This is a genomic window from Sphingopyxis sp., from assembly GCF_040216815.1.
Lineage (GTDB): Bacteria > Pseudomonadota > Alphaproteobacteria > Sphingomonadales > Sphingomonadaceae > Sphingopyxis.
Genome location: NZ_JAVJOJ010000012.1, coordinates 57,672 through 115,342, shown reverse-complemented (window position 1 = coordinate 115,342; position 57,671 = coordinate 57,672). Strand labels below are relative to the sequence as shown.

The window sequence follows — 57,671 nt, the reverse complement described above, 5'->3', positions numbered from 1 at the left end:
TCCTCTTTTCGGACATCCTCGTTATCCCGCACGCGCTCGGCCAGCATTTGTGGTTCGAAACGGGCGAGGGTCCGAGGCTGGCGCCGCCGCTCGTCGACAGTGCCTTGACGTCGCTCGAAGCCGCGCCGCAGCGGCTCGATCCGGTTTATGCGACCGTCACGCGCGTCGCGGCATCGCTGCCGTTGGAAACAACGTTCCTCGGCTTTGCGGGCAGCCCGTGGACCGTCGCGACCTATATGGTCGCGGGGCAGGGATCGAAAGACCAGGCTGCGGCGCGGCGCATGGCGTTTGGCGACCCCGCGGCATTTCAGGCGATCGTCGACGCGATCGTCGATCTCAGCGTTACCTATCTATCGGGCCAGATCGAGAATGGCGTCGACGCCGTGCAGCTTTTTGACAGCTGGGCGGGCAGCCTCTCCCCGGCGCAATATGAAAAATGGGTGATTGCGCCTAATGCCGAGATCGTACGGCGACTGAAGATGCTGCACCCCGACACGCCGGTCATCGGTTTCCCGAAAGGGGCGGGCGGGAAACTCCGCGCCTATGCCGACGAAACCGGCGTTGACGCGGTCGGACTCGACGAGACGGTCGATCCTGCCTGGGCCGACGCCGCCTTGCCGGCGCATCTGCCGGTGCAAGGCAATCTCGACCCGCTCGCACTTGTGGCAGGTGGCGAAGCGCTCGACGCGGCAATTGACCGAATCCTTGCGGCTTTCCCGGTGCGTCCCCATATCTTCAACCTCGGCCATGGGATCGTTCCGGACACGCCGATCGTCCATGTCGAACATCTCATCAAGCGCGTTCGCGGCGGCTAATATGGCAGACTGGGCAGGATTTCTGGGGGTGACGATGCTTTGGGTCAAAGCCGCGCACATCATTTTCGTGATTTTCCTGATGGCGGGCCTGTTCATGATGCCGCGCTTTTTCGTATACCACCAACAGGCCGCGGTCGGGTCTGACGAGGACCGGAAGTGGATCGAGCGCGAGGACCGGCTGCGCAAGATCATTTTGAACCCCTCGCTGATCATCGTGTGGATTTTCGGCCTGATGCTCGCCTTCAACGGTGCCTATTGGCGCGAGGGCTGGTTCATTGCCAAATTGCTGCTGGTGATTGCACTGTCGGGCTATCACGGGTGGATGATCGGCTATTTCAAGAAGTTGAAAAAGGGCGAGCGTCCCTTGAGCGAGAAACAGCTTCGACTGCTTAATGAAGTTCCCGGTGTCGCCGCGGCGATCATCGTCATCCTTGCCGTCGTCCGGCCCTGAATCGCCGCCGCCCGGCGCAGCCCGATTGACTTGAACCCGGCCCGGTTATAGGGGCCGGTCAACCCCGCATCCCAAGCGGGCGGTGCCTCCCCCGCACCGTTGCTATCGATACGGTCGTCCCCCGGCCGGATAGGCACCCCGATGGTGCGCCGAATTTTGGTCTGACTTACTCCCGACATATCTACCCGGAATCCATCCATGCATCTTAAAGAACTCAAAAATAAATCGCCCGCCCAACTCGTTGAGATGGCGGAGGAACTCGGCGTCGAAGGTGCGTCGACCTTGCGAAAGCAAGACCTGATGTTCTCGATCCTCAAAGAACTCGCCGAAGAAGGCGAGGAGATCATCGGATCGGGGACGATCGAGGTTCTGCCCGACAGCTTCGGTTTTCTGCGCTCGTCGGAAGCCAATTATCTCGCCGGTCCCGACGACATCTATGTCTCGCCCAACCAGGTCCGAAAATATGGGCTGCGCACGGGCGATACAGTCGAGGGCGAGATTCGCGCACCGCGTGACGGCGAACGCTATTTTGCGCTGACCAAGCTGATCAGCGTCAATTTCGACGAGCCCGAAGTTGTTCGACATCGCGTCAATTTCGACAATCTGACGCCGCTCTATCCGAACCAGAAACTCTCGCTCGACACCGTCGATCCAACGGTCAAGGACAAGTCGGCGCGCGTGATCGACCTTGTCAGCCCGCAGGGCAAGGGCCAGCGCGCGCTGATCGTTGCGCCGCCGCGTACGGGCAAGACCGTCCTGTTGCAGAATATTGCCAAGGCGATCACCGACAATCACCCCGAAGTCTATCTGATTGTCCTCCTCGTCGACGAACGGCCCGAGGAAGTCACCGACATGCAGCGAAGCGTGAAGGGCGAGGTTGTCTCCTCGACCTTTGACGAACCCGCGACGCGCCACGTCCAGGTCGCCGAAATGGTGATCGAAAAGGCAAAGCGCCTCGTCGAGCACAAGAAGGATGTCGTGATCCTGCTCGATTCGATTACGCGCCTCGGCCGCGCCTACAACACGGTGGTTCCTTCATCGGGCAAGGTGCTCACCGGTGGTGTCGATGCCAATGCGCTCCAGCGGCCCAAGCGCTTTTTCGGCGCCGCGCGCAATATCGAGGAAGGCGGATCGCTTTCGATCATCGCGACCGCGCTGATCGATACCGGGAGCCGCATGGACGAGGTGATCTTTGAAGAGTTCAAGGGCACGGGCAACAGCGAAATCGTGCTCGACCGCAAGGTTGCGGACAAGCGCATCTTCCCCTCGCTCGACGTCGGCAAGTCGGGTACGCGCAAGGAAGAATTGCTCGTCGAGAAAGACAAGCTTTCGAAGATGTGGGTGCTGCGCCGTATCCTGATGCAAATGGGTACTGTCGACGCGATGGAATTCCTGCTCGACAAGATCAAGGATTCGAAAACGAACGAAGATTTCTTTGACAGCATGAACCAGTAAACCGGCGTCATGGCCGTTCTCGAACATGCTCTGCTTCCCGTTCGTGCGGGCAGCGAAGTTGAGTTCGAGGCGGCCGTGGCCGGAGCAAGACCGCTGATCGAAGGCTCGCCGGGCTTTATTTCACTCGAAATTCGCCGGCCAACCGGAACCGGACAACCCTATCTTCTGTTAGTCGAATGGCGGTCGGTCGCGGATCATCAGGACGGTTTCCGGCAATCGGAGCGTTACCAGCGGTGGCGGGCGTTGCTGCATCCTTTTTATGACCCTATGCCAGAGGTCAGCTATTTCGGAGATTTGGTGTGATTCTGGAATTTTTGACTCAAGGCGCGGCGCACACCGGCGGTTTTGGCGGGCCCGCCGGGATGTGGGCCGCGATCGTCAACGATTTTTCGAACATTACCGAGCCTGCAGCCTTTGCGGCCTTTCTGCAGGTGCTGATGATCGACATCGTCCTCGCAGGCGACAATGCTATCGTTGTGGGTGCACTCGCCGCCGGGCTCCCGGCCGACCAGCGCCGCAAGGTGATCATGATCGGCGTGCTCGCGGCTTTGGTTCTGCGGATCGCCTTTGCGCTTGTCGTGACGCAGCTGATGCAGATCGTCGGACTGATCTTCGTTGGCGGGCTGTTGCTGATCTGGGTCGCGTGGAAGATGTGGCGTGAATTGCGTCACACCGGCCAGTCGCACGGCTCGCCCGAGGTTGTGGGCGACGAACATTCGGGACTGAAACCGGCAAAAAGCTTTGCGGGCGCGGCCTGGGCCGTCGCGGTTGCCGACGTCAGCATGAGCCTTGACAATGTTCTTGCGGTTGCGGGCGCGGCGCGCGACCATCCCGGTATCCTGATCGTCGGCCTGATTTTCGCCGTCGCGCTGATGGGCGTCGCGGCGAACATCATCGCCAAATATATCGAGCGCTATCGCTGGATAGCCTATATCGGCCTTGCGGTGATCGTCTATGTCGCGGTCAAGATGATCTATGAAGGCTGGGTCGATCCCGGCGTTGGCGTGGGCACGTTGTTCGGCTGACCCGCCATCGGGCGAATGAAGGGCCAGCCCCTCACCGGGGCTGGCCTTTTTCGTTCCGGCTTCCCATCTGTGTGGCATGCCCCAACTTCACATGACCCGCGTTGCCATCGGCTGTTCCGATTATCCGGCGCTCGAGGCCCGGATCGCCGCCCATGCCGCAGGTGGCGAGATTCGTTTCCCGACGCGGTTTCGCCCCAAGCGCGCCGACGAGCTGATCGGCGGCAAGCTGCATTTCATCGTCAAGCACATGCTTGTCGCGCGCGCCGAAATATTGCGCTTTGACGATCGCAGCGACGGGCGCGTCGATATTGTCTGCGTCGCCCAGCTCGAGTGCTTGCACCCGCAGCCCAGGCGCGCGCATCAGGGGTGGCGTTATCTGAACGACGCCGACGCGCCGAAAGACGTCGACAATGCGAGCGGCGTAGGCGAATTGCCGCCCGACCTCTATCGCGAGCTGGCCGAACTTAGCCTGATCTAGCCGCTTCCTGTGCCGCGAGCATTGTGGTCATCTTCTCCCAGACCTTGTTGATCGCCTTCAAGGGTCGCACCATCACCTTGAAATCGGCGATTCTGCCATCGGCATTCCAGCGGATGATGTCGACGCCGTTGATCTGAATGCCGTCGAGCTCGCTCTGGAATTCGAGCATCGCCTGATCGCCGTCGGCGATTTCACGCAGATAGCGGAAATTCTCGCCGCCGAGGACCTGACTCGCGGCGTGAAGATAGGTGAAGACCTTGTCGGCGCCCTCTTGCGGCGTATGGACGACGGGGGAATGGAACACCGCATCCGCGGCGAGCAGGTCGCGCAAGGCCTGCGGGCCGCCGCCGCCCGCCATATAGGCGTGCCAGGCGGCAAGACCGGGATGGTCGCTCATGCCAGATGCTCGGCCAGAAAGGCGCGGGTGCGGCTGTCGGCGAGCGCGGCGCCGGCTTCGTCGCGGCGGTCACCGCTCGTTGCGGCGAACCCGTGGTCGAGCCCAACATAGTCGTGGAGCGTGACCTTGGGATGCGGGTCGAGCGCCTCATGTATCTTGGCCTGTGCCTCGGGGCCCACGAAATGGTCGGCGGTCGGGATATGAAGCATCAGCGGTCTGGCGATCGCATGGGCTTCGTTCAGCATCTGGTCGATCATCACCCCATAATAGCCGACCGAGGCATCGATGTCGGTGCGCGCGGCGGTCATATAGGCAAGCCGCCCGCCAAGGCAGTAACCCGCGCAGCCCACCTTTGCAGCGCCCTGACCGTGCAGCCAGCGGATCGCGGCTTCGATATCTTTGACGCCCTTGTCGGGATCATATTGCCCGAAATAACCAAAGGCCTCTTGCAACTCGGCCTCGACATCGGGGTTGAGCTCGACGCTCGGCGCGAAACGCCAGAAAATATCCGGGGCGATCGCCAGATAGCCCTCGGCGGCCCAATCGTCGCATTTCTGGCGAATACCCGCATTCACCCCGAAGATTTCGGGAATGACGATGATCGCGCGCCCGCTGTCGGTGCGGGGGCGTGCGACATAGGCGGGGATCGACCCCTCCTCGTCGAGGGCGGGGATGGTCGTGTTCGTCGGGGCCGTCTGGGACATCGGGGAGCTCTCCTGTCTCTTGCTTCTTTGCCGGGAAAGCGCAAAGCTAGCTGGGCTGCGGGCGGGGCTCAAGCGGCTAACCGGCATTTCGGGGCGGAGACACGCGATGAAGTTCAATATCGAGATCGATTGCACCCCCGAGGAGGCGCGTCGGCTGTTCGGCCTTCCCGACCTGGAGCCGCTCCACGCCATCTATCTCGACCGCGTCAAGGAATTGATGGCCAAGGGTATCACGCCTGAAATGGTGCAGGCGATGGTCAAGACCTGGGTTCCGATGGGCGAAAGCGGCCTCGGGCTGGTTCAGTCCTTGCTCGGCCAGTTCGGTGGCGGGTTGATGGGCGGCGCGGCCAGGAGCGACGGAGCGGTAGACGACAAGCCCGCCAAGGGGCGCAAGAGCTGAACCAAGGCCCCGTGAACGATACGATTTTTGCGCTGTCGAGCGGGATGCCGCCGGCGGCGATCGCGGTTGTGCGCGTGAGCGGGCCGCGTGCAGGCGCGGCGCTGGAGGCGCTGGCGGGGCGTTTGCCTGCGCCGCGGCGGGCGTCATTGGCCGAGCTGACGGATGCCGGAGGCGCGGCGCTCGATCGCGCGCTGCTGCTGTGGTTCCCTGGGCCGGCGACGGCGACCGGGGAGGATCTGGCCGAACTGCACCTGCATGGCGGGCGCGCAGTGGTCGCGGCGGTCGAAGCGGCGCTGCGGGCGATGGACGGGTTGCGGCGCGCCGAGCCGGGCGAGTTTACGCGGCGTGCTTTCGAAAACGGACGGATCGACCTTGCCGAGGCCGAGGGGCTTGCCGACCTGCTTGCCGCCGAGACCGAGAGCCAACGCAGACAGGCGCTGGGCATGGCGAGCGGGCATGTGTCGCGCGCCGTCGAGCGATGGCAAGAGCGGCTGCTCGCGCTGATGGCAGGCGCCGAGGCCGAGCTTAATTTTGCCGATGAGGATGATGTCGAAGTTGGCGAAGGAGCCGCGCGGCGTTTGATTGCGGGGATGGGCGAGCTTTCGGACGAGCTTGGCGAATGGCTGGCGCGGCCCGCGGCGGAGGTGATTGCCGAGGGGCTGTCGGTGGTGATCGCGGGGCCACCCAATGCAGGAAAATCTACGTTAATCAATTCTTTAGCGAAACGTGAGTTGGCGATCGTGTCGCCGGTCGCGGGGACGACGCGCGATGTGATCGAGACGCCGCTGGCGCTCGACGGGATCGCGATGCGCTTTTCGGACACGGCCGGGATGCGCGGCGAAGGGGCCGATGCGATCGAGGCGATCGGGATCGACCGCGCCAAGGCAGCGGTCGAGGCGGCGGACATATTGCTGTGGCTGGGGTCGCCGGATCGGGTGCCGGACCACCCGCGGACGATCCGGATCGCGGCGCAGGCCGATCGCTGGAAGGGCGATGCGGCGGCCGAAGCCGACGCGGCGGCGTGCGACCTCATCCTGTCGGCGGCGACGGGCGAGGGGATGGACGGGCTGCACCGGATGATCGTCGAGATGGCACGGACGCTGTTGCCGCGCGAGGGTGAAGCCGCGCTGCGCCAACGCCAGCGCGCCGCGCTTGCCGAGGCAAAACAATGGCTTGATGTCGATTCGGGATCACGCGAGGCGCACGACCTGATCCTGCTCGCCGAACGGCTGCGGCTTGCCGCGACGGCGCTCGACCGGATCACCGGGCGCGCGGGGGTCGAAGAGATGCTCGACGCGCTGTTCGGACGATTCTGCATCGGAAAATGATGTTTCACGTGAAACATCGCATCGGTCGCGGTGCGGTGGATTCGAACCGCACTTTGCGCTATGCGCGCCGCCATCATGCACGATAGCGTAGTTTTCGATGTCATCGTCGTCGGCGGCGGGCATGCCGGGACCGAGGCCGCCGCCGCCGCGGCGCGGCTGGGTGCGTCGGTTGCGCTGGTGAGTTTCGACCCCGCGCTGATCGGGACGATGTCGTGCAACCCGGCGATCGGCGGGCTGGGGAAGGGCCATCTGATGCGCGAGGTCGATGCGCTCGATGGCTGGATGGCGCGCGCGGCGGATCGAGCGGCGATCCATTACCGGATGCTCAATGCGTCGAAGGGCGCGGCGGTGCAGGGGCCGCGCATCCAGGCCGATCGCAAACTGTACCGGCAGGCAATCCAGGATCTACTCGCGGCGGAGGACGGAATCGCGGTCGTCGAAGGCGAGGCCGCCGCGCTGATCCTGTCCGACGACGGCGCGCGCGTCACCGGGCTCGAACTCGGCGACGGCACAAGGTTGAGCGCGCGCGCGGTCGTGCTCGCGACCGGCACCTTCCTCGGCGGACGCCTGTTCCGCGGCGAGGAGCGGATGGAGGGCGGCCGCATCGGCGAGGCCGGCGCGCATCGGCTCGCGCAGCAGCTTCGCGCCGCCCGGCTGCCGATGGCGCGGCTCAAGACCGGGACGCCGCCGCGGCTCGACGGGCGGACAATCGACTGGGCGCGGCTCGCCGAACAGGCATCGGACAGCGCCGAGGGCGCGCGCTGGACCTGTTCCACGTGGAACAATCGCCGATCGGTACCGCAGATTTTCTGCGCGATCACGCGCACCAACACCGAATCGCACCGCATCATCGCCGACAATCTCGATCGCTCGCCGCTGTTCACGGGCGCGATCGGCGCGGCGGGGCCGCGTTATTGCCCGTCGATCGAGGACAAGATCCACCGATTCGCCGACCGCGACGGGCATCAGGTGTTTCTGGAGCCCGAGGGGCTCGACACGCATCTGGTCTATCCGAACGGCATTTCGACCTCGCTGCCCGCCGATGTGCAGCTCGCGATGCTGCGCACGATGGAGGGGCTGGAGACGGTCGAGATGGTCGTGCCGGGCTATGCGGTCGAATATGATCATATCGATCCGCGCGCGCTCGACCGGACGTTGCAGGTCCGCGCGATGCCCGGCGTATGGTGCGCGGGGCAGATCAACGGTACCACCGGTTATGAAGAGGCCGCGGCGCAGGGACTCGTTGCGGGCGCCAATGCCGCGCTTGCTGTGCAAGGGCGCGATCCGCTGATCCTCGACCGCGCCGAATCCTATATCGGGGTGATGGTCGACGATCTGGTGCTGCAGGGGGTGAGCGAACCCTATCGGATGCTCACCGCGCGCGCCGAATATCGGTTGCGGCTGCGCGCCGACAATGCCGCGACGCGGCTGACGCCGATGGGGATCGAATTGGGGCTTGTGCGTCCGGCGACCGCGGACATGTTTGCGGCACGGATGGCCGAGCGGGCGCGGGCCGAAGCCTTGCTCGATGTGTCGGTGAGCACTGGCGACTATGCCGCGGTCGGGCTGGCGTTGCCCGGCGACGGGATAGCGCGCAAGCGGATCGACCTGTTGCGCTATCCCGAAATGACGATGGCGCGGCTCGCGCTTCTCGCGCCCGAACTCGACGCGATCGACCCGGCGATATTGTCCGAGGTGGCCGAGGATGCGCATTATGCGCCCTATATCGCACGGCAGGATGCCGAACTGCGCGCGCTCGCGGCGAATGAGGCGATCCTGCTCGACCCCGCGCTCGACTATGCCGCGATCGGCGGGCTGTCGCGCGAAATGGTCGAACGGCTGACCAAGGCGCGCCCCGAAACGCTGGGGCAGGCGGGGCGGATCGACGGCGTGACTCCGGCGGCGCTCACCGCGATCCTGGTGCATAGCCGGCGGCGCGCGGCTTGAGTTTTCGGGCTTGACGCGAGGGCGTCCGGCTGAGGGGTGGTGAGGGACGTTGGAGGTGACTAAAGCCCCTCCCCTTCAGGGGAGGGGTTGGGGTGGGGCCTATCGGCCTTGAGCCCGGCCGATAGACCACACCCCACTACGACAAGGCAGCAAGCAGCCAAGTCTTCGTTGCCCCAACCCTGAAGGGGAGGGGCTGCCTTCTTCACGACCGCAATCGGTCGAGAGCAGTCCATGATCATTCCGAGAAAACCGCCCTTATCCGGCGCGGCCCCTGAGATCCCCGCTTTCGTCGGGGTTCACAATCGGCAGTCCCGCCGCTTCATTCCCTTCGTCATCCCGGACTTGATCCGGGATCCATGTAGCGCTGAAGCCATGGACCCCCGAATGAAGCCAAACAGGCCATCTGGCTTGTTCACGGGCGATGAGGAGGGCGTTCTTTTCGCTGCGGACTTTCCAACGGACCCGCAAAGGCGCTAGGGCGCGAAGACGAAAGCTGGATTCCCCTTTGCGGGAATGACGAGATGGGCAGGCGGGTGGTGCGTTCGGACGGCGAATTTCTGGCAAGCGAAGACCAGGCGCGCAGTTGGCTGGAGCAGGCTTTCGCCCCGACCGCTGCGCAATGGAACCATCTTGAGCGCTTTGCGGCGATGCTGATCGCCGAGAATGACCGGCAGAATCTGATCGCGGCGTCGACGATTCCGACGATCTGGGTGCGGCATATCGCCGATAGCGCGCAATTGCTCGCGCTCGATAGCGAAAGCGCGGGGCTTTGGGTCGATCTGGGGAGCGGGCCGGGGCTGCCGGGGCTGGTCGTCGCGATCCTGTCCGAGCGGCCGATGCTGCTCGTCGAATCGCGGCGGCGGCGGTGCGAGTTTTTGCGCGCGGTCGCGGCCGAGTTGCGGCTGGGGCATGTCGAGGTTGCCGAGGCGCCGCTCGAGCGCGTCGCAACGCGCCCCGCGGGGACGATCAGCGCGCGCGCCTTTGCGCCGCTCGACAAGCTGATCGACTTATCCGCGCGTTTTTCCACCGAATCGACGCACTGGCTGCTGCCAAAGGGCCGAAATGCGGTTAAGGAACTGGCGTCGCTGCCCGATGCGTGGCAGAGAATGTTCCACGTGGAACAGAGCCGCACCGACGCCGAGAGCCAGATTTTGGTGGGGCGCGGAAAATTAAGGGCCGAAACCCGGTAGTTGCACGATCGAGGTTTGAAGCGATTTTGTTCAGTGTGAGGAGGCAAGGCGCAGGAATATGTCGATATTTCCAAACTTGCCGACGACGCAATGGACAAAATCGGTCAAATCCCGAAGGGACGTCGAAATGGCTTCGATCTCGTCTCCGCGCGGCCTTGCAGATGGAACCACGATCCGCTGCGGCCCCGCGAAGCCGATATCTTCGCCATTTCGACGCCTCGAACGTGCAACTACCGGGTTTCGGCCCTTAGCAAAACAGCGAGGAAAGCGATGATCCGCATTGCCGTGGCGAACCAGAAGGGCGGGGTCGGCAAGACGACGACGGCGATCAATCTGGCGACCGCGCTCGCGGCGACGGGCTGGCGCACGCTGATCATCGACCTCGACCCGCAGGGCAATGCGTCGACCGGGCTCGGCATCAAGCAGGCGCAGCGCGAATGTTCGAGTTACGAGCTGCTGCGCGGCGACGCGAGCGTTGCCGAATGCGCGATTCCGACAGCGGTGCCGCGGCTCGACATCGTCAGCGCGACGGTCGACCTGTCGGGCGCCGAGATCGAACTGATCGAATTTCAGGACCGGCTGCACCGGCTTCAGAAGGCCCTGTCGGGCGCCGAGGCGGGGCAGTGGGACATCTGCCTGATCGACTGTCCGCCGTCGCTGGGGATGCTGACGCTCAATGCGCTGATCGCCGCCGAATCGCTGATCGTGCCGCTGCAATGCGAATTTTTCGCGCTCGAGGGGCTCAGCCAATTGCTCACCACGGTCGAGCGCGTGCGCGAGCGGTTCAACCAGAAATTGTCGATCCTGGGCGTCGCGCTCACCATGTTCGACCGGCGCAACCGGCTGACCGACCAGGTATCCGACGATGTGCGCGAAGTGTTGGGCCCGGTGGTGTTCGACACGGTGATCCCGCGCAATGTCCGCCTGTCCGAAGCGCCGAGCCATGGGCTGCCGGCGCTGATCTATGATCATCGCTGCGCCGGGTCGGCGGCCTATATCGCGCTCGCGCGCGAGCTGATCGCCCGGCTCCCCGAAATCCGCAAGGCGGCATAAATGGCTGATAATGAAAAAGAAAGTGGCGTAACGCCGATTCGCAAACGCCCATCGGGGCTCGGCCGCGGGCTGAACGCGCTGTTCGGCGACGCTGCGGTCGAGGCGCCGGTGCTCGCGGCGCCCGGCGCTGCGGCGCGTGCGGCGCCGGTCGCGGGCGATTCGGTGCAGCATGTCCCCGTCGGCGCGATTCGTCCGCTGCCCGGCCAGCCGCGGCGCCATTTCGACGAAACGGCGATCGCCGAACTCGCCGATTCGATTGCCTTGCGCGGATTGCTCCAGCCGATCATCGTGCGCCGTGCGCCGGATGGCGAGGGCTTTCAACTCGTCGCGGGTGAACGCCGCTGGCGCGCGGCGCAGCGCGCGGGGCTGCACCAGATTCCGGCGCTCGTGCGCGAGCTTGACGATGCCGCGACCTATGAGATTGCGCTGGTCGAGAATATCCAGCGCCAGGACCTGAACGCGATCGAAGAGGCGAGCGCCTATCGCCGCCTGATCGAGGATTTCGGGCATAATCAGGAAGCGCTGGCCAAGCTGGTCGGCAAGTCGCGCAGCCATGTCGCGAATCTGATGCGGCTGCTCGATCTGCCCGATGCCGTGCAGGCGCTCGTCGGCGACGGGGCGCTCGCGATGGGGCATGCGCGCGCGCTGATCGGCGCCGACGATGCCGAAGCGATCGCGCGCAGGGTGGTGAAGGAAGGCCTGTCGGTGCGCGCGGTCGAGGCGCTGGTGCGCGCGGGCAAGGCCGGCGATGCGGCGCCGCGCAAGGGCCCGCTCGAATATAAGAGCATCGACGGCGCCGGCGGGCGCGACCCCGACATCGTCGCGGTCGAACGCCACCTGTCCGAACTGCTCGGCATCGGCGTCGCCATTCACTATGCGGGCGAGGGCAAGGGCGCGCTGACGCTCAAATTCGCGTCGCTCGACCAGCTCGACATGATCTGCCAGCGGCTTTCGGGCGAAGGCATCTGATTCCGGCGCCGAATCGCGCCTGATGGGGCGCAAACTGTCTCAGGCCGGGCCGAAAACGCGCGGCGGCTGGCGGCTTCGATCCGCCCGGTATTGTATCAAACATCTGGTTTCTTTGTATTATTTCTGGCTCCGCGTGGCAATTCCTAACGCCGCGTTAACCATGGTTGCTGGCAAAGCCTGAACGGCTGAGCGGATAAGGAGGTCGGCGAATGGGGTGGGATTTCCATTCGGATTTTTGACCATTTATCGATTCAAGGGACCAATCATATGCGCACCATCGGAATGAAGCGCGCCCTCTTGGGCGTTGCGATTGCTGCTTTCGCCATCAACGCTTCGGCGGCGCATGCCGCGACCGCATCGGGCACGGCGACCGCCAAGATCCTGCGCCAGATCACGCTCACCAATACCAGCGACCTCCAGTTCGCGACGATCATCAGCGGCGCGACCGCATCGACCGTCACGGTGTCGACCGCGGGCGGCGCGACGTGCGGCGCCGGGCTGACCTGCACCGGCACGACGACGGCGGCCAATTTCAACGTCGCGGGTACCGACGGCGCCGTTGTGGTCGTCGGCGGCGACAGCAATGTGACGCTGAACGGATCGCTGGGCGGCACGATGAGCTCGACGCTGACCTATTCGGCACCGACGGTCACGCTCGGCGCGAGCGGCGGCAGCTTTCAGGTCGGCGGCACGTTGAGCGTCGGCGCCAATCAGGCCGCGGGCGATTATTCGGGCACGTTCAACGTCACCGCCAATTATCAGTAAAGGACGGGGGGCCGGCGGGTCCCGCGCTCGCCGGAACGACAGGCGGCCGCCGGGTACAGACCCGGCGGCCGCTTTCTTGTGCGCGGGCGGCGCCGGGGTGATTAGCAAAATATCAACCATGTTGGGGCAGGCAAGAGGCGACCAACCAGAGGGGGCAAGGACCAGCCAGCCCCCGACACGCCAACGATTGTGGGGATCGTATCCATGCTGCGCCTTTTCAAAGCCTTTCGCCTGCTCGCCGCGGGCGCGCTTGTCCTGTTTTCGGTACCTGTGCACGCCGCGGGCGATCTGCTCGTCGCGCCGACGCGTCTCGTCCTCGACGGATCGCGCGGGACCGAGGTGGTGCTCAACAATATCGGCGCCGAGCCCGCAACCTATCGCATCAGCCTGGAGATCAAGCGGATGACCGCCGCGGGCGGGCTCGAGGAAATCGCCGAAGCCGATGCGAGCGAGGCCGAAAAGGCGGCGCTCGACATGATCGCGTTCAGCCCGCGGCGCGTCACGCTGCCGCCCAACCAGCCGCAGGTGGTGCGCGTCGGGGTGCGCGTTCCCGAAGGGGCGCCGCCGGGCGAATATCGCGCGCACATGCTGTTCCGCGCGGTTCCCGACCCAGCGCCTGCTACTGCGGATGCCAGGCCGGCAAGCGCGGGCGTGTCGATCGCGCTGACGCCGATCTATGGCATCACCATCCCGGTGATCGTGCGGGTCGGCGACCTTGGCGCCGAAGCGGCGATCGGCGCGGCGTGGGTGAGCGAGGACGACGAGGGGCCGGCGTTCCACTTCGACCTCAAGCGCACGGGCAACCGGTCGGTCTATGGCGACATCGAAGTGATACGGCCGGGGGTGGCCGAGCCCTTGCTCGTCGCGCGCGGCATCGCGGTCTATCCCGAAGTGGCCGAGCGCCAGGTGTCGCTGCGCGTGCCGGGCGAGGTCGCAGCGAAGCTCAAAGGCCCGGTGCGCATTCGCTACAGCGAGGACCGCGAGCTCGGCGGCGGCACGATCGACGAGGCCGAACGGGTGGTGAAATGACGGCGTAGGGGCAGGGGCGACGCGGGCGGGGCGATGATCCGCGCGGCGCTTTTCCGATCGATGCGCGCGGCGATGGCCGCGCTGGCGCTGGCGGGGGCGATGCTCTCCGCTGGCGCGCAGGCCATTGAAAAAAAGCCGCTTTCCCTTCCCGCCGACGATTGGACGCCGAACGCCGACGACAGCTGGCTGTTCGATATGCGGTCGGGGCAGTACCGGCTGGGCGACGGGGTGCGCGGATATCAGACGCCGCAGGGGATTTGCGTCGACCTCGGCGACGTCGTGCTCGCGCTCGACCTTGCGGTGCGCGTCGACCGGAAGTTGCGCCGCGCAACCGGCTGGGTGTTCGACGAGCGGCGCGGGCTGACGATCGACCGCGACGCGGGCGCGGTGCGCGCGGGGAGCGAGACCTTCGCGCTCGCCGCGACGACGATCCGCGACACGGCGGCGGGCTGGTGCGTCGATCTGAAGAGCCTGAACCAGTGGCTCGGCGTGCCGCTCGTCGCCGATATGTCGAATGCGGTATTGCGCGTCGATACGAAGGAGAAGCTGCCGTTTCAGCTCGCCGCCGAACGCCGCGCGCGCGCCGCGTCGATCCGTCCCCAGGCCGCGTTCGACCTGGCAAGCCTGCCGCAGACGGCGCGGCCCTATCGGGCATGGGCGACGCCGTCGGTCGACGTCGTCGCGTCGGCGGGCGCCGTGTCGGACCAGCGCGGCGGATCGCATGTACAGGCGCGTTACGAGATTTTTGCGGCGGGCGAGCTCGCCGGCCACAGCTTCGACGCGCGGCTGTCGTCGGACAATGAAGGCGTGCCCGACAGCCTGAGGATGCGGCTCTATCGCACCGATCCCGCGGGGCAGCTGCTCGGGCCGCTGAAGGCAACACATTATGGCGCCGGCGACGTCAGCCTGCTGTCGACAGGAATCGTCGCCGCATCGGTGGCGGGGCGCGGCGCGGTCGTGACCAATCGCCCGGTCGAACGCCCCGACGCGTTCGACCGGACGAGCTTTCGCGGCGACCTGCCCGCGGGCTGGGATGCCGAACTCTATCGCAACGGGCAGTTGCTCGCCTTTACCGCCCCGACGAGCGACGGCCGCTACGAATTTCTCGACGTGCCGCTGCAATATGGCGCCAACCGCTTCGAGATCGTGCTTTATGGGCCGCAAGGGCAGATCCGCCGCGAAATCCGGCAGCTGCAGGTCGGCATCGATTCGATCCCGCCGCAACAGACCTGGTATTGGGCGGGTTTTGCGCAGGAGGACGCCGATCTTTTCGCCTTTGGCAAGCGGCGGCAGGGGGCGTTCCGCCGCGGCTGGCGCGGGACGCTGGGGGTCGAGCGCGGGCTCGATACGCGCACGTCGATCGCCGCCTATGCACACAGCCTGCTGATCGAGAATGTGCGGCGGAGTTATGCCGAGGTCGCGCTGCGCCGCTCGATCGGGCCGAGCTTGATCGAGGTCGGCACCGCGCGGGCCGACGACGGCGGCACCGCTGCGCGCGCGAGCTGGCTCGCGGCCTTTGGCGAAACCTATATTCGCGCCGATGCGATGCGCGGCTGGGGCGGGTTTGTGTCCGATCGATTCCTGAACAATATCAACGCCATTACCTCGATCTCGCTCGATCAGTCGGTCAAACTGGGGCGGACGATGCTGCCGCTGCATTTCGACGTGCGGCATGTCGAGCGCCGGTCGGGGTTCGACAGCCTGGAAGCGAGCGCGCGTGCGTCGGCCAGTTTCCGCGCGACGACCTTTACCGGCCAGCTCGACTGGAGCCGGACAAAGGCGCCCGTCGGTCCCGATCCGCCCGACAATCTGACCGCCAGCCTGCTCGCCAATGCGCGCATCGGGCGCCTTCGCGTCAGGGGAGAGGCGCGCTTTGCGCTGGCGGGCGACGGCGGCGATACACGCATGGCGCTGATCGGCGAATGGGCGGGGAAGGGCGATGCCGAATGGCGCGCCGAGCTGGGTTATGACCGCGGGCTCGCCCGCGCTCGCGCCGGGCTTGGCTATACACGCCGTTTCGACACATTGCAGCTGAGCGGATTCGGCGAGGTGGCGAGCGACGGATCGGTCGCGGCGTCGCTGTCGCTTGCGTTCAGTTTCGGGCCGAAAAGCGGTGGCGGCTGGCGCGTGTCGGCCGAGAAGCTCGCGAGTCGCGGGCAGGTGATCGCCGATGTCTGGATGGACGAAAATGGCGACGGGGTGCGCCAGGCGGGCGAGGCGGCGCTGCCCGGCGTGCCGCTGACCGCAGGCAACGCGCATGTCGAGGCCGCGACCGACGCGGCGGGGCGGGCGATGATCGACGGGCTCGAGCCGTTTCGGCCGGTGCTGATCGGGATCGACGCGGGCAGCCTGCCCGACCCCTATATTCAGCCCGCGCTGCCGGGGGTCGTGGTGACGCCGCGGCCGGGTGTGGCGACGCGCGTGGCGATACCCATGACTGCGGCGGGCGAGATCGAGGGCATTGTGCGCCGCGACGGCGGCAACCCGGTCGAGGGGCTGGCGCTCGAACTGGTCGATGCCGAAGGGCGCGTGCGCGCGGCGACACGGACCGAATTCGACGGCTATTTCCTGTTCGAAGGCGTCGCTTATGGGCGCTATACGGTGCGGCCGGGCTCTGCGTCGGCGGCCGCGTTGCGGATCGATGCGGCGTTTGCGATTCCCGCCGTACCCGGCAAGGCGACCCCGCGCGTGCGGCTGGGAACGCTGATGCTGAAGCCGTTGCGGCGCGAGATTGTCGCGGGGGGTGATGCGTCGCCGACGATCAACGGTGCGCGAGGCCCGCCGGGGAACGGCGGGCTCTAACGGCGGCGGATATGGGGTGGTGAGCGGATATCTTCAGGTCCGTCATCCCGGCGCAGGGTGTTCAGAGGCACGTGACTCCGAAACACGATCTCACCCCAACGATTTGCCGCACCGGCGAGATCCCGGCCTTCGCCGGGATGACGATAGAGTTGAGGGCAGCTTTCGGTCCAAACCTGTCGCTCAACTCGACAGCGGCGCCCGCGCGTCCCGTTTGCGGTCGACCGCACGGCGGCCGACGTCGATGACGGCGCGGATTTTCGCGGGATCGAATTCCAGCGTTTCGGCGACCTCCGCCTGGGGCTCGATGATCCGGATCGGCGCGAAACGCGCGAGAATCGGGTGCGACGTTAACCAGTTTTTAGCCATGTTTGGCCACAGCGATAGCGAGCAAATATTTGCCTGTGGGGAAAAATCGAATGTCCGAAACCTCTGGTTCGAAACGCCGCGCAACGAGCGTCGATGTGGCGATCGTCGGTGCGGGGCCGGCGGGGCTGACCGCCGCCTATCTGCTGACCAAGCAGGGGTATAGCGTGACGGTGATCGAAAAGGACCCTGCCTATGTCGGCGGGATCAGCCGCACGGTCGAGCATGAGGGGTTTCGTTTCGACATCGGCGGGCATCGCTTCTTTTCCAAGAGCCGCGAGGTCGTCGATCTGTGGAACGAGATTCTGCCGCACGATTTCATCGAACGGCCGCGGATGAGCCGCATCTATTATGAGGGCAAATTCTACTCCTATCCGCTGCGCGCGTTCGAGGCGCTGTGGAACCTCGGCGTCGTGCGATCGGCGCTGTGCATGGCAAGCTATGCCAAGGCGAGGCTGTTTCCGAACAAGGCGGTCCGCAGTTTCGAGGACTGGACGATCAACCAGTTCGGGCGGAAGCTTTATTCGATCTTTTTCAAGACCTATACCGAGAAGGTGTGGGGGATGCCGTGCGACGAAATGTCGGCCGACTGGGCGGCGCAGCGCATCAAGGGACTATCGCTCGGCGGTGCGGTGATCGACGGGCTGAAACGCAGCCTGGGGCTCAACAAGGCGCCCAATGACGGCATGGCGACCAAGACCCTGCTCGAAACCTTTCGTTATCCGCGGCTCGGCCCCGGCATGATGTGGGAAGCGGCGCGCGACAAGGTGGTGGCGGGCGGCAATCATGTGCTGATGGGGCACAGCTTCAAGCAGCTGACGCAGGACCAGAAAAGCGGCCGCTGGCGGATGACCGCGAACGGCCCCGACGGCGATGTCGTGATCGATGCGGCGCATGTCATCAGCTCGGCGCCGATGCGCGAGCTCGCGGCGCGTATTCATCCGCTGCCCGCCTGCGCGCTTACCGCGGCGCCGAAGCTCAATTATCGCGACTTTCTGACCGTCGCGCTCAAGATCCGGTCGGAGGATCTGTTCCCCGACAACTGGATCTATATCCACGACAGCAAGGTGCAGGTCGGCCGCGTGCAGAATTTCCGCAGCTGGTCGCCCGAAATGGTGCCCGATCCCGCGATCGCGTGCGTCGGGCTTGAATATTTCTGTTTCGAGGGCGACGGGCTCTGGACGTCGAGCGACGACGAACTGGTCGCGCTCGCGACGAAGGAAATGGCGATCCTCGGCCTTTGCGACCCCGGCGATGTCGTCGGCGGCGCGGTGGTGCGGCAGGAAAAGGCCTATCCCGTCTATGACGACGATTATGCCGCGCATGTCGAAACGATGCGCTCCGAGCTCGAGGCGCGTTACCCGACGCTGCACATGGTCGGGCGCAACGGCATGCACCGCTATAACAACCAGGATCATGCGATGATGACCGCGATGCTGACGGTGCGCAACATCGTCGCGGGCGAAAAACTCTATGACATATGGGGCGTCAACGAGGATGCCGAATATCATGAAAGCGGCACCGAGGGCGAACGGGCCGCGCTGGCGTCGGTGCGCGACGTGCCGGCGCGCGTCGCGAAAGCGGCCTGACCGGGCGGTCGGGGAGAGGCGCGATGCAGCCCGTGGCCAAATTGATCGCGTCGGCACGGCGCGGCGAGCTTCGCTGGCTCAATTACCTGCTCGCGAGCGCGCTTGCGCTCGGCAGCGATGCCGCGCTCTTTCTGCTGTTGCTCGACGCGGGGCTGGCGCCGGTTCCGGCGTCGGCGACGGGCTATGGCGCGGGGATTCTTGTTCACTGGCTGATTTCGAGCCGCCTTGTCTTTGCCGACGGCGCGGCGGCGCGCGGCACGGGTGAGCGGCATCGGCAGAAACTGCTGTTCGTCGGATCGGCGATCGTCGGCCTTGCGGTGACGACAGCGATCGTCGGCGGGGGCAGCGCATTGGGGCTCGATCCCCGGCTGGCCAAGCTCGGCGCGATCGTCGTCAGCTTCCAGACCACCTATCTGCTCCGCCGCCATATCGTTTTCCGGGCCGCCCCGGCATGACCGACGCCGCGCCGCCCGCTTCGGGGCCGGGCGGTTTCCGGCTCGGTGCCTGGATCACCCCGGCGCGCGCCGCGCTGATCGTCTGGGGATTGATGAGCCTGATCGCGATCGCCGCCAACTGGCAGGCGATCGGCGCGCTCGACCTGTCCGATACCGACGATGCGATGCGCATGGCGCAGGTGCGCGACCTGCTCGCGGGGCAGAATTGGTGGGATCCGACGCAATATCGCGTCAATCCCGCGGGCGGCGGCGTGCTGATGCACTGGTCGCGGATCGTCGATGCGCCGCTGGCGGCCGGAATCCTGCTTTTGAAACCCCTCGCCGGGCAGGCGGTGGCCGAACGGGTGGTGATGGCGACGTGGCCGGCGCTGCTCGGCGCGGCGCTCAGCGTCGCCTGCGCGCTCGGCTATCGCAATCTTTCGGACCGCCGCATCGCCTATGCCGTGCCGCTGTTCCTCATCATGTCGGGCTATATCCTCGTCCAGTTCCGCCCGCTGCGCGTCGATCATCACGGCTGGCAGATTTTCCTCGCGATGCTGGTGATGGCGCAGGCGCTGCGCCCGGCGTCGTGGGCGGCGGGGCTGCTCGGCGGGCTCTTCGCCGCGGCGCTGCTCGCAGTGTCGATCGAAGGGATGCCGGTGGCGGCGCTGTTCGCGGCGCTCGCGGCGCTGCGCTGGGCGCTCCACGGACGCAGCGACGATCGCGCGCGGCTTTGCGGCTATATGGGCGGGCTTGCGGCGGGGGCGATGCTGTTCCAGTTCGTGACGCGCGGCCCCGCTGGGCTCGTCGGCACCTGGTGCGATTCGCTGTCGGCGCCCTATATCGCGGCGCTGGTCGCCGCGGCGGCGGCGGTCTTTGCCGCGGCGCGCGCCAATCCGCGCGGCGCCGCGCTTCGTTTCCTGCTGCTGGGGCTGGCGGCGCTCGCGGCCGCGGGGGCGCTGGTGTGGACCGAGCCGCAATGCGCCGCGGGGCCCTTTGCGACGCTCGACCCGGTCGTCGCCGAATTTTGGTATCGGAGGGTCCTCGAAGGCCAGCCGCTGTGGCGGGCGAAGGCGCACGACATGGTCCATGTGCTCGTTCCGCTGCTCGTCGGCCTTGCGGGATCGTTGCTGGCATGGCGCGGCGCGGAAAGCGCCGCCGACCGGCGCAACTGGGCGACGGTGATCGCCGCGCTCGTCGGCGCGGCGGCGGTGGCGTTCGTCGTGTTTCGCAGCGCGTCGACCGCGCATCTGTTTGCGCTTCCCGGCTGCGCCTGGCTGGGGCTGCGCATCTGGACATGGGCGCGGACGATCCCCGCGATGCTGCCGCGCATCCTTGCCTCGGCAGCCGCGGCGCTGACGCTGCCGCTGCTCGGCGGGATGGCGGCGGCGGCGCTGCTCAGCCTGGTCGTTCCCGCGCTCCGCGCCGAGGAGCAGCGCGCGGCCGCCAAGGCCGCCGAGGGCAATCGCCATTCGGACTATTGCCTCGACCCCGCGGCGCTTGCCGACCTTCGCCGCCTGTCCCCCGCGACCTTGCTCACCCCGATCGATCTCGGCGCGCCGCTCGTCTTCTGGACGGAGCACCGGCTCGTCGCGACGCCGCATCACCGCAACAGCCAGGCGATGGCCGACACGATCCGCGCTTTTGCGGGCGATCCCGATCGGGCCGAGGCGCTGGTCCGGCGGCAGCAGGCGGCGTTCATCGTGTTTTGCCGGACCGCCAACGACTTCACCCGCTATCGCCGGGCGCGCAAGGACTCGCTGGGCGCGCAGCTTTATGCGGGGACGCCGCCGCCGTGGCTGGAGGCGGTGCCGATCGGCTCGCGCGCGGGATTGTCGGTGTGGCGCGTCAAAGCCGAATGACGCCGCGTCACGCGGGGCGGAAACGCAGCGCGGCGCCGTTCATGCAATAACGCTTGCCCGTCGGTTTCGGGCCGTCGTTGAAGACATGGCCGAGATGGCCGCCGCAGCGACGGCAATGCACCTCGGTGCGCGGATAGCCGAGGTCATAGTCGGTATCGGTGCCGATCGCGCCCCTGAGCGGTGCCCAGAAACTCGGCCAGCCGGTGCCGCTGTCATATTTGGTCCTGCTCGAATAGAGCGGCAGCGCGCAGCCCGCGCAGACGAAAATGCCGGCACGCTTTTCCTTGTCGAGCGGGCTGGTGAAGGCGCGCTCGGTCGCCGCTTCGCGCAGCACGCGATATTCGAGCGGCGACAGGCGCTTTTTCCATTCGGCTTCGGACAGGCGCCAGCCGGGCTGCGCCTGGGGTCGCGCCGATTTGGCGAAGAGCAGCGGCGCGGCGATGATGCCGCCGCCGAGTGCCAGCCCGCCGAGAAGATGACGCCGTGCGATCATATCGAGCCTCCTGCTTCCTATACGGCGGAAACCGGGGCCGGGTTTCAGCCGCGGTCAATAATGTTCGAGTTCGACCGACATGCGGCGATAGCCGTGGACGAAGCTCGCGTGGACGCGCTCGGGTTCGGCGAGCACATTCACGCGCAGGCGGCGTTTCTGCATTTCCGAAATCAGGGTGGTCAGCTGAAGCTCCGCGACGCGCGCGCCGACGCAGCGGTGGATGCCATAGCCGAAAGCGAGGTGGCGGCGCGCATTTTCGCGATCGACGATGATGCGGTCGCCGTCGGGGAAGATGCTTTCGTCGCGGTTGGCCGAGGCGTACCAGAGCGCGATCTTGTCGCGCGCCTTGATCTGGTGTCCGAACAGCTCGGTATCCTCCATCGCCGTGCGCCGCATGTGCGCGAGCGGGGTCTGCCACCGGATGATCTCGTGCATCGCATTGACCGCGAGTTCGGGGTCGTGGTTCGCCTCCAGTTTCGCGCGTTCCTCGGGAAAGCAATGAAGCCCATAGGCATAGGCCGACATCGAATTGCGCGTCGTATCGTTGCCGCCGACGATCAGCAGGATGAGGTTGCCCATGAACTCCTCGTGGCTCATGTGGCTCATCGCGTCGGACTGGAGCATGATCGAGATAAGGTCGTGCTTGCCGGGGTTCTTGGCCTTGTGATCCCACAGCTCCTTGAACGCCGCGCCCATTTCAAAGGCGGTGGCGAGCCGCGCCTGACGTTCTTCGAAGCTGTTGAAGCTTTCGATGTCGCCGAGCACGTCGGACCAGGCGGTGAGCTTGTGCCGGTCGGCCCAGGGGAAATCGAAAAGAATGGCGAGCATGTCGGTGGTCAGCTCGATCGACACTTTTTCGACCCAGTCGAACGCCTCGCCGACGGGCAGCGCGTCGATCAGCGCCGCCGTGCGCGCCTGCGTATCGGCGCGCATCCGCTCGATCTCCGACGGACCGAAGGCGGGGGCGACGGTGCGGCGCTGCGCGGTGTGCTGCGGCGGGTCCATGGCGATGAACATCGGCATGGGAATTTCGCCCTCTTTCAGATGTTCGACCCCATCGCCCGCGACGGTGATGCCGCCATATTCCCAGCTGGAAGAGAAAATCTTGGGCAGCGCTTCGATATGCTGGATCGGCTTGTAGGTCGTCACCGACCAATAGGCGCCGAACTTCGATTCGGGGCAATGATAGATGGGCGATTCGGCGCGCAGCTGGCGCATCGGTTCCTGCCAGCGATCCTCGCTCCACAGTTCGGCGCGGCTGAGGTCGAGCGGATTCAGGGTTTCAGGGGCGGGACGAATCTGGGTGGCCACGGGCAGCTCCTCTCATGCGGCCGTCTCGGCGCGGCCAATTCAGTTGCAGAATGCCACTATTTACAGCTTTGTCAACGGCCCGGCGCCAGGGTCAGCGCCCTTTGCTGCGCGCCCAGAATTTCCAGTTGCCACCGCCGCTGAGCACCCCCGCGCGGAACAGCCGCACCGCGAGCCAGATCACCAGCGCGACCCACAGCGCCTGCCAGCCGAGCGCCAGCAGGTGGACCGCCTTGTCGCCGTCGGTTGCGGCGCGCGCCGCCATCGCAAGCGGTGACGAAAAAGGGAAGATTTGCGCAAAACGGGCAAGCCCGCTGCCCGGCGCGCTCGCCGCGGCCGCCGACAGGCTGAACATGCCGACCTGGAAAATGGTGATCGGCAGGCTGAGCATCTGAATCTCGCGCACCGTGCCCGCCTGTGCACCGATGCCGAGGAAGACGGCGCCGAGAAGCAGGAACGAGGTGATGAAATAGGCGAAACCGACGCCCAGAAAGAAGGGCCAGCCCGTCGCGGGCATCGATGCGAGCGCGCCCGCGGCCTTGCCCGCCTTGCCCGCCGCCGCGAGGCTGGCGGCGTCGATCTGCGTCGCGGCGATCAGCCCGCCGCCAAAGGCCATCGCCAGCCAGAAGGCGATGAACAGCACCGCGACGCCGAGGAAGCCGAGTAGTTTGCCGAGAAAAACGCTTTCGAGCGGCACGGCGGCCGCGAGAATCTCGATCACCTTGTTGCCCTTTTCCTCGGCGAGCGAGCTTACCGTCTGGCCCGCGAGCAAAAGGGTGAGCAGAAAGATGACGAACACCGCGCCGAAGCCGATCGATTGCTGCGCCGCGATGCTGGCCCCGCCATTTTGCAGGCTCTCGAAGCGCGGTGCGGCGGGGGCGACGCGCCCGGCGGCGCGATCGCGCAAGACCTCGCCTGCCAGCAGCGCGAGGTAGCGGCCCGAACTGCCGTCGGCGTTGCGCTCGACGATGCGCGGCGCCGCCAGCGGCCCGCTCATCACCGCGTAGGTGTCGGCGCCTTTTTCCCGCGCGACGATCCGCGGATCGGCGGGCGCGGCGCCGACGAGGCGCACTTCGAGCTGGGGCGGGGCTTCGCTGCCGCGGAATGTGTCGCGCAGCCGCCGGTCGGCGGCACGCAGCGCTTCGACGTCGGCGGCATCGGCGATCACGACGATGCGCCCCGCCCCGCGCGCGCTGTCGGCAAGCTGCGACGCGCCCATGCCGCCGGCGAGCCCCATCGCGACCATGAACAAGGGCGCGAGCAGGAAAAGGAGGAAGCTCGGCGTGGCGACGATCGCCAGAAAGTCGCGCCGCGCAACCACCAGGATGTTGCGAAGAAAGGGGGTCATGCGCTCGCCTCCTCGATCGCGTCTTCGGTGGCGTCGGCGGCAAAATCGGCGTCGACCTGGCGCACGATATGGACAAAGGCATCGTGCAGCGCCGGGCGGCTGATCGACAGCCCGCTGACGCCATGGCCGCTCGCGGTGATGCGCGCGAGCAGGGGCTCGACATCGCTGTCCTCGATCGCAAAATGCCAGGCATCGTCCCGGCGTTCGGCGCCTGCGGGCAGATTGGCGGCGACCGCGGCGCGATCCCCCTGCTCGCGCGGCGTGTAGCGCACCTGCATCGGGAGCAGCGCGCGCGCCTCGTCGACCGTCCCCTCGAACCGCCGCGCGGAGCGCGCGATGATCGCGATGCGGTCGCAGAGCCGTTCGGCATGCGCCATCACATGCGTCGAAAAGAGGATCGTCGCGCCGCGCGCCTGTTCGCGGCGCACGAGCATTTCGAGCCGTTCCTGGTTGACCGGGTCGAGCCCCGAAAAGGGTTCGTCGAGGACAATGAGGTCGGGCGCGTGGACGATCGATCCGATGAGCTGGATCATCTGCGCCATGCCCTTTGACATCTTGCGGATCTTTTCGTCGATCACGCGCTCCAGCCCCAGCTCGGACATGAAGGTCGCGGCGCGGCGGCGCCCTTCGGACCAGTCGAGCCCGCGCAGCGCGCCCATGAAGGCGATCGCCTCGCGCGCCTTCATCCCCGGATAAAGTCCGCGCTCTTCGGGCAGATAACCGATGCGGCCGCGCACGCTCTGCGGCTTCAGCCCGCCGAGCAGGCGGCTCGTCCCTTCGTCGGGGTCGATGATGCCGAGCGTCATCCTGAGGCTGGTCGTCTTGCCCGCGCCATTGGGGCCGAGCACGCCATAGATGCTGCCCGTCGGCACCGCGAGGCTGACATGATCGACCGCCTTGAAATCGCCGAAATATTTGGTGAGGCCGCTCGCCTCGACGCTGAAGTCGTTCAAATGCTGGTCCCCGATCGTCGCTTGCGCGGACTATGGCACGGCGCGGTGGCTCGCGTATAGAGCGCCAATGGTTGCCGAAGCCTTGCCTTCCCCCGAGGACCGGTTGGAGACGCGTCTGGAGGCGGTCGCGCGCGCGCAGGGTTTTGCCGCGTTCGGGATCGCGCGCGCCGATGCGGCGCCGCAGACGGCCGAGCGGCTGAACCGGTGGCTTGCCGAGGGACGTCACGGCGGCATGATCTGGATGGAGAGCCGCGCCGAGCAGCGCGGATCGCCGAAAGGGCTGTGGCCTGCGGTGCGATCGGTGATCGCGCTCGGCATGAGCTATGCCCCCGCGCGCGATCCGCTGGCGCTTGCGGGGCATGGCGACCGCGGCCGCATCTCGGTCTATGCGCAGGGCGGCGACTATCATGACACCGTCAAAAAGGCGCTGAAGGCGACCGCGCGCTGGCTGGTCGGCGAGGTCGAGGGCGCCGAGGTCAAGGTGTTCGTCGATACCGCGCCGGTGATGGAAAAGCCGCTGGCGGCGGCGGCGGGGCTGGGTTGGCAGGGCAAGCACAGCAATCTTGTCAGCCGCGCGCATGGCAGCTGGCTGTTTCTGGGCGCCATCTACACGACGCTCGAGCTTGCGCCGTCCACGCCCGGCCGCGACCGGTGCGGCAGCTGTTTGGCGTGCCAGCAGGCGTGCCCGACCGACGCCTTTCCGGCGCCGTACCGGGTCGACGCGCGGCGCTGCATTTCCTACCTCACGATCGAGCATGACGGGCCGATCCCGACCGAGTTCCGCCGCGCGATCGGCAACCGCATCTATGGCTGCGACGATTGCCTTGCCGTCTGTCCGTGGAACAAATTTGCAGAGAGTGCGCACCGCCACCGCGCCTTTTTGCCGCGCGCCGAGCTGGCGGCGCCATCGCTGGGCGATCTGCTCGCGCTGGACGATGCCGGTTTCCGGCAGGTGTTTGCCGGATCGCCGATCAAGCGGATCGGGCGCGCCCGCATGGTGCGCAACGCCGCGATTGCGGCGGGGAACAGCGGCGATGTGCGGCTTGTTCCGGCGCTCGAACGGCTGGCGAGGGACGATTCGCCGATGGTCGCCGATGCCGCGCTTTGGGCGCTGGCCGAACTAGCGGCGTAGCGCCTCGGCGCAGCTGTCGACATCGGCGTTGCGGCCGTCGGGCGCGCGCGCGTCGACGTGCGTGGCGACCGGACTGGCGCCGGCGCGCGGGGCATAGAAATAAATGTCGAGGGTGCAGCGCGCGCCCGCGAATTGCAGCTTGCGCCCCGCGCCCTCGGTGACGTCGAGCCGGGGCTTGCCGAACATCCGGCCGACGGCATCGACGCTGTTGCCGATCAGGGCATTATTCTGCACCGGCCGCACCACCGTCGGCGGCGGCGCCGAAGGCGGGGTGGCCGCGGGACGCGGGATCGCCGGGCCCGCGCACGCGCCGAGGGTCAATGCAAGGCCCGCCATCGCGGCCAGGCGGCGGTTGTCGATCATCGTTCGGGATTCCCGTTGCCGAGGTGCAGCATGTGGACGGCCATAGCGGTGCCGAGCAGCGGCGCCAACAGATTGGCGATGGGTACCACAAAGCTTGCGGCGGACAGCAGGCCGAGCGGCCAGCGCGCGCTCCGGGTGAAACGCGCGCGACCGGGGTGGCGGGCGAGCACCATCGCTTCGAGATCGCGGCCGAGCAGGAGCGCGTTGACGAGCAGCGCGAGGATCGGCGTGCCGATGCCGGTGACGAGCAGCAGGACATAGAGCGGGAGCGCGAGCAGATTGCCGCCGATCAGCCGCCCGAGCGAAGCGAGCGCGAGCCGGACACTCTGCCCCCAGCCGACATCGACCGCGCGCGCCGCGGCGGCGGGATAGTGGCGCCGCTCGATATCGGCGACGAGCCCGTCGGCGAACAGCCCGATGACGGCGATCGCGACCGCACGAAAGAGCAGCCAGCTTCCCGCGATCACGCCCAGGATGACGAGGATGCCCGCCATGTCGCGCATCGCGGCATCGAGCCATCCCCAATGGTCGATCGCCCAGCGCGCGGCGAAAAAGATCGCGGCGCCCGCCAAGGCGAGGAGCAGCAGTGTGAGCGCGACGCTCTGCGCGAGGATGGCGAGCACGCGCGGGCTGCCAAGGTCGCGGAGCGCGAGCAGGAAGGCGTGGAGCGCGCGGGTCATCGCCGCTGGATGATGGGCGCCGCCCCGTGCGTCAAGCGCGCACGCTTGCCTTGCTGCGCGTCGGTGCCTAAAGGCGCGCGCAGCTTTTCCCATTCAGGACTGGAATTTTCATGGCCGCCACCGCCCGTTTCGATGTCGTTGCGATCGGCAACGCGATCGTCGACGTCATCGCCCGCGCCGACGACGCGCTGATCGAGGCCGAGGGGCTGGTGAAGGGATCGATGCGGCTGATCGACGGTGTCGAGGCCGAACGGCTCTATGCCGCGATGGGGCCTGCGGTCGAAATGTCGGGCGGCAGCGCGGCGAACACGCTCGCGGGCATGGCGGCGCTCGGCGAACGCTGCGCCTTTATCGGGCAGGTCGCCGACGACCAGCTCGGCGCGGTGTTCACCCACGACCTGCGCGCGCTGGGCGTCGCCTATGAAACCCCCGCGCTGAAAGAAGGCGCGCCGACCGCGCGCTGCCTGATCCTCGTCACCCCCGACGGGCAGCGCACGATGAACACATTTCTGGGCGCCAGCCACCTGCTCGATCAGGCGATGATCGACGAGGCGTGGATCGCCGACGCCGAAATCCTCTATCTCGAAGGCTATTTGTGGGATCCGCCGCTGTCGCGCGCGGCGATGCGGCGCGCGATCGACGTGTCGCGCGCGGCGGGGCGCAAGGTCGCCTTCACGCTGTCGGACGCCTTCATCATCGACCGTCACGGCGAAGATTTCCGCGCGCTGATCGGCGAAGGGCTGTTCGACATCTTGTTCGCGAACGAAGTCGAAATCCGCGCGCTCGCCGAAACCGACGATTTCGAGGCCGCCGTCGCCAAAATCGCGCCGCAGGTGCCGCTGCTGGTCGTCACGCGCGGTGCGCAGGGGGCGCTCGCGATCGAGGGTGGCGAGCGGTTCGAAGTCGGGGCCGAGCCGATCGACACCGTCGTCGACACGACCGGCGCGGGCGACCTGTTCGCGGCCGGTTTCCTGGCCGGCCTGGCCGAAAAGCGCGCGCTTGCCGACTGCCTGACAATGGGCGCGGTGTGCGCGCGCGAAATCATCGCGCAGGTGGGACCGCGCGCGCAGACCGACCTCAAGGCGAAGATCGCCGAACGGCTGGGGTGATCCCGCGGAACCTCTCGGCGCGCTGAAGCGTCCTATGCCGCATCACAGGCGTAGGAGTTTCTTTTATGGCCGACGAAATCCACACCACGCGCGACCCCGACGGGACGACGCACACGACCACGGTTATCGACCGCGCGCCGCGCCGCGGCGGCGGGATCGGAATCGGGCTGATCCTGCTCGTCGCGATCCTGGTCGCGGCCTTTTTCGCCTTTCAGTTCCTGTCGAGCGAGAAGGCCGAAAGCGGTGCAATCACCGAGGCGGCCGAAAAGGTCGGCGCTGCGGCGCAGGATGTCGGCGACGCCGCGCAGCGCGCGGTCGATTGACGATCAGCCCGCGGGTGCGGCGACCGCATCGGGTTGTTTCCTGAACAGCTCGCGGTCGGCGGGCCCGAAACCGCGCGTCCAGATGAGCCAGCCGTAAATGGCGAGGATGAAGGGAACGCCGATCAGCAGCTCGGCCCATTCGGGGAGCTGCGTCGCCCCCCAGCCGAGCACAGCGGCGCCGGCGGTCGCCCAGACAAGCGCCCAGCGCAGGCTGTTTACCGGCGCGCCGAGCAGGCGGGCGAGCAGCCGCGCCTTGACGAGTGAGGCAAAGCCGAGCGCGAGCATCAGCGCGAGCGCAACCGCCGCGGCGTAATAGATGGGGGGCAGGCCCATCGACTGCGCGACGAGGATCAGCGCGACGCTGAGCGCCGCCTGAATCGCGAGCGTCGCCAGGCTGATGAGCAGATTGCGGTGGCGTGCGACATAGACGAGCGCCGCCTCGCTGACGACCGCGGTGGCCGCGACGACTTCGGCGGCGAGCAGGAAGGCGAGCGCGGCGGTGCCGCTCACAAACTCGGGACCGACGAGCCCCATCACGGCTTCGCCCGGAATGCCGAGCGCGAGCGCGACGCCTGCCTGCGCGGCGATGATCCAGAAACCGACCTGGCTGACCTGCGCCGCCACGGCGGCAAGCCGCTTTTCGGCCAGATTGCGCGTGATGACGGGGCCCAGAATGGGCTCGAAACTCGTCTTCAGCTTTTGCGGCAGCGAGGCAACCTGCTGCGCCATATAATAGATGCCGTAGATCGTCGGCGAGGTGAACTGGCCGAGGATGAAGAGGTCGAGCCGGCGCGTCCCCCATTCGATCGCATCGGCGGCGGCGAGCGGGGCGTTGCGCCGCGCGAGGGTGATGAGCTGCGCGGGGTGTGGACGCCACACGCCGGGACCGCCGAAATGACGGATCATCGGGATGAGCGCGGTCAGGAAGGCGCCGAGCATCGCGGCGGCGTAGGACAGCATCAGCCCGTTTTCGGCCGAGACGAACCAGAATCCCGCCGCGGCGGCGCTGATCACCCACGGTTCGACGATCGCGCGCGCGCGCACCGTCGCGCCGATATCGAATTTATAGGCGCATGCTGCGAGCGCGATGTCGGTGCCCGCGATCACAAAGACGAGGCACGCCATCCAGCGGTCGATTTCGTTGATGTCGCCCGCCGGATACATGAGCTGTGGCAACAGCAGCAGGAGCGCCGACCCCGCCGCCGAGGCGAGGAAGGCGACGAACATGCCGTCCCAGACGACGATGCGCTGGTCGGCGCCCGGCGCGCTCAGCTGTTCGGCGAGGCCGCGTTTCAGGCCGAGCGTCGCGAGCTGCGCGACGAGTTCGATGACGAGCACGGCGAAGGCGAAGCGCCCCACCGCCTCCGGCCCGTACCAGCGGCCCGCGACATACAGAAAGGGCAGCCGGGCGACGAGGCGCAGGATGAAGCCGAAAAAATTGGTGCGTCCGCCCTTGGCAAGCGCCGCCGTGTCCGCATCGCGGGAGGGGGCGTCGGACGACAAGGGCGCGGCTGCGCTGTCGGTCTGGCTCAAGCCTTGCGCCCCTTCTGCTGCTCCCCGAAGGTCATCCTAGCGCGACGGGGAGGGGCAGGCAATCGGTGGAAATATCTCATCGACCTTCGGGTCGCAGCGGGCGGCTGAGCAGGGCCTGAATGGCGTCGGCGACGCGCACCTCGCCCGCGACGAGCCGCGCGACCGTATCGGTGATCGGCATGTCGACCCCGTCGGCGCGCGCCGCGGCCGCGACCACCGGCGCGCTGAACGCGCCTTCGGCAACGGTCCGCCGGTCGGCCATCAGCGCGTCGATCGCCGCGCCGCGGCCAAGCCCCTGACCCAGCGCGAAGTTGCGCGAATTGGCCGAGGTGCAGGTGAGGACAAGATCGCCGAGCCCGGCGAGCCCGGCGAGCGTTTCGGCCTGCGCTCCGCGCGTGAGGCCGAAACGCGTCATTTCGGCAAAGCCGCGGCTGATCAGCGCTGCGCGGGCGTTGAGGCCGAGCCCCGCACCCTCGACGATGCCGCACGCGATCGCGAGGATATTCTTGACCGCGCCGCCGATTTCGGCGCCGATCACGTCGGCCGAGACATAGGGGCGGAAATGCGGGCGCGCGATGGCCTCAGCAAGGCCGGTGGCGAGCGCCGCATCGGCCGCCGCAAGGGTGATCGCGGTGGGCAGGCCCGCGGCGACTTCGTTCGCAAAGGTCGGTCCCGACAGCACCGCGTGCGGGCGACCCGGCGCCAGCTCGCGCGCCATGTCGATCGGGAAGGCAAAGCTGCCCGCCTCCATCCCCTTGCTGCAAAAAATGAGCGGGGCGTTGCCCGCGGGCAGATCGGCGAGCACGGCGCGCAGGAAGGGCACCGGAACGACGATGAGCAGCGCGTCGAGGTCGGCGAGATCGCCGAGGTCGCCGGTCGCTTCGAGCGATGGCGACAGCGCCGCGCCGGGGAGAAAGACAGGATTGCGATGTTCGGCGTTGATCGCGGCGACGACGTCGGCCTCGCGCGCCCAAAGGCGGACGGGCGCGCCGTCGGCAGCGAGCAGCTGCGCGAGCGCCGTGCCCCACGCGCCGCCGCCGACGACGCCGAAATTCCTGTATGACGTCATGCTTTTACTCCGGCACCGCGCACCGCTTCGGCGGCGGGATCGAGCGGCCAGCGCGGGCGCGCTGCGGTGTCGAGCGGGTCGGTGAGCCCCGCGGCAAAGCGTTCGGCGCCCGCCCAGGCGATCATTGCGCCATTGTCGGTGCAAAGCCACAGCGGCGGCGCGACGAAAGCCTTGTCGAAGCGCGCGGCGAGATCGGTCAGCGCGGTACGGATCGCGCCGTTCGCCGCAACGCCGCCCGCGACGACGAAGGCGGTGACGTCGCCGCACGCGGCAAGCGCGATGCGGCTGCGGTCGACGAGACAGTCGACAACCGCCTGCTGGAACGACGCGGCGAGGTCGGCAACATCATGGTCGCCGCTCGCCGCCGCGCGCGCGACGGCGCTTTTGAGCCCGGCGAAGGAGAAATGCGGCTCGGCGCTGCCGACCAGCGGGCGCGGCAGCGGCACCGCGCGCGCGTCGCCGGTCGTTGCCATGCGTTCGACCGCGGGGCCGCCGGGGTAGCCGAGGCCGAGCAGCTTTGCCGTCTTGTCGAACGCCTCGCCCGCCGCATCGTCGATTGTCGTCGCAAGGCGGCGATAGTCGCCGACGCCGTTCACGCGCAGCAACTGGCAATGCCCCCCCGAAACGAGCAGCAGCAGATAGGGAAATTCGAGCGCCGGATCGGCGAGGCGCGGGCTGAGCGCGTGGCCTTCGAGATGGTTGACCGCGATCAGCGGCTTGCCTGCGGCATGTGCGAGCGCCTTGCCCGTGACGAGCCCGACCATGACGCCGCCGATCAGGCCCGGCCCCGCGGTCGCCGCGACCGCATCGACGTCGGCGAGCGTGACGCCCGCATCGGCGAGCACGCCCTCGACGATCGGCGCGAGCCGGTCGACATGCGCGCGCGCAGCGATCTCGGGAACGACGCCGCCATAGGGGCGGTGTTCGGCCTCCTGCCCCGCGACGCGGTGCGCAAGGATGCGCCGGTCGCTGTCGACAAGCGCCGCTGCGGTTTCGTCGCAGCTCGATTCCAGGCCGAGGATCAGGGTCATATTGTTGCGCGTCCTTTACCCGCCCCTTTATCGGAAGGGCAAGCCGCGCTAGCAGCGGCCGGATGACCCATCTTCCGACCCCGGATAAACCGCTCCGTATCGGCACACGCGCCTCGCCGCTCGCCATGGCGCAGGCGCATATGGCGATGGCGGCGCTGATGGCGGCCCATGCGATCGAGGCCGCGGCGCTGGAAATCGTGCCGATGACCGCAACGGGCGACCGGATCCAGGACCGCGCGCTCGCCGAGGTCGGCGGCAAGGCGCTGTGGACACGCGAACTCGACGCGGCGCTCGACGCGGGCGTCATCGACGTTGCGGTTCATTCGCTGAAAGACGTCGAAACGCTGCGCGATGCGCGCTTTTTCCTCGCCGCGATGCTCGAACGCGCCGACCCGCGCGACCGGCTGGTGGTGCGCGAGGGGATTGCGGCGCAAATGATCGCCGATCTGCCGCATGGCGCGCGGCTGGGGACGAGCAGCCCGCGCCGCGCCGCGCAGGTCCGGCGGCTGCGCCCCGACCTCGACGCGGTGCTGCTGCGCGGCAATGTCGCGACGCGGCTGGCGAAACTCGCCGCGGGAGAGGCCGACGCGACGCTGCTTGCGGCGGCGGGGCTCGACCGGCTGGGGATGCACGACGTCGGCGCGGTGCAGGCGGCCGAGACGATGCTTCCCGCGGCGTCGCAGGGCGCGATCGGGATCGAATGCCGCGCCGACGACGCGCGAACCATCGCGCTGGTCGCCGCGGTCGACCACGCACCGACGCATCTGGCCGTCGCCGCCGAGCGCGCCTTGCTCGCGGCGCTGGGCGGCGATTGCCGCTCGCCGGTTGCCGCCTATGCGCGGTGGCAGGCGGACGGCACGCTGCGCCTCGACGCCGAGATATTCTCCGAAGACGGCGCCGATCATGTCGCGGGGCATGTCATCGTCACCGATGCGGGCGTCGTCGAGGCGCTGGGGCGCCGCCTGCTCGCCGAGGCACCGCCAAGCGTGCGGCGGCTGTTCACCCCATGACAGGCGCGCCGCCGTTGATCGTCACGCGCCCCGAACCGGGCAATACGGCGACGGTCGCGCGCGCACGGGCCCTGGGCTTCGATGTCCATGCGATGCCGCTCTTCGCGGCGCGGCCGCTCGAATGGACGGCGCCCGATGCCGGCGATTTCGACGCGCTGCTTTTGACCAGCGCGTCCGCCGCGCGGCTTGCCGGACCGGGGCTCGCAAGGCTCGCCGCGCTTCCCGCTTATGCCGTCGGGGCGGCGACGGCGGCGGCGTGTGCCGCGGCGGGATTGACCGTGGCGATGACGGGCGCCACCGATGCCAAGTGGCTTCTTGGCGAAATGACGTCACAAAAAATCCGCCGAATCCTATGGCTTTGCGGCCGCGAGCGGAGCGCGCTCGACGCCGGCGACGCGCGCGTCACCGCGCTGCCCTGCTACGCCGTCGATCCGGTCGATCCGCCGCCGGCGTGGGAAAAGCTGCTCGGCGCGCCAGCGATCTTGCTCGCCCACTCGGCGCGTGCGGCCGCGCGGATCGCGGCGCTGGCGGGAACAGGCCGCGCGCATCTGTCGCTGGTCGCGATCAGTCCGGCGGTCGCGGCGGCGGCGGGCGAGGGGTGGCGCGAGGTGGCGGCGGCGGCTCAGCCCGACGACGCTGCGATGTTGGCACAGGCGCGTGCTTTGTGGCACAAGGGGGGCAAATAGGGTCGTTCGAAAGAGACATATGGCAATCGACAATCTCGATACGCCCTCGCCGGTGGGCGAGGCAGCCCCCGCGCGGGGGCCATCGTTTCGAACCCTCGCCATCGGTGCGGTGCTGTTGCTGCTGATCGGCGTCGTCGGCGGGGGATGGGCGTTCAGCCGCTGGCTCGCCGAACCGAGCGCGCCCGCGGCGCAAGGCGAACCGGCGTCGGCGCCGGGCGCCGATGCGCTGCTGGCCGCACCCGATGCGGCGAAGGCGGGCGAAGCGGGGGCGCCGCTGGTGGTCACGCCGGTCGACGGCGCCAATGCGCTGGCGGCGCGCGTCGCTGAGCTGGAACAACGCCTGTCGCGCATCACGCTCCAGGCCGAATCGGCGTCGGGCAATGCCTCGCGCGCCGAGGGGCTGCTCGTCGCTTTTGCGGTGCGCCGCGCGCTCGATCGCGGGCTGTCGCTGGGCTATCTCGACGCGCAGCTGCGGCTGCGGTTCGGCGACGATCAGCCCAATGCGGTCAAGACGATCGTTGACACCTCGCGCGATCCGGTGACGCTCGAACAATTGCGCGCCCAGCTCGACGCGCTCGCACCGCAGCTCGTCGGCCGCAGCCGCGATGCGGACGGCAGCCTGTGGACCGGGCTGCGCCGCGAACTTGGCGAATTGTTCGTCGTCCGCGCGGCGGGCACGCAGTCGCCGCGCGCGTCCGAACGGCTCGACCGCGCGCGGCGCTATTTGACGGCCGGACAGGCCGACAAGGCGATCGCCGAGGTCGAGGCGATGCCCGGCGTTGAGGTCGCGAGCGAATGGCTGATCGACGCGCGCCGCTATCACGAAGCACGGCGCGCGCTTGACCTCATCGAGACGGCGGCGATATTGGAACCGCGCGACAGCCCGGCTGCCGCGATCGCGGCCAAGGCGGCCGACCCGACCCCATAGCGCGCATTCCCGGCAGGGTTGCCCGCCCTTTAGGAAAGCCCGTTTCATGGCCCTTGCCGATCCGCAGCGCGTCGAAGCGCTCGACCCGTCCGATCCGCTCCGGCTCGACGCCCAGCTGAGTGAAGAGGAGCGCATGATCCGCGATGCCGCGCGCGCCTATGCGACGGGCGAGCTGCTGCCGCGCGTGACATCGGCATTTCTCGACGAGCGGTTCGACCGCGAGATCATGTCCGAAATGGGCGCGCTCGGCCTGCTCGGCGCGACGATCGACCCCGAATATGGCGGCGCGGGGCTCAATTATGTGAGCTATGGGCTGATCGCGCGCGAGGTCGAACGGATCGATTCGGGCTATCGGTCGGCCTGTTCGGTGCAGTCGAGCCTCGTGATCCATCCGATCAACGCCTATGGCAGCGAGGAGCAGAAGCGAAAGTTCCTGCCCGGGCTCACCTCGGGCGAGCTTGTCGGCTGTTTTGGCCTCACCGAACCCGACGCGGGCAGCGATCCCGCGGGAATGCGCACGCGCGCCGAAAAGATCGCGGGCGGCTACCGCCTCAAGGGCGCAAAGATGTGGATCACCAATTCGCCGATCGCCGACGTCTTTGTCGTGTGGGCGAAGTCCGATGCGCACGACGGGGCGATCCGCGGGTTCGTGCTCGAAAAGGGGATGAAAGGCCTGTCGGCGCCGAAGATCGAAGGCAAGGTGAGCCTGCGCGCGTCGATCACGGGCGAGATTGTGATGGACGGGGTCGAGGTCGGCGAGGACGCGCTGCTTCCGCATGTGTCGGGGCTGAAAGGCCCGTTCGGGTGCCTCAACCGCGCGCGCTACGGCATCGGCTGGGGTGCGATGGGCGCGGCCGAATTCTGCTATGAAGCGGCGCGGGGCTACACGCTCGAGCGCAAGCAGTTCGGGCGCCCGCTCGCCGCGAATCAGATCGTGCAATTGAAACTCGCCAACATGCTCACCGAAATTGCGCTGGGCACGCAGGCGGCGCTGCGCGTCGGCCGGCTGATCGACGAAGGGCATCTCGCGCCCGACATGATCAGTTTCCTGAAGCGCAACAATTGCGGCAAGGCGCTCGACATCGCCCGCCAGGCGCGCGACATGCACGGCGGCAACGGCATTTCGGCCGACTATCATGTGATCCGCCATGCCGTGAACCTGGAAACGGTGAACACCTATGAAGGCACGCACGACGTTCATGCGCTGATCCTCGGCCGCGCGATCACCGGCATTTCGGCCTTTGCCTGAACCGCTGGAGGGGATCCGCGTCGTCGAGCTGGCGCGGGTGCTGGCGGGGCCGTGGTGCGGGCAATTGCTCGCCGACCTCGGCGCCGAGGTGATCAAGATCGAGCGGCCGGGTGTCGGCGACGATACGCGCCACTGGGGTCCGCCCTTTGTCACCGGCGCCGACGGCGACAATCTGGGGGCGGCCTATTACCACAGCACCAACCGCGGCAAGCGCAGCGTCGCGATCGACATTGCCAGCGCGGCGGGGCAGGCCGAAGTGCGCGCCTTGCTGGCGGGCGCCGATGTCGTCATCGAAAATTACAAGGTCGGCGGGCTGGTCAAATATGGGCTCGATCCCGCGCGGCTGTGCGCCGATTTCCCGCGATTGATCGTCTGTTCGGTCACGGGTTTCGGCCAGACCGGCCCCTATGCGCACCGCGCGGGCTATGATTATATCGTCCAGGCGATGAGCGGCTTCATGTCGCTGACCGGCGAGCCCGACGGGCCGCCGCAAAAGGCCGGCATTGCCTATGCCGATATTTTCACCGGCATGTATTCGGCGGTCGCGGTGCTCGCGGCGCTAAGGCGGCGTGACGTCACGGGGGCGGGCGCGCATATCGACATGGCGCTGCTCGACTGCCAGGTCGCGGTGCTCGCCAACCAGGCGGCCAATTATCTCGCGACGGGCGCCGCGCCCAAACGAATGGGCAGCGCCCATGCCAATGTCGTGCCGTATCAGGTTTTTGCGACGGCCGATGGCCAGCTGGTGATAGCGGTCGGCAATGACGCGCAATATCGCAGGCTCTGCGCCATATTGGGCGTGCCCGAATGGGCCGACGACCCGCGTTTCGCGAACAACGCCGCGCGGCTCGAAAACCGGGCCGAGCTGATCCCGCTGCTTGCCGCCAAGATCGCCGCGTGGGACGCACAGCCGCTGTCGCTCGCGCTGGAGGCGGAGGGGGTGCCCGCCGGGCCGATCAACGATCTGGCGCAGGTGTTCGCCGATCCGCAGGTGCAGGCGCGCGGAATGCGCTTTCGCCCGGACGGGGCGTCGATCGACGGCGTCGCAAGCCCGATCGTGATCGACGGCGAACGGATGGTGGCGCGAACCGGCGCGCCGCCGCTGGGTGGTTAGGGTCAGGACCCATTACCTGCCAATGAAGAGGTGTGCGCCGGCGAAAGCCGGGGTCCAGAGCGAGCACGCGAACTCGGTGTTATCCGCCCTGGGCCCCGGCATTCGCCGGGCAAGAAAAGGGGCGCCGTATCGACGCCCCTCTCCCCCTTTTTTCGACGATGTGCGGCGGTTCAGAATTTGACCGTGCCGGTGACGAAAACCTGGCGCGGATTGCCGTAAAAGACCGTCGCGATGCCGTCGCGGCCGAGCGACGGGGTCGGCCGACCGTTCGCGTCGATGACGGGCAGCCCGGTTGCCGGGTTGGTGACGAGGAATTGATACCCCGAGGTCTTGTACCGTTTGTCGAGAATATTCTTGCCGTGAATGCCGATCGAATAGCGATCGTCGCCAAAGCTGTAGACCAGGCTTGCATCCCACAGCGCATATCCCTTCTGGTCGAGATAGGGGCTGGGATATTCGAACTGCTGCGTCTTGCTGCGATAGGAAAGGGTGGTCGAGAAATTGACCGCCCCGGTATCGCCGACCGGGATCAGCGCGCCCAGCGTGCCCGACGCGGTCCAGCTTGGCGTGTTCTGGATGTCGGTGATGTCCGACACGTCGGTGCCGAGATTGCCGATGAACTCGTCATATTGCGCGTCGATATAGCCGAGCGTGCCGTTGAACGTCATGCGCGATCCCGCACCGGCAAAGTCGCGGGCGAAGCGGGCCGAGGTTTCGAGCTCGATCCCCTTGAAGGTGGCCGACGCGGCGTTGGTGGTGACCCCCGAAAATCCTTCGAATACGCCGTCGCCATTGGCGTCGATGCCCACCGATCCGGGAATCTGGACATTGGTATAGTCGGCGTAAAAGCCGGTCAGCGCGAAATTGAGATCGCCGCCGAGCGCGGAGCCCTTGATCCCGACTTCATAGCTGTCGACTTCTTCGGGTTCGAAGAGAAAGAAATCATAAATCTCGTCATAGCTGAAGATGCCGTCGCTGTTCACGTCGATCGCCGGCGCATTGGCGCTGCCGCGCGGGTCGAAGCCGCCGCCCTTGAACCCCTTTGAATAGGAGGCATAGATCATCAGATCGTCGTGGACGTCATAGGATATGGAGGCGCGCGGCGTGAACTTCTTGAACCGCGCCTTGCCGTTGAAGTTGGTGATCGGACCGCCCAGCGCAATGCCGGTTCCGCCGAATTCGGGATCGGCTCCGTTCAGGCGATTCTGCTTGAAGACAAAGCTTTTGCGGTTGTCGACGGTATAGCGGCCCCCGGCCGACAGATGGAGTCGGTCGGTGACGTCGAACGTGAAATCGCCGAACACCGACCAGGTGTCGGTGCGTACGTCCCCCACCGTCTGCTGTCCAAAGCCGGGAAGGTTGAGAAGCGCGCCCGTGGTCGCCAGCACCACGTCGAATTTCGTGTAGGCGCGCGCGTCGAGATAATAGAAGCCGACAAGGCCGTTCAGCCGGTCGCTTTCATAAAGAAGCTGGAATTCCTGGCTGAGTTGCTCGTTGCGATAGACGGCGGGAACGTCGACGTCGGCCGCCGGGAGCGAGTCGAAATCGATCGGCGTATAGCTGGTGTCCTTGCGCCACGCGCTGATCGACCGCAACGTCAGATGGTCGGTCAGTTCGGCGCTGACGTTCATCGCGACGCCCCACGCCTCGACGTCCTGCTTCGGATTGTTGAGCCCGGCGCGCGTGTCATAGACATCGTCGAGTACCGGCGCGCCGGTCGCAAGGCCGGGGATCAGCCGATGGCCGTTGCGCGGGTCCGATTTGTCGCGCGTATAATCGCCGGAGATGCGGATCAGCACCGGGGCGTCATAACCGCCGAATTCGAGCGTGCCGCGGCCGGCCCAGACATCCTTGTTGTAATTTTCCACACCCGGAAGGGTCAGATTGTCGCCAAAACCTCCGCGCGACAGGCGCGCAACCGATCCGCCGACGCGCAGCATGTCGGACAGCGGCGCGCTGACCGTCAGCACCCCTTCGGCCTGGTCATAGGTGCCATAGGTGGCACGCGCCTTCAGGCTGAACTCCTGTGGCAGCATCTTGGTGACATATTTGACCGCGCCGCCGATCGTGTTGCGGCCATAGAGCGTGCCCTGCGGCCCGCGCAGCACCTCGATCCGTTCGACATCGTAAATGTCGAGCACCGCCGCCTGCGGCCGGTTGAGATAGACATCGTCGAGATAGATGCCGACCCCGGCCTCGAAACCCGGAACGGGATCCTGCTGGCCGACGCCGCGAATGAAGGCGCTGAGCGTCGAATTGGTACCGCGCGAGGTTTCGAGCGTCGTGTTGGGGGTGATGTTCGACACGTCGGTGATGTCGAGCGCCCCGCGTGCTTCGAGCGCGTCACCCGAAATGGCGCTCACCGAAACCGGCACGTCGAGCAGTCGTTCGTCGCGGCGGCGCGCGGTGACGATGATCGCGTCGTCGCCATCATCGCTGCTGGCGCCGCTGTCCTGCGCAAAGGCGGCGGGGGCGAAAGCCAGCGTGGCGATCGCACTGGTGACGAGCCCGGCGCGGCGGACGTGACGAGCGAAAGGACGCATGATGTGTCTCCCATGTGAGCGGGCGACGCCTCGCCACCCTTATACGTTTCTTGGGCCGGACCCTTGCCAAGCCGCGCCGCACTCAATAATGAAAGGTGAACCAAGTTTCAACTTGGAATGTGCGGCCGCCCTTTTTTGCTTGCCTGTGATGCGCAAAAGCCACGATGAGGGGCAGGGGCGGAACAAGATGGGAGCGCCCTGGCACCGCCGGGCGAGAGGGAAGCAGGGCCGATGGATCAGCCGCAGTCAGCGATACCGGACGATGCCGAGGCGGGGGGCAATCCCGACAAGACGCCGCGCACCGAGCGCGGGCGCCGCACGCTGCGCAAGCTGCTCGACGCGGCGGCGATCGAGTTCGGCGAGCGCGGTTTTCACGAGGCGTCGATCAGCGCGATCACGCGCCGCGCCGGAACCGCGCTCGGCAGTTTCTACACCTATTTCGATTCGAAAGAGGAGATCTTCCAGGCGCTCGTCCGCTATATGAGCGAACAGCTGCGCGACCATGTGACCCCGCTGGTTCAGGCGGCGCCCGACGCGATCGGCGCCGAGCGCATCGGGCTCGAATCCTATCTCGGCTTCGTGCGCGAGCATAAGGAGATTTACCGCATCATCGACGAGGCCGAGTTCGTCGATTACGACAGCTATCGCCGCCATTATGAAACGACGGTGGCGCGCGTGCGCCAGCGGCTCGAAGGCGGCGCCGCGCGCGGCGAAATCCGCGCCGACGTCGGCGAGATCCATGCGTGGGCGATCGCCGGGATGAACGTGTTTCTGGGGATGCGCTATGGCCTGTGGGACACCGACAGCGAGATTTCGGAGATTGCGCGGACCGCGAATGACTTTGTGGCGAACGGGCTGAAAAAGCGCGATTGATCGTGGGGCCTTGGCGCAGGAAGCCGCGTCCCCGCGGCCGCTGGTTTTGTGATGGGGACGGCCGGCGTCTGCCGATCGATAAGCCGCTATCGAAGCAGCATGTTGATGAGGGCCACCAGCTGTCCTTCGCGCCGAACATCGGCCTTTTGATAAAGGCTCTTCAGCTGCGAATTTACCGTTTCCGTCGAAGCGCCGCGACAGCTCGCAATCTCGGCGCGCGAGAGGCCCTTCGCGGCCAACAGCGCGATGTCGGCTTCCGCCGCCGACAGGCCCATCATTTGAACCAGAAGCCCGCGATCCCGTTCGTCGGGTTCCGCAGGCCCGCGCAAGGTTACGATCGCACGCGGCGCAAATCCGAAATCCCATTCGCGTACGGGAAGCGCATAAATTTCGCACAACTGGCCCGAAAGCGGCCCGTCGGCGCCGTCCAGCCATAGCCGCGCCATGAGGCGATCGCCCGACAATATGCTGCCGAGCGCGGCCTGGAACTGGCGGTCGGCGCCTGACCGGTTCACCGAGAGCATGCCGCGATCGAACCGGAGGATCGACTGGGCGGCGGCCGCTTTCTCCGCTGCTGCCGTCATCGCCCGGACATGGCCGCGCCGGTCGCAAACGAAAACGTTGGCGTCCATCGCCTCGAAGGTCGATGCGAGGAGCGATGCGCCCTGATGCGCCAGCGCCCGTTGCATGCCGATCGCGGCGTTCGCAAAGGGAAGGCTCGCCGCGAAGACCGCGCGCTGCTCGTGGCTGGAGGTGCCGTCCTTGCTGGTCCGGAGCGTGGCCAAGGCAAAAAAGAGAGTGCCCTCGTTCGCGAGGACGGCGTGGCATCCGTGGGGCATGTCATAATGGGCGACAAAATCATCGTAGAGATCGGACCGGATCGCGCGCCGTGCCTCGGCATAGGCATCTTCTCCGGTCACGACGAGCGGCTGACCAAGGCAGCGCGTGCGCCAATTGATATGATCTTCGCAGCCGCCCAATTCGATCAATTCGTCGGCCCAGCGCGGCGACGGCTCATCGGTCATATGGTTGAACAGGACGTCGTTGGGGCCGCTGCCGGTCGCGATCAACTGCGCGCGCGCCGAGCCCGTATGGCTGGCCAGTTCGCGAAGCGCCCTGTCCCAGCCATCCGTTTCGAACGGCGCTGAAAGAAAGACGCGGTTCAGAAGGGCTGCCGCTGCCCCATCGGTTCGAACTTCCCCCAAGCGACCCCCTGAAAGTCCTGCCCAGTATTTCATCTGCTAAGGATTATGCGACGATCTTGCAAGCCGCCGCGGCGCATAGGCCGCCTTGTCACCTGCGATCCACGCTTCCCGGCCATTCCGGCCAAGGTTTCCGACCGACGGGGGTAGGAGCGAGCGCGAACATTCCGGCCCGTTTCCAAGCCATTATCCGCACAAAACGGTGTGCCGATACCATGATCGTGGGATGCGGCATGGGAGAACCGCCCCTAACGCCGAACGAAATTCGTACGGCTGTTGCCGGGCGGAATAAAGGGGTCAGCGCAGCGCCGATCGGTATTCTGCGGCGCTTGGAGGGACGTGGTGCTTGAGAAATTCTTGAGCGGCCCTTCAAGACATCGCGAGCCGTCCGGCTTTAACCGTTGCCGGGAAACCGGACTTTCAGGGGGATGGCAAAGTGAAGAAGCAGAATATGAATCGCGCGGCGCTGTGTGCGACGACCGCGCTGGTCACGGCAGGCGTCGTGCTGGCGGCGCCCGTGCAGGCGGCGGATCATGGCCGCTTCGTACCCGCCGGCGACGCGGCGACGATCGAGGTCGCCGATGGCGAAACGGTCGAGGGCGACCGGATCGGCGTCTATTCGCAGGCGCCGGCGCTGACGCTGAACAACGCCGGCACCATTCGCGGCAACGGCAGCTATGACGGGTTCGAGCGCGCCCCCGAAGGCGGCGTGATCATCCAGGGCGGGCCGGCAACGATCACCAATGTGGGGACGATTTCGGGCGCGGGCCTTGGCATCTCGACCATTCACAGCTTCAATCCGGCGACCGGACTCCTCGAAGGATTGGCCATCGGGTCCGAGGTCGTCAATTCGGGGGCGATCATTGGCGAGACGAACGACGGCGTCCGCCTGATCGGCGGCGGCAGCGTCACCAACAGCGGCACGATCAGCGGCACCGGCAGCGGTTTTGCCGACGGCATTTCGATGTTCGCCTTTGACGACCAGGACGTCAGCGGCCTGTCGTCGATCGGCAGCATCACCAATGAGGCAGGCGGGACGATCAGCGGCAGCCGCTTTGGCGCGATCCTGTCCAATGGCGGCACGATCGACAACGCCGGGACGATGACGGGCGGCACGGGCGGCATCTGGATCCAGAACGGCGTTCCCGGCGATAGCGGCAAGGTCGGCACGCTCACCAACAGCGGGGCCGTCTCCGGTGGTGGGGGCGTCGGGTTCGGCGGCGACCTCGAATCGGCGCTGCTCGCCAACAGCGGTTCGATCACCGGCACCATGTCCTACGGCGTCGCCAATGCGTCGGCGGGGCGGCTGGCGATCGACAATGGCGAAGACGGCGTCATCGAAGGGGCGCTGATCGGCGTTCACGATCAGGAGGGCGGGATCGACCTGGTCAACGCCGGCGTCATTCGCGGCAACGGCAGCTATGACGGGTTCGAGCGGCCGCCCGAAGGCGGCGTCACCATCCAGGGCGCGCCATCGACGATCACCAACAGCGGCACCATCTCGGGCGCGGGTCACGGCGTGTCGACCGCCTATTACTATAATCCCGAAACGCAGGGGATCGAGGGCCGGGCGACCGGTACGGTCGTCATCAATTCGGGGGCGATCATTGGCGAGACGAACGACGGCGTCCGCCTGATCGGCGGCGGCAGCGTCACCAACAGCGGCACGATCACGGCAGAGGCCGGCGCCTTCTCCGACGGCATTTCGATGTATGCGTACGCCGACCAGGCGAACGAGGATTATGGCGCCGCGGTAACGAATAGCGAAACGGGCGTCATCGAAGGCACCCGCTTCGGCATCATCCTGTCGGGCGGCGGCGACGTAGCGAACGACGGCGCGATCACCGGCATTTCGGGCGGCGTGTTCATTCAGGGCACCGCGCTCAACACCGATCCGAACGAGGATCGCAGCGGCCTCACCGCCACCGTGGTCAACACCGGCACGATTCGCGGGACGGGCGATTTCGGCGGCAGCAACGGCGATGGCTATGGCGTCGGTTTCGGCAGCGACATGTCGAGCGCGACGCTCGACAACGCGGGCGCGATCAGCAGCGATTTCGGGGTCGGCGTCCTGCATGGATCGCGCGCCGACCTGACCGTGACCAACAGCGAGAGCGGCACGATCACCGGCGCGACATCGGGCATCTATTCGAATGCGACCGGAACGCTTGCCGTCGTCAACGCCGGGATAATCCGCGGCAACGGCACCTATGACGGCTTTGCCGCGCCGCCCGATGCGGGCATCACCATCGGCACCGCGGGGTCGAGCGTCACCAACAGCGGCACCATCTCGGGCGCGGGTGCGGGCATCACCACGACGTCGCTTTTCGACGAGGAGACGGGCCAACTCGTCGGGCTCGCCATCGGTACCGACGTCGTCAACAGCGGTGTCATTGCGGGCGAGAGCAATGACGGTGTGCGGCTGATCGGTGGCGGCAGCGTCACCAACGGCGGAACGATCAGCGGCACGGGAGGCAGCCTTGCCGACGGCATTTCGATGTTTGCCTACGCCGATCAGGCGAGCGAGGATTACAGCGCCTTCGTCGGCAACGCCGCGACCGGCACGATCGAAGGCGACCGTTTCGGCATCATCCTGTCGGGCGGCGGCGATGTCGAGAATGCGGGAAGCATCGCGGGCGGCGACGGCGGCCTCTTTATCCAGGGCACTGCGCTCAACAGCGGCGAGCGGAGCGGCCTGACCGCCAGCGTCGTCAATTCGGGCAGCATCACGGGCAGCCGCGCCGATGGCCTGAACGGCTATGGCGTCGGCTTCGGCAGCGATCTTGCGACCGCGACGCTCGACAACAGCGGAACGATCGGCAGCGTTGCCGGGGCGGGGGTGTTCCACGGCACGTTCGGCGACGTGACGATCACCAACGCCGCGGGCGGCGCGATCGAAGGGGGCACGCACGGCGTTTATGCGGGCGGCAACGGATCGCTGACCTTGGCCAATGCCGGGACGATCCGCGGCAATGGCACCTATGAGGGGCCGGACGCGCCGGCCGATGCGGGTGTGATGATCCAGTCCGCCGATGCGGTGGTCGCGAACAGCGGCACCATCTCGGGCGCGGGCTACGGCATCGTCACACAGCTTTATTTCAACGATGACACGGGCCAGCTCGAAGCGCGCGCGACGGGCACGGCGATCGGCAACAGCGGCACCATCCGCGGCGAGGCCAACGACGCGATCCGCCTGTTCGGGGGTGGCTCGGTCGTCAACAGCGGGCTGATCGAGGGTGTCGCGGGCGAAGGGACCGACGGCATCACGATCCAGGCGTTCGCCGGCCAGGATACGAGCGACAGCACCATGCTTGGCAGCGTCGTCAACGAAGCGGGCGGCACGATCAGCGGCGCACGCTATGGCGTCCTGGCGGTCAGCGGCGCGTCCGTGACCAACGCGGGCAGCATTTCGGGCGGGGTGACCGGCGTGGTCATCGGCCGCCAGAGCAGCGCGGGCAAGACCGGCGAACTGGTCAACAGCGGATCGATCGAAGGCGGCGTGCTCATCGACGTCGACAGCGCGACCGCGACGAACAGCGGAGCGATCACCAGCGACACCGGCGTGGCATTCTCCTCGCTGGGTGCGATCACGCTCGCCAACAGCGGCGTGCTCGCCGGCGGCGCGGGCATCGCGGCAACGCTGAGCGGCTTTGACGACGAGCTGATCCTCCAGACCGGATCGGCGATCACCGGATCGGTCGATGGCGGCGACGGTTTCGACACGGTCACGCTGTCGGGCGCCGAAACGGTGCTGACGTCGGCGCAGACGATCGGCGCGCTCGACAATTTCGAGGCGCTGGCGGTCGAGGCGGGCTATTGGACGACGTCGGGCGCGGTCGGCGCTTTCGATGGCGTGGCGATCGGCGCCGGTGCGACACTGAAGGTCGGCGAAGTGGCGAGCGATGCCGGACCGGCAAGCGCGATCCTGACCAATGCGATCGCCACCGACGGCACGCTGGTGCTCGATTTCGACAGCAACACGATATTGGAGGACGCCGACGATCTGGTCATCACCGGGACCGGCAATGTCCGGCTGGAAGGCGAAGCCACCATCGTCGTCGACCGCGCCGACGCCGCGCAGCACACGGGGCGCACCGAGGTTGCGAACGGCACGCTGGTGCTGACCGGCGAGGGCCGTCTGGCATCGTCGGTGGTGACGGAGGGCGACGGGACATTCCAGCTCGGCGACGGCGGAACGACCGGCACCTTCGAAGGCGATCTCGTCAACGACGGACGCTTTGTCTTCAACCGCTCCGACGACTATGATTTCCTTGGCGCCTTCTCGGGCAGCGGCACGCTCGACAAGCTTGGCGGGGGCATTCTGACCTTCACCGGCGACTACGGCTTTTCCGGCGTCACCAACATTCTGGCCGGATCGGTTCGCATCGGCGGGATGATCGACCCCGAAACGGTTTTCGATCTGGGCGGCGGGACGCTCGACGTTTCGGGCAACGACCAGACGATCGGCGGCCTTGCAGGTGGCGCGGAATCCGAGGTGATCATCGGCAACAATCTGCTGACCGTCGATCAGGAGGACGACAGCGAGTTTGCGGGGACGATCTCGGGCACCGGCGGCTTTACCAAGGAAGGCGACGGCACGCTCAACCTGACGGGCACCAGCGATTATACGGGGCCGACCAATGTGAATGGCGGTACGCTGGCGGTCAATGGTTCGATCGCCTCGTCGCCGGTGACGGTGGGCGACGGCGGCACGCTGGGCGGCAATGGCACGGTCGGTTCGACGACGGTGGCCGGCGGCGGCATCATCGCGCCGGGCAATTCGATCGGCCGCCTGACGGTCGCGGGCGACCTCGCCTTCACCGCGGGGTCGGTCTATGAGGTCGAGGTGAATGCGGCGGGCGAGGCGGATCGGATCGATGCGACCGGCGCGGTCAGCATCGCCAGCACCGCGAGCGTATCGGTGCTGGCCGAAGACGGCAATTACAACCCGCGCACCGATTACATCATCCTGACCGGCGCGGGCGGAATTACCGGCACCTTCGGATCGGTGACGAGCGATCTCGCCTTTCTCGACCCGCTGCTGCGCTATGGCAGCAATTCGGTGACGCTGTCGCTCTATCGCAACGACATTGATTTCGCCGATGTCGCGATCGGCACCAATCAGGCGGGCGTTGCCGCGGCGATCCAGGCGCGCGGGATCGACGATCCGCTGTTCGAGGCGCTGCTGGTCCAGAATGCGGCGGGCGCGCAGGCGGCCTATGGCGACCTGTCGGGCGAGATTCTTGCCGATACGCTGAGCGGGCTCACCGACGACAGCCGCCATCTGCGGAACGCGCTCCTGAATCTCGATGCGCCGGAGGAGGCGGGCGCCTTTGTCTGGGGCTCGGCCTTTGGAGGCTGGGGAGATTTCGACGCGACGGCCGGCGGTCTTGACATGGACACCGACCACAAGGGGCTCGTCGCGGGCTTCGGCTATGGCGGCAACGGCTTTGCGGCGGTGCTGTCGGCGGGGCTCGGCAATTCGGACTTCCGCCTGGACGGGCGGAACGACCGCGCCAAGGCCGACAGCAAATATCTGGCGGCGCATTTGACCTATGGCAGCGGCGAAGGGTTCCGCGGCGCCGCCGGTCTCGCCTATGGCTGGCACGATGTCGACACGAGCCGCACCGTGGTCTTTGCGCCGCTGGCGCAGACGCTGAACTCGAACCGCGATGCGCGCACGCTGCAGCTGTTCGGAGAGGTCGGCTATGACCTCGCCCTGGGCGCGGCGGCGGTGGCTCCCTTTGCCCGGCTCGCCCACGTCCGCACCAAGAGCGACGCTTTTGTCGAAACGGGGGGTAATGCGGCGCTCGCCGTTGCCGAAACGAAGCAGGAAACCACCTTCCTCAGCCTTGGCGCGCGGGCGCGCCTCAATGCGGGCGAGGCGGGCTTCCAGCCCTATGCCTCGGCCGCGTGGAACCGGGCGTTCGGCGACCGCGCGGCCGCGGCACCGGCGGCATTCGCCAGCGGCGGCGGGGCTCCTTTCGCGATCACCGGCCTGTCGATCCCGCGCAATTCGGCGGAAGTCGAGGCGGGATTCGATTACCGCGCCGGCGCGTTCAGCCTCGGTGCCGCCTATTCGGGGACGCTTGCCGCGGGTCGCAGCACCCATGGCGTGCGCGTGAGTGCCCGCATCGCATTCTGATCACGCGACCCGATCAGAAGACGTGCGGGTTCCCTGGGGGGCCGGAGCGATCAAGCGATCGCTCCGGCCCCAAATATGTCATCACCATCGCCCGGTCCCGATTGCAGGGGCGACATAACGCGGCGTCCAACGCGGCCCATCGTTTCAATAGCGTAGCGTCGCGGCCAGCCCGACGGTGCGGGGTCGCAGCGACATCTGTTTGAGCGGTGCGCCGGTAACGGGCGCAAGATCGCTGCTGCTGTACAGGATCGACCGGTCGTTCAAGAGATTGTCGACATAGGCCGAAATCTGCCAGTTTCGCCAGTCTGTCCCCGCCCGCAAAGCGAGATTGCCGTAACCTTCGCCCCGGTAAACGCGCGCATCATAGCTTTCCGATTCGCGGGAAGGCGCACGGCGATAAGGGGTGGCAAACCCGTATTGAGCGCGAAGATAGCCGAGGAGTTTCGGGGACAGGCGCGCCCTATATTCGATTGCCATCTGCCCCGACCAGCGGGGAACATAGGGAAGCCGGTCCCCCCGCGCGGCGATGATGGCGGACATGTCGCCCGGGTCGGCGGCAATCGTCTTGCGGAACCGCGCGTCGATGAAGCCGAGTCCCGCATACAGCGTCAGACCCGCGACGGGCTTTGCTTCCAGTTCGGCTTCAAAGCCGCGGTTGCGCGCCGCTCCCAGATTGTCGGTGAAGCTGAAACCGCAATTGGGCAGCGTTACGGGTTGCTGGATATTGCTCCAGTCGATCTGAAAAAGCGCGGCGGATACGGTCAACCGCGGCCGGGTGAATTGTCTCTTGAGGCCGATTTCGTAGCTCCACAGGCTGTCGGACGCGAACGAAGCCGGCGCTTCGTCGCGGCCGAACCCGCGCAGGTCGGCGGCGCAGACATCGGCGGGAACGGGCGGGTTGGCGCCGCCGATGCGATAGCCTTTTCCGACGTTTATATAATATAGCTGGCTGCTGTCGGGGCGATAGGCGACGCCAAAGCGCGGCGTCACCGGCGTTTCGCGGCTCGATCGTTCGCCGGGAAGCGAGATGTTCCCGCCCGCATAGGGTCCTTCGGAAAGAACGCTGAGGTCGAGCATCGTGCGCGATACGCGCACACCGGCGCTGACCTCGAGACGGGGCGTGAGTTTCCAGTTCACATCGGCAAAGGCGGCGATTTCGGTTTCGACCGTTTTTTCGGTGCCGTGATAGCTGCGGTTGCCGGGCAGCAAGGGGGTGCCGAACGCGCCTTCGACACTGGTACCGAAATATTGTGAAACGAGCGATGCCAGCCCCGGATCGACGATGTCCTGCGACAAGTGGAGCCGCGAGCGGCCGTAATAGGCGCCGAGAACCCATCCCGGAGCCTTATCGCTTTTCGGCGCGGCGAGACGAATCTCCTGCGTCAGCCCTCGCTGTCCGATATGCGTCCGGCTGAATGTTCCTTCGTCGGGCTCCAGCCCGGGCACGGTGCCGCCCAACACCAATTCGCCGAAGATCGACGAATAATCGGTCGTCTGCCGGTCGTCGCGATCGAACCAGGCGGTTACGCTTGTCAGCGTCACGCTCCCCAGATCGACCTCGGCGGTCAGGCTGGGCAGGATGAAACGGTCGGTGGAAGGCTGCCGGTAACGCGCGCCCTGCCGGTAGGGACCATAGCGGTCGTCGAAGAAGGAATAGTCGTTGCGACGACCGCGCTGATAAAAGACGGCGGGCGTGATCGTGATCCCGTTGCCCGGTACAATTCTGAGGCCCCCGCGCAGCGCCGATACCGAATGCCGGTCGATGTCGCGCTGGGATATGGTGCCCGTCGCCCGGTCGATGCGATCGACATAGCCGGCGTCGGAGCGATGATAGAGCGCGACCCGGAATCCCAGGCGACCCGGCGTGATCGGTCCGCCAAAGGCCCCTTGCAGCTGATGGCCGACGCCGCCCCCATGTGTCGCCATGACACTGGCGCCGGCATCGCCGCTGAATTGGTCGATCGGGGGCAGGCGCGATATAAAACGGATCGTGCCGCCCATCGAACTTGCACCGAACAGGCTTCCTTGCGGCCCGCGCAAAACCTCGACCCTGTCGAGATCGAAAACCCGAAGATCGACATTGCGCGAAAAGAGGACGGACCGGATCTGCACCGGAACATCGTCGATATACAGGCCGACGGTCGAACCGCCGGTGGCCGAAAATATGCCTCTGATCGACGGTGTGGCAATTCCCATCACCCCATTGGGCGAAAGCGTGAGATTGGGCACGACGCGCGCAATGTCCGATATCGTGTCGGCGCCCATATGATCGAGCATTGGTGCGTCCAACGCCGTCAGGCTGATCGGCACCGCAATGGCGGGCTCCGCCTGACGCCGGGCCGTGACGACAATGGCATCCGGCGAATCCGGACCGATCCGATGAGGTTGATCCTGCTCGGCGGCCTTTCCGGGCAGCGGATGAACAACAAGCGAAGCCGAAAAAGCCAGCGCAGCGAAGCCGGAGCGCCACGCTGTCTCCCCTCCCGAACGCTCGCCCGGCGCGTGATATTCGCGGATCTCCACTTCCGATACCCCCGTTTTTGAAGCCGCGGATCGATCATCAGCGCGTCAACGATATTCGCGCTCGATCGGGACGGGTTGGGCGACCCAGCCCCGGCCGACCTCGTTCGGGGATGAGAGCCATCGTTTCACCCCCCGACGGTTTGCGCATCGATAAGCCGATACGCAAGAGGTGTCGGATGTCCGATGTGGCATGGCGAAGGCCCTGCTGCTCTCCGGCAGCCCTCTCACCCTCTCAGCACCGCTCCCGCCTTTGCTGCCGCGGCGACGACCTTGTCGGCGATCGCCTTCAGCTCGGCGTCGGTGAAGCTTTTCTCGGCGGGTTGCAGTTCGACCTCGACCGCCAGGCTCACCTGCCCCGCGGGCACGCCTTGCCCGGCGAAGCGGTCGAACAGGCGCGCGTCCACGATCGCCGCCTTGTCGGCACCGCGGATAGCGCGCACCAGCTCGGCGGCGGTCAGGCTCGCCGGCGCGAGGAAAGCGAAGTCGCGGCGGACCGATTGCAGCGCCGGGGGCGCGAACGCCGCGCGCGCGGGGCCGCTTGCGCGCTTGGCCGGCAGCGCGTCGAGGAAGATCTGAACCGCCATCACCGGGCCGTCGACGTCGAAGCTGCGCGTCAGCGCGGGGTGGAGCGCGCCGAATTCGGCGAGCACCGCCTTGGGGCCGAGCCGCAGCGTCGCCGACTGGCCGGGGTGCCAGATAGAACCGGGGGTGACGGCTTCCATCACCTGCAGGCGGTCGGCGGGGGCGCCCGCGACGCCCAGCAAGGCCAGCGCTGCCGCCTTCGCGTCAAAGGCATCGAACGGCGCGGCCTTGCCCGTCTGCCAGCCGCGCGCGCGCTTGTCGCCCGCCATCAGGATCGCCAGCGTCGGATGCTCGGCATCCGCCAGATAGCGCCGCCCGATCTCGAACAGGCGGATGCTGTTCTGCCCACGATTCTGGTTGCGCGCCGCGGCGGCGAGCAGGCCGGGGAGCAGCGACGGGCGCATCACCTTCAGATCTTCGCTGATCGGGTTGGCGAGGCGCCAGACGCCGCGGCCAAAGGGCGCGGCCTCGGCCTCGCTGATGAACGACCAGGTGACGGCTTCGTCGAAGCCCGCGGCCGCGGCGGCGCGGCGCAGACGGCGTTCGGCCAGCTGCTCGGCGGTCGCGGTCGGTTTCGCCACCCCGTCGGCACGCGGCAGCGGTACCGACGCGATCGCGTCGAAACCGGTGATGCGCGCGACTTCCTCGACGATGTCGGGCGCGGCGTCCATGTCGCGGCGCCAGCTCGGCACCGCCACCTGCCAGCCGCCGCCCTCTTCGGTCACGCCAAAGCCGAGGGCCGTCAATATTTCCTGCTGGCGGGCGGGCGCGATGTCGATACCGCCCAAGCTCGCCGCAAGCGCGGGGTCGTACGCGATCGTCTTCGCTTCGGCGGGCGGCGCGCCCGCGCGCGTCACCGTCGACGGGGTGCCGCCGCAGATATTGAGGATATGCTGCGTCACGATCGCGGTCGCATCGTCCAAGAACGCGGGGTCGACCCCGCGCTCGAAGCGGCTGCGCGCGTCGCTCGACAGGCCGAGCGCCTGGCCCGTGAGCGCGATGCGTTCGGGGGTGAAGTAGGCGATCTCGATCAGCACGTCGGTCGTCGTTTCGCTGCACCCCGAATGCTCACCGCCCATGATGCCGGCGATGTCGTGAACCTCGCGGTCGTCGGCGATCACCGTCATCGTGTCGGTGAGGCGATACTCCTTGCCGTTCAAGGCAACCGCCGTTTCGCCGTCCTTCGCGCGGCGCGCGACGAGGGCACCATGCAGTTTGGCACGGTCGTAGATGTGGCTCGGCCGGCCGAGGTCGAACATCACATAATTGCTGATGTCGACGAGCGCCGAGATCGAGCGCTGCCCCACCGCTTCCAGCCGGCGGCGCATCCATTCGGGGGCCTGGCCGTTGACCACGCCGCTGATCGTGCGACCGAAGAAGGCAGGACAGGCTTCGGGATCGTCCGTGCGGATTTCGGTCGCGGGCGCGCCCTCGCCAGTGATCGCCGGGACCTCGAGCGGCTTCAGCGTGCCGAGCCCGGCGGCGGCGAGGTCGCGCGCGAGTCCGCGCACGCCCATGCAGTCCTGCCGGTTCGGGGTGATCGAAATGTCGACCACGGGGTCGTCCGCGCCCGTATAATCGGCAAAGGAGCTTCCGACGGGCGCATCGGCGGGAAGCTCGATGATCCCGTCATGGTCGTCGCCGAGCTCAAGCTCGCGCGACGAGCACATCATGCCGTTCGATTCGACGCCGCGCACCGCGGCGACCTTCAGCTCCATGCCGTTCGCAGGCACGACCGCGCCGGGGAGCCCGAGCACGCCGACCAGGCCCGCGCGCGCATTGGGCGCGCCGCACACGACGGTCAGCGGCGCGCCGGCGTTGACCTCTGGGCCCGCCTCGACAGTCAGCACCTGCAACTTGTCGGCCTGCGGATGTTTTTCGGCGGTCAGCACCCTGGCGACGCGAAAACCGGCGAGCTTTTCGGCCGGATTTTCGACGCCTTCGACCTCGTGCCCGATGCGGTTCAAGGTCGCGACGACATCGTCGACGGTGAAAGCGCCGTCGAGGTGGTCGCGAAGCCAGTCGAGCGTGATCTTCATGCCGACACTCCTCCGCCCGAAACGCCGCCAGACAATGTCGGCACCGACAGCGCGCCGAACCCGTAATGCGCGAGCCAGCGAAGGTCGCCGTCGAAGAAGGCGCGGAGGTCGTCCATGCCATATTTCAGCATCGCGAGCCGGTCGACGCCGACGCCGAAGGCAAAGCCCTGCCATATATCGGGGTCGAGCCCGCAATTGGCGATCACGCGGCGGTTCACCATGCCGCTGCCGAGCAGCTCCATCCACGCATGCCCTTCATCGTCGCCATTGCCGCCGACGATCCGGCGCCCCTTTTCCTGTTTGTAGCCGACGTCGACCTCCGCCGAGGGTTCGGTGAAGGGAAAATAGCTGGGGCGCAGCCGCAGCACGATGTCGTCGCGCTCGAAATAGGCCTTCAGGAAGGTTTCGAGCGTCCATTTGAGATGCCCCATATGGATGCCGCGGTCGATCACCAGCCCCTCGACCTGATGGAACATCGGCGTGTGCGTCGCGTCGCTGTCGCTGCGATAGACGCGCCCCGGCGCGATGATGCGGATCGGCGGTTCCTGGCTCATCATCGTCCGGATCTGTACCGGCGAGGTGTGCGTGCGCAGCAGCATTGCGCGGCCTTCTTCATCCCGGTCGGGGAAATAGAAAGTGTCGTGCATCGCGCGCGCGGGATGCGTTTCCGGGATGTTGAGCGCGGTGAAGTTGCGCCAGTCGTCCTCGATCTCCGGGCCGGTCGCGACGGCGAAGCCCATGTCGGCGAAGATTTCGGCAAGCTCGTCCATCACCTGGCTCACCGGATGCACGCTGCCGCGCGGGCCCGGATCGGCGGGGAGCGTCATGTCGATCGCTTCGGCGGCGAGCCTGGCGTCGAGCGCGGCGGCGTCGAGCACCGCCTTGCGCGCGGCGAGCGCGGCGGTGACGCGCTCGCGCAGGCCGTGGATGGCGGGTCCCTGCACCTGCCGCTCTTCGGGGCTCATGCCGCCCAATGTCTTGAGCATCGCGGTGATGCTGCCCGCCTTGCCGAGCGCGGCAATGCGCAGCGCCTCGACAGCCGCCGTGTCGGCTGCGGCCTCGATCTCGCTCAAGATCCGGGTCTGGATGGCTTCGATATCGCTCATCGTCACTCGTCCTGTTCCGGCGGCGTTGCCGCCGCCGGTATCGTCTTTCCGTCGGTGCTTGGATAGGCGGCTGCCCGCGCGTCCGTGGTCCGCCGCTCGCACCGAACGCGCCGCGGGTCAAGTCCGTTGGCCGGAAAGCGCCCTATGCGGAGGGGTGGTGCAGCCCCTGGACCGCCGCACCCGCCGCCGCTGTGCGCGCGAAAGCCGCGGCGCCGAGGATCGGTTTCGGCCGCGCCGCATAGGCGCGCGGACTCATTCCCATGAAGCGCCTGAAATCGCGGGTGAATTGCGCCTGATCATAATAATGATGATCCATCGTATCGATCCACGCCATCGAGGGGTCGAGCATGAAGCGCGACAGGCTGCGCAGGAAACGCTGGCGGCGAAGCAGCAATTTGGGGGCAAAGCCGAAAGCGCGCCGACTCAATCGTTCGACCGATCGTTCGGACAGGCCAAGCTTGTCCGAAAGGTCGGCGACGCTCGCCGCCTCGTCGTCGAGCAGTGCCCGGTGCGCGGCGACGATGGCGGGGTCGTCGGCGGGTACCGATGCCAGTAGCGCGCAAAAATGGGCGTCGATCAACGCCGCCGCGGCCTCGACGTCGTTGACGCGGGGCAGCGCGTCGGTGAGCGGCGCAAAGGCTGTAAAAGCGTTGTGGGCACGGCCGTCGCAATAGGTGTCGGCCAATGCCGCGGCGGGGATCGATACCAGCTTGGCCCAGCCGGCCGGCAGGATGCCGACGCCCCAGACGCGCATGTCGCCCGCCGAGAAATAGCTGGCGCGGCTGGTCGGCCCGGCGACGATGAAACGCGGCGCACGGGCGACCGGACCGCCGCCGATCGCGACGTGCGGGGCGTCGCCCTCGATGAAGCGCATATTCGCCCATTCGGGATGCAGATAATCCTCGATCCGGGGCGCGCCGTTCAACGCGACCTCGGTGAGATATATCGCGCTCAGATAGGGCGCCAGTGCGCGTGATGGCGGAAAAAAGCGCGTCGCGACCTGGGCGGAGGCGGGAGGGCGGTGAGATGCGTCGCGCTGCGGCATGTTGCACCACTCTGACACAAAAAGCATGAAAAACAATGCCGGGTCGCCGATCTATGTCGGCTTCTTACAATTTTATGCGTTCAGCCTGCGCCATAATTGCGTTGTCCGCTGCCGAAGGCGGGCGGGTTTGGAAGATGGCGACGCGCCGGCGGAGGGGTTGGCGGGGACCTGAAACAGACGAGCGATTTTCCAGGCTTCGTTCCGGCCGTCAGCTTTCTGCGACCCACGGCTATCCGGACCGGACGAGGGGGGCGATGGTTTCTTAGGAACCATTGTCGGGGCGGCGTGGAGCGCAAGCTTTGCGCCGCCCCATCCGTTTTGCGGCCGTTCGCCGCCCGTGCGTGCCTGACCCTAATGGAAATCGCGGGATTTCGGCAGAATGCGTACATTGCGCGGATGTCCGTGACGCGGGGCATGGCCGCGCGGATATTGCGGATGCTTCACCTCGTCGGCGCGCGCGAGGCCCCCGTCGAAGCACCGGTCGCTGCCCAGCGTATCGAGCATCGGCGTGCGGTCGACGATACGCGTCGCCATCAGGTGAATGACGCCCTCCTTGCTCCGCTGAACCTCGCCTTCGGCAAGCATCAGTCGCGACGCCATGACGGCGCGGCGATAGCGTTCGAAATGGCGCGCCCAGAGGAGGATATTGACGATGCCGCTTTCGTCCTCGATCGTGATGAAGATCGCATTGCCCTTTCCGGGGCGCTGGCGGATCAGCACGACGCCCGCGGTGCACACGATAGAGCCGTTCCTTGCCGCCGCGACCCCGGCGGCGCTGAGCACGCCTTCGCGTTCGAAATCGCTGCGCAGGAACGCCATGGGGTGTCCTTTGAGCGACAGCCGCGTCGTCTGATAATCGGTGAGCACATGTTCGACCATCGGCGTCGGCGGCAGTGCGGCATCCTCCTCGAAGCCGAGTTCGTTCGCTTCGGCGGCGGCGAACAGCGGCAACACCCCCTGCCGCACCCGCCGCGCATCCCACAGCGCCGGACGCCGATCGAGCCCCATCGACCGGCACGCATCGGCATCGGCGAGAAGGCGCAGCGCGCGCGATGGCAGATTGGCGCGGCGTGCGAGTTCCTCGACCGAAGCGAAGGGCGTAGTGCGCGCCAAAGCGATCTGCGCTGCCCACTCCTTGCGAAACCCGTCGACCTGCCGGAAGCCGAGCCGCAGCGCGAGCGTGCCGTCGGCACGGCGTTCGAGGCTGTTGTCCCAATCGCTGTGATTGACATCGACCGCGCGCACCTCGACCCCATGTTCGCGCGCATCGCGCACGAGCTGCGCGGGAGCGTAAAAGCCCATCGGCTGCGAATTGAGGATTCCGCACGCGAAGACCGCGGGGTGGTGGCATTTCAGCCAGGACGACACATAGACGAGCTTGGCGAACGACTGGGCATGGCTTTCGGGAAAGCCATAGCTGCCGAACCCCTCGATCTGTTTGAAACAGCGCGCCGCGAAATCGGGCTGGTAGCCGCGACGCACCATGCCGCCGATCATCTTCTCCTTATATTGATGGATCGTTCCGGCATTGCGGAAAGTCGCCATCGCGCGCCGCAGCCCATTGGCTTCGTCGGGCGTGAAACCCGCTGCGACAATCGCCAACTTCATCGCCTGTTCCTGGAAAAGAGGTACGCCCTCGGTTTTTCCGAGCACCTCTTCCAATTCATTCGCTTCGGCGCCTGCGCGTAGCGGGAGTTCGGGCTTTTCCTCCTTGTTGCGGCGCTTCAGATAGGGATGGACCATGTCGCCTTCGATCGGGCCGGGACGGACGATCGCGACCTGGATGACAAGGTCGTAAAATATGCGCGGGCGCAGCCGCGGCAGCATGTTGATCTGGGCGCGGCTTTCGACCTGAAAGACGCCGATGCTGTCGCCCTTGCAGAGCATGTCATAGACGGCCCCGTCTTCTTTCGGGACCGATTTGAGGTCGTGATCGCCCAGATCGTGCAGCCGCATCAGGTCAAAGCATTTGCGGATGCAGGTCAGCATTCCCAGCGCGAGCACATCGACCTTCATCAGCCCCAGTTCGTCGATGTCGTCCTTGTCCCACTCGATGAAGGTGCGCTCCTCCATCGCGGCGTTATGAATCGGCACCGTCTCGTCGAGCCGGTCCTCGGTCAGCACATAGCCGCCGACATGCTGCGACAGGTGGCGCGGAAAGGTCAGCAACTGCGCGACGAGCCATTGCAGCCGCGCAATGTCGTCGAGTTCGGGGTCGAGCCCGGCTT

At 66.9% G+C, this 57,671-nt stretch carries 47 protein-coding genes (2 of these 47 cut by a window edge); 28 read left to right on the top strand and 19 right to left on the bottom strand.

Annotated features, from left to right (window positions below; genetic code table 11):
* From hemE to RIA72_RS17195, 6 genes are all read left to right on the top strand, one after another.
* On the top strand, positions 1 to 815 hold the 3' portion of the coding sequence (gene hemE / locus RIA72_RS17220) for a uroporphyrinogen decarboxylase (RefSeq protein ID WP_350033298.1). Its footprint begins 214 nt before the window's first position; the window shows 815 of its 1,029 coding nt (coding positions 215-1,029); its start codon lies off the left edge, out of view; the stop codon is at positions 813 to 815.
* Between the two features lies 1 nt (position 816).
* The gene (locus RIA72_RS17215) at positions 817 to 1,266 is read left to right on the top strand and encodes a CopD family protein (RefSeq protein ID WP_350033297.1); all 450 of its coding nucleotides are present in this window, start codon (positions 817 to 819) and stop codon (positions 1,264 to 1,266) included.
* 198 nt (positions 1,267 to 1,464) lie between these two features.
* Entirely contained in the window at positions 1,465 to 2,721 is a 1,257-nt protein-coding gene (rho, locus tag RIA72_RS17210) for a transcription termination factor Rho (protein ID WP_350033296.1), read from the top strand.
* A 9-nt stretch (positions 2,722 to 2,730) separates the two neighbouring features.
* Entirely contained in the window at positions 2,731 to 3,024 is a 294-nt protein-coding gene (locus RIA72_RS17205; protein ID WP_350033295.1) for an antibiotic biosynthesis monooxygenase family protein, read from the top strand.
* 59 nt (positions 3,025 to 3,083) lie between these two features.
* Positions 3,084 to 3,746 carry a TerC family protein gene (locus RIA72_RS17200; RefSeq protein WP_350033340.1) on the top strand — a complete coding sequence of 221 codons (663 nt, stop codon included), beginning with the start codon at positions 3,084 to 3,086 and terminating at the stop codon, positions 3,744 to 3,746.
* A gap of 91 nt (positions 3,747 to 3,837) precedes the next feature.
* Positions 3,838 to 4,224, top strand: coding sequence for a DUF1489 family protein (locus RIA72_RS17195; RefSeq protein ID WP_350033294.1), 387 nt, complete (start codon positions 3,838 to 3,840; stop codon positions 4,222 to 4,224).
* On the opposite strand, the gene RIA72_RS17190 is transcribed toward RIA72_RS17195, so the two are convergent.
* Both RIA72_RS17190 and RIA72_RS17185 read right to left on the bottom strand, forming a co-directional pair.
* A complete protein-coding gene (locus RIA72_RS17190; RefSeq protein ID WP_350033293.1) occupies positions 4,211 to 4,621 on the bottom strand; it encodes a nuclear transport factor 2 family protein in 411 nt (136 codons plus the stop codon). The two genes, RIA72_RS17195 and RIA72_RS17190, sit on opposite strands and share 14 nt — an antisense overlap.
* Positions 4,618 to 5,325, bottom strand: coding sequence for a dienelactone hydrolase family protein (locus tag RIA72_RS17185; protein WP_350033292.1), 708 nt, complete (start codon positions 5,323 to 5,325; stop codon positions 4,618 to 4,620). The genes RIA72_RS17190 and RIA72_RS17185 overlap by 4 nt, the downstream gene beginning before the upstream one ends.
* Positions 5,326 to 5,431: 106 nt before the next feature.
* Here RIA72_RS17185 and RIA72_RS17180 point away from each other — a divergent pair, with 106 nt between their 5' ends.
* The 9 genes from RIA72_RS17180 to RIA72_RS17140 all read left to right on the top strand — a co-directional run bounded on the left by RIA72_RS17180 (position 5,432) and on the right by RIA72_RS17140 (position 16,808).
* Positions 5,432 to 5,725 carry a DUF6489 family protein gene (locus RIA72_RS17180; protein WP_350033291.1) on the top strand — a complete coding sequence of 98 codons (294 nt, stop codon included), beginning with the start codon at positions 5,432 to 5,434 and terminating at the stop codon, positions 5,723 to 5,725.
* 11 nt (positions 5,726 to 5,736) lie between these two features.
* Complete coding sequence (mnmE, locus tag RIA72_RS17175; RefSeq protein WP_350033290.1) at positions 5,737 to 7,053, top strand: tRNA uridine-5-carboxymethylaminomethyl(34) synthesis GTPase MnmE; 1,317 nt, start codon at positions 5,737 to 5,739, stop codon at positions 7,051 to 7,053.
* 75 nt (positions 7,054 to 7,128) lie between these two features.
* Positions 7,129 to 9,000, top strand: coding sequence for a tRNA uridine-5-carboxymethylaminomethyl(34) synthesis enzyme MnmG (gene mnmG, locus RIA72_RS17170; protein ID WP_350033289.1), 1,872 nt, complete (start codon positions 7,129 to 7,131; stop codon positions 8,998 to 9,000).
* Between the two features lie 521 nt (positions 9,001 to 9,521).
* Positions 9,522 to 10,190 carry a 16S rRNA (guanine(527)-N(7))-methyltransferase RsmG gene (gene rsmG / locus RIA72_RS17165; protein ID WP_350033288.1) on the top strand — a complete coding sequence of 223 codons (669 nt, stop codon included), beginning with the start codon at positions 9,522 to 9,524 and terminating at the stop codon, positions 10,188 to 10,190.
* A gap of 270 nt (positions 10,191 to 10,460) precedes the next feature.
* Positions 10,461 to 11,243 carry a ParA family protein gene (locus RIA72_RS17160; protein ID WP_350033287.1) on the top strand — a complete coding sequence of 261 codons (783 nt, stop codon included), beginning with the start codon at positions 10,461 to 10,463 and terminating at the stop codon, positions 11,241 to 11,243.
* A complete protein-coding gene (locus RIA72_RS17155; protein ID WP_350033286.1) occupies positions 11,244 to 12,212 on the top strand; it encodes a ParB/RepB/Spo0J family partition protein in 969 nt (322 codons plus the stop codon).
* A gap of 267 nt (positions 12,213 to 12,479) precedes the next feature.
* The gene (locus RIA72_RS17150) at positions 12,480 to 12,977 is read left to right on the top strand and encodes a DUF4402 domain-containing protein (RefSeq protein ID WP_350033285.1); all 498 of its coding nucleotides are present in this window, start codon (positions 12,480 to 12,482) and stop codon (positions 12,975 to 12,977) included.
* Positions 12,978 to 13,181: 204 nt separating this feature from the next.
* Positions 13,182 to 14,006 carry a fimbrial biogenesis chaperone gene (locus tag RIA72_RS17145; protein WP_350033284.1) on the top strand — a complete coding sequence of 275 codons (825 nt, stop codon included), beginning with the start codon at positions 13,182 to 13,184 and terminating at the stop codon, positions 14,004 to 14,006.
* 33 nt (positions 14,007 to 14,039) lie between these two features.
* The gene (locus RIA72_RS17140; RefSeq protein WP_350033283.1) at positions 14,040 to 16,808 is read left to right on the top strand and encodes an MSCRAMM family protein; all 2,769 of its coding nucleotides are present in this window, start codon (positions 14,040 to 14,042) and stop codon (positions 16,806 to 16,808) included.
* A gap of 180 nt (positions 16,809 to 16,988) precedes the next feature.
* Here RIA72_RS17140 and RIA72_RS17135 read toward each other — a convergent pair whose 3' ends face one another.
* The gene (locus RIA72_RS17135) at positions 16,989 to 17,174 is read right to left on the bottom strand and encodes a hypothetical protein (protein WP_350033282.1); all 186 of its coding nucleotides are present in this window, start codon (positions 17,172 to 17,174) and stop codon (positions 16,989 to 16,991) included.
* Between the two features lie 50 nt (positions 17,175 to 17,224).
* On the opposite strand from RIA72_RS17135, the gene RIA72_RS17130 reads away from it, so the two are divergent.
* From RIA72_RS17130 to RIA72_RS17120, 3 genes are read left to right on the top strand one after another with little or no spacing between them, the layout of a single operon-like run.
* The gene (locus RIA72_RS17130) at positions 17,225 to 18,760 is read left to right on the top strand and encodes an NAD(P)/FAD-dependent oxidoreductase (RefSeq protein ID WP_350033281.1); all 1,536 of its coding nucleotides are present in this window, start codon (positions 17,225 to 17,227) and stop codon (positions 18,758 to 18,760) included.
* A 23-nt stretch (positions 18,761 to 18,783) separates the two neighbouring features.
* The gene (locus RIA72_RS17125) at positions 18,784 to 19,215 is read left to right on the top strand and encodes a GtrA family protein (protein WP_350033280.1); all 432 of its coding nucleotides are present in this window, start codon (positions 18,784 to 18,786) and stop codon (positions 19,213 to 19,215) included.
* The gene (locus tag RIA72_RS17120) at positions 19,212 to 21,056 is read left to right on the top strand and encodes a hypothetical protein (protein WP_350033279.1); all 1,845 of its coding nucleotides are present in this window, start codon (positions 19,212 to 19,214) and stop codon (positions 21,054 to 21,056) included. The genes RIA72_RS17125 and RIA72_RS17120 overlap by 4 nt, the downstream gene beginning before the upstream one ends.
* A 7-nt stretch (positions 21,057 to 21,063) precedes the next feature.
* Here RIA72_RS17120 and msrB read toward each other — a convergent pair whose 3' ends face one another.
* From msrB to RIA72_RS17100, 4 genes are all read right to left on the bottom strand, one after another.
* Positions 21,064 to 21,549 (bottom strand): peptide-methionine (R)-S-oxide reductase MsrB, encoded by a 486-nt coding sequence (gene msrB, locus RIA72_RS17115; RefSeq protein WP_350033278.1) that lies wholly within the window; start codon positions 21,547 to 21,549, stop codon positions 21,064 to 21,066.
* A 54-nt stretch (positions 21,550 to 21,603) separates the two neighbouring features.
* Positions 21,604 to 22,860 (bottom strand): cytochrome P450, encoded by a 1,257-nt coding sequence (locus tag RIA72_RS17110; protein WP_350033277.1) that lies wholly within the window; start codon positions 22,858 to 22,860, stop codon positions 21,604 to 21,606.
* Positions 22,861 to 22,951: 91 nt separating this feature from the next.
* On the bottom strand, positions 22,952 to 24,205 hold the full coding sequence (locus RIA72_RS17105; RefSeq protein ID WP_350033276.1) for an ABC transporter permease: 1,254 nt from the start codon (positions 24,203 to 24,205) through the stop codon (positions 22,952 to 22,954).
* A complete protein-coding gene (locus RIA72_RS17100; protein WP_350033275.1) occupies positions 24,202 to 25,158 on the bottom strand; it encodes an ABC transporter ATP-binding protein in 957 nt (318 codons plus the stop codon). The genes RIA72_RS17105 and RIA72_RS17100 overlap by 4 nt, the downstream gene beginning before the upstream one ends.
* A gap of 67 nt (positions 25,159 to 25,225) precedes the next feature.
* Here RIA72_RS17100 and queG point away from each other — a divergent pair, with 67 nt between their 5' ends.
* Positions 25,226 to 26,290 (top strand): tRNA epoxyqueuosine(34) reductase QueG, encoded by a 1,065-nt coding sequence (queG, locus tag RIA72_RS17095; protein WP_350033274.1) that lies wholly within the window; start codon positions 25,226 to 25,228, stop codon positions 26,288 to 26,290.
* On the opposite strand, the gene RIA72_RS17090 is transcribed toward queG, so the two are convergent.
* Entirely contained in the window at positions 26,279 to 26,653 is a 375-nt protein-coding gene (locus RIA72_RS17090; protein ID WP_350033273.1) for a hypothetical protein, read from the bottom strand. The two genes, queG and RIA72_RS17090, sit on opposite strands and share 12 nt — an antisense overlap.
* Positions 26,650 to 27,333, bottom strand: a complete 684-nt coding sequence (locus tag RIA72_RS17085; RefSeq protein ID WP_350033272.1) for an EI24 domain-containing protein — start codon at positions 27,331 to 27,333, stop codon at positions 26,650 to 26,652. Before RIA72_RS17085 ends, RIA72_RS17090 begins: the two co-directional genes overlap by 4 nt.
* 110 nt (positions 27,334 to 27,443) lie before the next feature.
* On the opposite strand from RIA72_RS17085, the gene RIA72_RS17080 reads away from it, so the two are divergent.
* On the top strand, positions 27,444 to 28,442 hold the full coding sequence (locus RIA72_RS17080) for an adenosine kinase (protein ID WP_350033271.1): 999 nt from the start codon (positions 27,444 to 27,446) through the stop codon (positions 28,440 to 28,442).
* Positions 28,443 to 28,507: 65 nt separating this feature from the next.
* Positions 28,508 to 28,765 (top strand): hypothetical protein, encoded by a 258-nt coding sequence (locus RIA72_RS17075; RefSeq protein ID WP_350033270.1) that lies wholly within the window; start codon positions 28,508 to 28,510, stop codon positions 28,763 to 28,765.
* Between the two features lie 3 nt (positions 28,766 to 28,768).
* Here the strand turns inward: RIA72_RS17075 and RIA72_RS17070 are convergent, their stop codons facing one another.
* The 3 genes from RIA72_RS17070 to tsaD form a co-directional block, all read right to left on the bottom strand.
* Complete coding sequence (locus RIA72_RS17070) at positions 28,769 to 30,298, bottom strand: lipopolysaccharide biosynthesis protein (RefSeq protein ID WP_350033269.1); 1,530 nt, start codon at positions 30,296 to 30,298, stop codon at positions 28,769 to 28,771.
* Between the two features lie 76 nt (positions 30,299 to 30,374).
* Positions 30,375 to 31,367: an NAD(P)H-dependent glycerol-3-phosphate dehydrogenase gene (locus RIA72_RS17065; protein WP_350033268.1), complete on the bottom strand. Its 993-nt coding sequence runs from the start codon at positions 31,365 to 31,367 to the stop codon at positions 30,375 to 30,377.
* The gene (tsaD, locus tag RIA72_RS17060) at positions 31,364 to 32,398 is read right to left on the bottom strand and encodes a tRNA (adenosine(37)-N6)-threonylcarbamoyltransferase complex transferase subunit TsaD (protein ID WP_350033267.1); all 1,035 of its coding nucleotides are present in this window, start codon (positions 32,396 to 32,398) and stop codon (positions 31,364 to 31,366) included. Before tsaD ends, RIA72_RS17065 begins: the two co-directional genes overlap by 4 nt.
* A gap of 62 nt (positions 32,399 to 32,460) precedes the next feature.
* On the opposite strand from tsaD, the gene hemC reads away from it, so the two are divergent.
* The 5 genes from hemC to RIA72_RS17035 are packed head-to-tail and all read left to right on the top strand — an operon-like array spanning position 32,461 to position 37,385.
* The gene (gene hemC, locus RIA72_RS17055; protein ID WP_350033266.1) at positions 32,461 to 33,408 is read left to right on the top strand and encodes a hydroxymethylbilane synthase; all 948 of its coding nucleotides are present in this window, start codon (positions 32,461 to 32,463) and stop codon (positions 33,406 to 33,408) included.
* Complete coding sequence (locus tag RIA72_RS17050) at positions 33,405 to 34,094, top strand: uroporphyrinogen-III synthase (protein ID WP_350033265.1); 690 nt, start codon at positions 33,405 to 33,407, stop codon at positions 34,092 to 34,094. The genes hemC and RIA72_RS17050 overlap by 4 nt, the downstream gene beginning before the upstream one ends.
* 19 nt (positions 34,095 to 34,113) lie before the next feature.
* On the top strand, positions 34,114 to 35,022 hold the full coding sequence (locus RIA72_RS17045) for a mitofilin family membrane protein (RefSeq protein WP_350033264.1): 909 nt from the start codon (positions 34,114 to 34,116) through the stop codon (positions 35,020 to 35,022).
* A 46-nt stretch (positions 35,023 to 35,068) separates the two neighbouring features.
* Complete coding sequence (locus RIA72_RS17040) at positions 35,069 to 36,271, top strand: acyl-CoA dehydrogenase (RefSeq protein WP_350033263.1); 1,203 nt, start codon at positions 35,069 to 35,071, stop codon at positions 36,269 to 36,271.
* Entirely contained in the window at positions 36,264 to 37,385 is a 1,122-nt protein-coding gene (locus RIA72_RS17035) for a CaiB/BaiF CoA transferase family protein (protein ID WP_350033262.1), read from the top strand. Before RIA72_RS17040 ends, RIA72_RS17035 begins: the two co-directional genes overlap by 8 nt.
* A gap of 170 nt (positions 37,386 to 37,555) precedes the next feature.
* Here RIA72_RS17035 and RIA72_RS17030 read toward each other — a convergent pair whose 3' ends face one another.
* Entirely contained in the window at positions 37,556 to 39,928 is a 2,373-nt protein-coding gene (locus tag RIA72_RS17030; protein WP_350033261.1) for a TonB-dependent receptor, read from the bottom strand.
* Between the two features lie 231 nt (positions 39,929 to 40,159).
* Between RIA72_RS17030 and RIA72_RS17025 the strand changes: the two genes are divergently transcribed.
* Complete coding sequence (locus RIA72_RS17025; protein WP_350033260.1) at positions 40,160 to 40,801, top strand: TetR/AcrR family transcriptional regulator; 642 nt, start codon at positions 40,160 to 40,162, stop codon at positions 40,799 to 40,801.
* 86 nt (positions 40,802 to 40,887) lie between these two features.
* Here the strand turns inward: RIA72_RS17025 and RIA72_RS17020 are convergent, their stop codons facing one another.
* The gene (locus RIA72_RS17020) at positions 40,888 to 42,006 is read right to left on the bottom strand and encodes a helix-turn-helix transcriptional regulator (protein ID WP_350033259.1); all 1,119 of its coding nucleotides are present in this window, start codon (positions 42,004 to 42,006) and stop codon (positions 40,888 to 40,890) included.
* A 433-nt stretch (positions 42,007 to 42,439) separates the two neighbouring features.
* On the opposite strand from RIA72_RS17020, the gene RIA72_RS17015 reads away from it, so the two are divergent.
* Positions 42,440 to 48,148, top strand: a complete 5,709-nt coding sequence (locus RIA72_RS17015; RefSeq protein WP_350033258.1) for an autotransporter domain-containing protein — start codon at positions 42,440 to 42,442, stop codon at positions 48,146 to 48,148.
* Positions 48,149 to 48,292: 144 nt separating this feature from the next.
* Here RIA72_RS17015 and RIA72_RS17010 read toward each other — a convergent pair whose 3' ends face one another.
* The 5 genes from RIA72_RS17010 to RIA72_RS16990 all read right to left on the bottom strand — a co-directional run.
* Positions 48,293 to 50,671 carry a TonB-dependent receptor gene (locus tag RIA72_RS17010; RefSeq protein ID WP_350033257.1) on the bottom strand — a complete coding sequence of 793 codons (2,379 nt, stop codon included), beginning with the start codon at positions 50,669 to 50,671 and terminating at the stop codon, positions 48,293 to 48,295.
* 224 nt (positions 50,672 to 50,895) lie between these two features.
* Entirely contained in the window at positions 50,896 to 53,292 is a 2,397-nt protein-coding gene (gene pheT, locus RIA72_RS17005; RefSeq protein ID WP_350033256.1) for a phenylalanine--tRNA ligase subunit beta, read from the bottom strand.
* A complete protein-coding gene (gene pheS, locus RIA72_RS17000) occupies positions 53,289 to 54,398 on the bottom strand; it encodes a phenylalanine--tRNA ligase subunit alpha (protein ID WP_350033255.1) in 1,110 nt (369 codons plus the stop codon). The genes pheT and pheS overlap by 4 nt, the downstream gene beginning before the upstream one ends.
* Before the next feature lie 142 nt (positions 54,399 to 54,540).
* Complete coding sequence (locus RIA72_RS16995; protein ID WP_350033254.1) at positions 54,541 to 55,323, bottom strand: helix-turn-helix domain-containing protein; 783 nt, start codon at positions 55,321 to 55,323, stop codon at positions 54,541 to 54,543.
* Between the two features lie 471 nt (positions 55,324 to 55,794).
* On the bottom strand, positions 55,795 to 57,671 hold the 3' portion of the coding sequence (locus RIA72_RS16990) for an error-prone DNA polymerase (protein WP_350033253.1). Its footprint extends 1,402 nt past the window's final position; 1,877 of the gene's 3,279 nt are visible here — the last part of the coding sequence; its start codon lies off the right edge, out of view — the gene reads right to left on this strand; it ends in the stop codon at positions 55,795 to 55,797.

Coding starts and splice junctions, on each gene's coding strand:
- RIA72_RS17215 (WP_350033297.1), top strand. CDS start 817: ATGGCAGACTGGGCAGGATTTCTGGGGGTGACGATGCTTTGGGTCAAA.
- rho (WP_350033296.1), top strand. CDS start 1,465: ATGCATCTTAAAGAACTCAAAAATAAATCGCCCGCCCAACTCGTTGAG.
- RIA72_RS17205 (WP_350033295.1), top strand. CDS start 2,731: ATGGCCGTTCTCGAACATGCTCTGCTTCCCGTTCGTGCGGGCAGCGAA.
- RIA72_RS17200 (WP_350033340.1), top strand. CDS start 3,084: ATGTGGGCCGCGATCGTCAACGATTTTTCGAACATTACCGAGCCTGCA.
- RIA72_RS17195 (WP_350033294.1), top strand. CDS start 3,838: ATGACCCGCGTTGCCATCGGCTGTTCCGATTATCCGGCGCTCGAGGCC.
- RIA72_RS17190 (WP_350033293.1), bottom strand. CDS start 4,621: ATGAGCGACCATCCCGGTCTTGCCGCCTGGCACGCCTATATGGCGGGC.
- RIA72_RS17185 (WP_350033292.1), bottom strand. CDS start 5,325: ATGTCCCAGACGGCCCCGACGAACACGACCATCCCCGCCCTCGACGAG.
- RIA72_RS17180 (WP_350033291.1), top strand. CDS start 5,432: ATGAAGTTCAATATCGAGATCGATTGCACCCCCGAGGAGGCGCGTCGG.
- mnmG (WP_350033289.1), top strand. CDS start 7,129: ATGCACGATAGCGTAGTTTTCGATGTCATCGTCGTCGGCGGCGGGCAT.
- rsmG (WP_350033288.1), top strand. CDS start 9,522: ATGGGCAGGCGGGTGGTGCGTTCGGACGGCGAATTTCTGGCAAGCGAA.
- RIA72_RS17160 (WP_350033287.1), top strand. CDS start 10,461: ATGATCCGCATTGCCGTGGCGAACCAGAAGGGCGGGGTCGGCAAGACG.
- RIA72_RS17155 (WP_350033286.1), top strand. CDS start 11,244: ATGGCTGATAATGAAAAAGAAAGTGGCGTAACGCCGATTCGCAAACGC.
- RIA72_RS17150 (WP_350033285.1), top strand. CDS start 12,480: ATGCGCACCATCGGAATGAAGCGCGCCCTCTTGGGCGTTGCGATTGCT.
- RIA72_RS17145 (WP_350033284.1), top strand. CDS start 13,182: ATGCTGCGCCTTTTCAAAGCCTTTCGCCTGCTCGCCGCGGGCGCGCTT.
- RIA72_RS17140 (WP_350033283.1), top strand. CDS start 14,040: ATGATCCGCGCGGCGCTTTTCCGATCGATGCGCGCGGCGATGGCCGCG.
- RIA72_RS17135 (WP_350033282.1), bottom strand. CDS start 17,174: ATGGCTAAAAACTGGTTAACGTCGCACCCGATTCTCGCGCGTTTCGCG.
- RIA72_RS17130 (WP_350033281.1), top strand. CDS start 17,225: ATGTCCGAAACCTCTGGTTCGAAACGCCGCGCAACGAGCGTCGATGTG.
- RIA72_RS17125 (WP_350033280.1), top strand. CDS start 18,784: ATGCAGCCCGTGGCCAAATTGATCGCGTCGGCACGGCGCGGCGAGCTT.
- RIA72_RS17120 (WP_350033279.1), top strand. CDS start 19,212: ATGACCGACGCCGCGCCGCCCGCTTCGGGGCCGGGCGGTTTCCGGCTC.
- msrB (WP_350033278.1), bottom strand. CDS start 21,549: ATGATCGCACGGCGTCATCTTCTCGGCGGGCTGGCACTCGGCGGCGGC.
- RIA72_RS17105 (WP_350033276.1), bottom strand. CDS start 24,205: ATGACCCCCTTTCTTCGCAACATCCTGGTGGTTGCGCGGCGCGACTTT.
- queG (WP_350033274.1), top strand. CDS start 25,226: ATGGTTGCCGAAGCCTTGCCTTCCCCCGAGGACCGGTTGGAGACGCGT.
- RIA72_RS17090 (WP_350033273.1), bottom strand. CDS start 26,653: ATGATCGACAACCGCCGCCTGGCCGCGATGGCGGGCCTTGCATTGACC.
- RIA72_RS17085 (WP_350033272.1), bottom strand. CDS start 27,333: ATGACCCGCGCGCTCCACGCCTTCCTGCTCGCGCTCCGCGACCTTGGC.
- RIA72_RS17080 (WP_350033271.1), top strand. CDS start 27,444: ATGGCCGCCACCGCCCGTTTCGATGTCGTTGCGATCGGCAACGCGATC.
- RIA72_RS17075 (WP_350033270.1), top strand. CDS start 28,508: ATGGCCGACGAAATCCACACCACGCGCGACCCCGACGGGACGACGCAC.
- RIA72_RS17065 (WP_350033268.1), bottom strand. CDS start 31,367: ATGACGTCATACAGGAATTTCGGCGTCGTCGGCGGCGGCGCGTGGGGC.
- tsaD (WP_350033267.1), bottom strand. CDS start 32,398: ATGACCCTGATCCTCGGCCTGGAATCGAGCTGCGACGAAACCGCAGCG.
- hemC (WP_350033266.1), top strand. CDS start 32,461: ATGACCCATCTTCCGACCCCGGATAAACCGCTCCGTATCGGCACACGC.
- RIA72_RS17050 (WP_350033265.1), top strand. CDS start 33,405: ATGACAGGCGCGCCGCCGTTGATCGTCACGCGCCCCGAACCGGGCAAT.
- RIA72_RS17045 (WP_350033264.1), top strand. CDS start 34,114: ATGGCAATCGACAATCTCGATACGCCCTCGCCGGTGGGCGAGGCAGCC.
- RIA72_RS17040 (WP_350033263.1), top strand. CDS start 35,069: ATGGCCCTTGCCGATCCGCAGCGCGTCGAAGCGCTCGACCCGTCCGAT.
- RIA72_RS17030 (WP_350033261.1), bottom strand. CDS start 39,928: ATGCGTCCTTTCGCTCGTCACGTCCGCCGCGCCGGGCTCGTCACCAGT.
- RIA72_RS17025 (WP_350033260.1), top strand. CDS start 40,160: ATGGATCAGCCGCAGTCAGCGATACCGGACGATGCCGAGGCGGGGGGC.
- pheT (WP_350033256.1), bottom strand. CDS start 53,292: ATGAAGATCACGCTCGACTGGCTTCGCGACCACCTCGACGGCGCTTTC.
- pheS (WP_350033255.1), bottom strand. CDS start 54,398: ATGAGCGATATCGAAGCCATCCAGACCCGGATCTTGAGCGAGATCGAG.